General features: G+C 72.6%; 54 protein-coding genes and 3 pseudogenes (2 of these 57 only partly in view). 28 read left to right on the top strand and 29 right to left on the bottom strand.

All coding sequences use genetic code 11. The annotated features are described in order from the left end of the window. Positions 1–1,164 carry the 3' portion of a M20/M25/M40 family metallo-hydrolase gene (locus ACWDX7_RS05815; protein WP_451488256.1) on the top strand. 201 nt of this gene lie to the left of the window's left edge, so only the last 1,164 of its 1,365 coding nucleotides appear in the window; its start codon lies off the left edge, out of view; its stop codon occupies positions 1,162–1,164. Between the two features lie 272 nt (positions 1,165–1,436). Next, on the top strand, positions 1,437–2,135 hold the full coding sequence (locus ACWDX7_RS05810; protein WP_451488255.1) for an MBL fold metallo-hydrolase: 699 nt from the start codon (positions 1,437–1,439) through the stop codon (positions 2,133–2,135). Positions 2,136–2,169: 34 nt separating this feature from the next. Here the strand turns inward: ACWDX7_RS05810 and ACWDX7_RS05805 are convergent, their stop codons facing one another. Beyond that, complete coding sequence (locus tag ACWDX7_RS05805; protein WP_451488254.1) at positions 2,170–3,225, bottom strand: NUDIX domain-containing protein; 1,056 nt, start codon at positions 3,223–3,225, stop codon at positions 2,170–2,172. 111 nt (positions 3,226–3,336) lie between these two features. On the opposite strand from ACWDX7_RS05805, the gene ACWDX7_RS05800 reads away from it, so the two are divergent. Next, positions 3,337–4,386 carry a LacI family DNA-binding transcriptional regulator gene (locus ACWDX7_RS05800; protein ID WP_451488253.1) on the top strand — a complete coding sequence of 350 codons (1,050 nt, stop codon included), beginning with the start codon at positions 3,337–3,339 and terminating at the stop codon, positions 4,384–4,386. 162 nt (positions 4,387–4,548) lie between these two features. On the opposite strand, the gene ACWDX7_RS05795 is transcribed toward ACWDX7_RS05800, so the two are convergent. The 6 genes from ACWDX7_RS05795 to ACWDX7_RS05770 all read right to left on the bottom strand — a co-directional run bounded on the left by ACWDX7_RS05795 (position 4,549) and on the right by ACWDX7_RS05770 (position 9,214). Continuing rightward, positions 4,549–5,847, bottom strand: coding sequence for a DUF6986 family protein (locus ACWDX7_RS05795; RefSeq protein WP_451488252.1), 1,299 nt, complete (start codon positions 5,845–5,847; stop codon positions 4,549–4,551). Between the two features lie 173 nt (positions 5,848–6,020). After that, positions 6,021–6,995, bottom strand: a complete 975-nt coding sequence (locus ACWDX7_RS05790) for an electron transfer flavoprotein subunit alpha/FixB family protein (protein ID WP_451488251.1) — start codon at positions 6,993–6,995, stop codon at positions 6,021–6,023. Positions 6,996–7,087: 92 nt separating this feature from the next. Further along, positions 7,088–7,873, bottom strand: coding sequence for an electron transfer flavoprotein subunit beta/FixA family protein (locus ACWDX7_RS05785; RefSeq protein ID WP_451488250.1), 786 nt, complete (start codon positions 7,871–7,873; stop codon positions 7,088–7,090). A 201-nt stretch (positions 7,874–8,074) separates the two neighbouring features. Then, complete coding sequence (locus ACWDX7_RS05780; protein WP_451488249.1) at positions 8,075–8,608, bottom strand: flavin reductase family protein; 534 nt, start codon at positions 8,606–8,608, stop codon at positions 8,075–8,077. Between the two features lie 73 nt (positions 8,609–8,681). Next, entirely contained in the window at positions 8,682–8,762 is an 81-nt protein-coding gene (locus ACWDX7_RS05775) for a putative leader peptide (RefSeq protein WP_451488401.1), read from the bottom strand. Positions 8,763–8,884: 122 nt separating this feature from the next. Further along, a complete protein-coding gene (locus ACWDX7_RS05770) occupies positions 8,885–9,214 on the bottom strand; it encodes a TlpA family protein disulfide reductase (protein WP_451488248.1) in 330 nt (109 codons plus the stop codon). Between the two features lie 263 nt (positions 9,215–9,477). Here ACWDX7_RS05770 and ACWDX7_RS05765 point away from each other — a divergent pair, with 263 nt between their 5' ends. After that, positions 9,478–10,200: a lysophospholipid acyltransferase family protein gene (locus tag ACWDX7_RS05765; RefSeq protein WP_451488247.1), complete on the top strand. Its 723-nt coding sequence runs from the start codon at positions 9,478–9,480 to the stop codon at positions 10,198–10,200. Positions 10,201–10,279: 79 nt separating this feature from the next. Here the strand turns inward: ACWDX7_RS05765 and ACWDX7_RS05760 are convergent, their stop codons facing one another. From ACWDX7_RS05760 to ACWDX7_RS05745, 4 genes are read right to left on the bottom strand one after another with little or no spacing between them, the layout of a single operon-like run. After that, positions 10,280–10,882, bottom strand: a complete 603-nt coding sequence (locus tag ACWDX7_RS05760; protein WP_451488246.1) for a transglutaminase-like domain-containing protein — start codon at positions 10,880–10,882, stop codon at positions 10,280–10,282. 59 nt (positions 10,883–10,941) lie between these two features. Next, positions 10,942–12,003 carry a threonine aldolase family protein gene (locus tag ACWDX7_RS05755; RefSeq protein WP_451488245.1) on the bottom strand — a complete coding sequence of 354 codons (1,062 nt, stop codon included), beginning with the start codon at positions 12,001–12,003 and terminating at the stop codon, positions 10,942–10,944. Beyond that, entirely contained in the window at positions 12,000–12,764 is a 765-nt protein-coding gene (locus ACWDX7_RS05750) for an SDR family NAD(P)-dependent oxidoreductase (protein ID WP_451488244.1), read from the bottom strand. The genes ACWDX7_RS05755 and ACWDX7_RS05750 overlap by 4 nt, the downstream gene beginning before the upstream one ends. 26 nt (positions 12,765–12,790) lie before the next feature. Then, positions 12,791–14,242, bottom strand: a complete 1,452-nt coding sequence (locus tag ACWDX7_RS05745) for a DUF6421 family protein (RefSeq protein ID WP_451488243.1) — start codon at positions 14,240–14,242, stop codon at positions 12,791–12,793. A 411-nt stretch (positions 14,243–14,653) separates the two neighbouring features. Between ACWDX7_RS05745 and ACWDX7_RS05740 the strand changes: the two genes are divergently transcribed. Then, complete coding sequence (locus tag ACWDX7_RS05740; protein ID WP_451488242.1) at positions 14,654–15,337, top strand: glycerophosphodiester phosphodiesterase; 684 nt, start codon at positions 14,654–14,656, stop codon at positions 15,335–15,337. A 43-nt stretch (positions 15,338–15,380) separates the two neighbouring features. Here ACWDX7_RS05740 and ACWDX7_RS05735 read toward each other — a convergent pair whose 3' ends face one another. Continuing rightward, on the bottom strand, positions 15,381–15,929 hold the full coding sequence (locus ACWDX7_RS05735; protein WP_451488241.1) for a GNAT family N-acetyltransferase: 549 nt from the start codon (positions 15,927–15,929) through the stop codon (positions 15,381–15,383). 145 nt (positions 15,930–16,074) lie between these two features. On the opposite strand from ACWDX7_RS05735, the gene ACWDX7_RS05730 reads away from it, so the two are divergent. The 4 genes from ACWDX7_RS05730 (at position 16,075) to ACWDX7_RS05715 (ending at position 19,277) form a co-directional block, all read left to right on the top strand. Continuing rightward, positions 16,075–16,635 carry a DUF5134 domain-containing protein gene (locus ACWDX7_RS05730; RefSeq protein WP_451488240.1) on the top strand — a complete coding sequence of 187 codons (561 nt, stop codon included), beginning with the start codon at positions 16,075–16,077 and terminating at the stop codon, positions 16,633–16,635. Between the two features lie 81 nt (positions 16,636–16,716). Continuing rightward, complete coding sequence (locus ACWDX7_RS05725) at positions 16,717–17,655, top strand: M56 family metallopeptidase (protein WP_451488239.1); 939 nt, start codon at positions 16,717–16,719, stop codon at positions 17,653–17,655. 101 nt (positions 17,656–17,756) lie between these two features. Further along, the gene (locus tag ACWDX7_RS05720) at positions 17,757–18,440 is read left to right on the top strand and encodes a phosphatase PAP2 family protein (protein ID WP_451488238.1); all 684 of its coding nucleotides are present in this window, start codon (positions 17,757–17,759) and stop codon (positions 18,438–18,440) included. Positions 18,441–18,638: 198 nt separating this feature from the next. Further along, entirely contained in the window at positions 18,639–19,277 is a 639-nt protein-coding gene (locus tag ACWDX7_RS05715; RefSeq protein ID WP_451488237.1) for a TetR/AcrR family transcriptional regulator, read from the top strand. 45 nt (positions 19,278–19,322) lie between these two features. On the opposite strand, the gene ACWDX7_RS05710 is transcribed toward ACWDX7_RS05715, so the two are convergent. Further along, a complete protein-coding gene (locus tag ACWDX7_RS05710; protein WP_451488236.1) occupies positions 19,323–20,828 on the bottom strand; it encodes an LVIVD repeat-containing protein in 1,506 nt (501 codons plus the stop codon). Between the two features lie 54 nt (positions 20,829–20,882). Between ACWDX7_RS05710 and ACWDX7_RS05705 the strand changes: the two genes are divergently transcribed. The 3 genes from ACWDX7_RS05705 to ACWDX7_RS05695 all read left to right on the top strand — a co-directional run bounded on the left by ACWDX7_RS05705 (position 20,883) and on the right by ACWDX7_RS05695 (position 23,674). Next, complete coding sequence (locus ACWDX7_RS05705; RefSeq protein ID WP_451488235.1) at positions 20,883–21,542, top strand: DUF305 domain-containing protein; 660 nt, start codon at positions 20,883–20,885, stop codon at positions 21,540–21,542. Between the two features lie 53 nt (positions 21,543–21,595). Then, positions 21,596–22,954, top strand: coding sequence for an FAD-dependent oxidoreductase (locus ACWDX7_RS05700; RefSeq protein ID WP_451488234.1), 1,359 nt, complete (start codon positions 21,596–21,598; stop codon positions 22,952–22,954). Positions 22,955–23,065: 111 nt separating this feature from the next. After that, positions 23,066–23,674 (top strand): NIPSNAP family protein, encoded by a 609-nt coding sequence (locus ACWDX7_RS05695; protein ID WP_451488233.1) that lies wholly within the window; start codon positions 23,066–23,068, stop codon positions 23,672–23,674. Positions 23,675–23,721: 47 nt separating this feature from the next. Here ACWDX7_RS05695 and ACWDX7_RS05690 read toward each other — a convergent pair whose 3' ends face one another. From ACWDX7_RS05690 to ACWDX7_RS05680, 3 genes are all read right to left on the bottom strand, one after another. Continuing rightward, positions 23,722–24,069, bottom strand: coding sequence for an ArsR/SmtB family transcription factor (locus ACWDX7_RS05690; RefSeq protein ID WP_451488232.1), 348 nt, complete (start codon positions 24,067–24,069; stop codon positions 23,722–23,724). 129 nt (positions 24,070–24,198) lie between these two features. Continuing rightward, positions 24,199–25,299 carry an NADH:flavin oxidoreductase/NADH oxidase gene (locus ACWDX7_RS05685; protein WP_451488231.1) on the bottom strand — a complete coding sequence of 367 codons (1,101 nt, stop codon included), beginning with the start codon at positions 25,297–25,299 and terminating at the stop codon, positions 24,199–24,201. A 79-nt stretch (positions 25,300–25,378) separates the two neighbouring features. Continuing rightward, positions 25,379–26,764 (bottom strand): wax ester/triacylglycerol synthase domain-containing protein, encoded by a 1,386-nt coding sequence (locus ACWDX7_RS05680; protein WP_451488230.1) that lies wholly within the window; start codon positions 26,762–26,764, stop codon positions 25,379–25,381. A gap of 221 nt (positions 26,765–26,985) precedes the next feature. On the opposite strand from ACWDX7_RS05680, the gene ACWDX7_RS05675 reads away from it, so the two are divergent. The 3 genes from ACWDX7_RS05675 (at position 26,986) to ACWDX7_RS05665 (ending at position 29,808) form a co-directional block, all read left to right on the top strand. Next, positions 26,986–28,077, top strand: coding sequence for a WD40/YVTN/BNR-like repeat-containing protein (locus ACWDX7_RS05675; RefSeq protein WP_451488229.1), 1,092 nt, complete (start codon positions 26,986–26,988; stop codon positions 28,075–28,077). A gap of 34 nt (positions 28,078–28,111) precedes the next feature. Next, positions 28,112–28,798 carry a uracil-DNA glycosylase gene (locus ACWDX7_RS05670; protein WP_451488228.1) on the top strand — a complete coding sequence of 229 codons (687 nt, stop codon included), beginning with the start codon at positions 28,112–28,114 and terminating at the stop codon, positions 28,796–28,798. 95 nt (positions 28,799–28,893) lie between these two features. Further along, on the top strand, positions 28,894–29,808 hold the full coding sequence (locus ACWDX7_RS05665; RefSeq protein ID WP_451488227.1) for a sirohydrochlorin chelatase: 915 nt from the start codon (positions 28,894–28,896) through the stop codon (positions 29,806–29,808). A gap of 115 nt (positions 29,809–29,923) precedes the next feature. Here ACWDX7_RS05665 and ACWDX7_RS05660 read toward each other — a convergent pair whose 3' ends face one another. Then, complete coding sequence (locus ACWDX7_RS05660; protein ID WP_451488400.1) at positions 29,924–30,976, bottom strand: lactonase family protein; 1,053 nt, start codon at positions 30,974–30,976, stop codon at positions 29,924–29,926. 70 nt (positions 30,977–31,046) lie between these two features. Continuing rightward, complete coding sequence (locus ACWDX7_RS05655) at positions 31,047–32,195, bottom strand: nitric oxide synthase oxygenase (protein WP_451488226.1); 1,149 nt, start codon at positions 32,193–32,195, stop codon at positions 31,047–31,049. Between the two features lie 495 nt (positions 32,196–32,690). Here ACWDX7_RS05655 and ACWDX7_RS05650 point away from each other — a divergent pair, with 495 nt between their 5' ends. Next, positions 32,691–35,069, top strand: a complete 2,379-nt coding sequence (locus ACWDX7_RS05650; RefSeq protein WP_451488225.1) for a HelD family protein — start codon at positions 32,691–32,693, stop codon at positions 35,067–35,069. Here the strand turns inward: ACWDX7_RS05650 and ACWDX7_RS05645 are convergent. Then, positions 34,981–36,483 carry an FUSC family protein gene (locus ACWDX7_RS05645; protein WP_451488399.1) on the bottom strand — a complete coding sequence of 501 codons (1,503 nt, stop codon included), beginning with the start codon at positions 36,481–36,483 and terminating at the stop codon, positions 34,981–34,983. The genes ACWDX7_RS05650 and ACWDX7_RS05645 overlap by 89 nt on opposite strands. Positions 36,484–36,824: 341 nt before the next feature. Here ACWDX7_RS05645 and ACWDX7_RS05640 point away from each other — a divergent pair, with 341 nt between their 5' ends. Together ACWDX7_RS05640 and ACWDX7_RS05635 are read left to right on the top strand one after the other, a co-directional pair. Beyond that, positions 36,825–37,259 (top strand): DUF6153 family protein, encoded by a 435-nt coding sequence (locus ACWDX7_RS05640; protein WP_451488224.1) that lies wholly within the window; start codon positions 36,825–36,827, stop codon positions 37,257–37,259. Positions 37,260–37,344: 85 nt separating this feature from the next. Continuing rightward, positions 37,345–37,971, top strand: coding sequence for a DUF305 domain-containing protein (locus ACWDX7_RS05635; RefSeq protein ID WP_451488223.1), 627 nt, complete (start codon positions 37,345–37,347; stop codon positions 37,969–37,971). Between the two features lie 185 nt (positions 37,972–38,156). Here ACWDX7_RS05635 and ACWDX7_RS05630 read toward each other — a convergent pair whose 3' ends face one another. After that, the gene (locus ACWDX7_RS05630; RefSeq protein WP_451488222.1) at positions 38,157–38,759 is read right to left on the bottom strand and encodes a TetR/AcrR family transcriptional regulator; all 603 of its coding nucleotides are present in this window, start codon (positions 38,757–38,759) and stop codon (positions 38,157–38,159) included. 114 nt (positions 38,760–38,873) lie between these two features. On the opposite strand from ACWDX7_RS05630, the gene ACWDX7_RS05625 reads away from it, so the two are divergent. Beyond that, positions 38,874–39,719, top strand: coding sequence for a class I SAM-dependent methyltransferase (locus ACWDX7_RS05625; RefSeq protein WP_451488221.1), 846 nt, complete (start codon positions 38,874–38,876; stop codon positions 39,717–39,719). Between the two features lie 21 nt (positions 39,720–39,740). Here ACWDX7_RS05625 and ACWDX7_RS05620 read toward each other — a convergent pair whose 3' ends face one another. The 4 genes from ACWDX7_RS05620 to ACWDX7_RS05605 form a co-directional block, all read right to left on the bottom strand. Beyond that, complete coding sequence (locus ACWDX7_RS05620; RefSeq protein ID WP_451488220.1) at positions 39,741–39,977, bottom strand: DUF6213 family protein; 237 nt, start codon at positions 39,975–39,977, stop codon at positions 39,741–39,743. Positions 39,978–40,032: 55 nt separating this feature from the next. Next, positions 40,033–40,311, bottom strand: coding sequence for a hypothetical protein (locus ACWDX7_RS05615; protein ID WP_451488219.1), 279 nt, complete (start codon positions 40,309–40,311; stop codon positions 40,033–40,035). A gap of 148 nt (positions 40,312–40,459) precedes the next feature. Next, positions 40,460–40,822: an STAS domain-containing protein gene (locus ACWDX7_RS05610; RefSeq protein ID WP_451488218.1), complete on the bottom strand. Its 363-nt coding sequence runs from the start codon at positions 40,820–40,822 to the stop codon at positions 40,460–40,462. A 308-nt stretch (positions 40,823–41,130) separates the two neighbouring features. Further along, positions 41,131–41,448: a hypothetical protein gene (locus tag ACWDX7_RS05605; RefSeq protein WP_451488217.1), complete on the bottom strand. Its 318-nt coding sequence runs from the start codon at positions 41,446–41,448 to the stop codon at positions 41,131–41,133. Between the two features lie 472 nt (positions 41,449–41,920). Between ACWDX7_RS05605 and ACWDX7_RS05600 the strand changes: the two genes are divergently transcribed. Together ACWDX7_RS05600 and lysA are read left to right on the top strand one after the other, a co-directional pair. Beyond that, entirely contained in the window at positions 41,921–42,163 is a 243-nt protein-coding gene (locus tag ACWDX7_RS05600) for an SAV_915 family protein (protein ID WP_451488216.1), read from the top strand. Positions 42,164–42,176: 13 nt separating this feature from the next. Next, a complete protein-coding gene (lysA, locus tag ACWDX7_RS05595; protein ID WP_451488215.1) occupies positions 42,177–43,511 on the top strand; it encodes a diaminopimelate decarboxylase in 1,335 nt (444 codons plus the stop codon). A 114-nt stretch (positions 43,512–43,625) separates the two neighbouring features. On the opposite strand, the gene ACWDX7_RS05590 is transcribed toward lysA, so the two are convergent. Beyond that, positions 43,626–44,219, bottom strand: a complete 594-nt coding sequence (locus ACWDX7_RS05590) for a histidine phosphatase family protein (RefSeq protein ID WP_451488214.1) — start codon at positions 44,217–44,219, stop codon at positions 43,626–43,628. A gap of 74 nt (positions 44,220–44,293) precedes the next feature. On the opposite strand from ACWDX7_RS05590, the gene ACWDX7_RS05585 reads away from it, so the two are divergent. From ACWDX7_RS05585 to ACWDX7_RS05575, 3 genes and pseudogenes are all read left to right on the top strand, one after another. After that, a complete protein-coding gene (locus ACWDX7_RS05585; RefSeq protein WP_451488213.1) occupies positions 44,294–44,773 on the top strand; it encodes an Lrp/AsnC family transcriptional regulator in 480 nt (159 codons plus the stop codon). 84 nt (positions 44,774–44,857) lie between these two features. Then, a pseudogene (locus ACWDX7_RS05580) lies at positions 44,858–45,543 on the top strand (HAD family hydrolase). A 92-nt stretch (positions 45,544–45,635) separates the two neighbouring features. Beyond that, positions 45,636–46,751 carry an NAD(P)-binding domain-containing protein gene (locus ACWDX7_RS05575; RefSeq protein ID WP_451488398.1) on the top strand — a complete coding sequence of 372 codons (1,116 nt, stop codon included), beginning with the start codon at positions 45,636–45,638 and terminating at the stop codon, positions 46,749–46,751. A 71-nt stretch (positions 46,752–46,822) separates the two neighbouring features. Here ACWDX7_RS05575 and mltG read toward each other — a convergent pair whose 3' ends face one another. Both mltG and ACWDX7_RS05565 read right to left on the bottom strand, forming a co-directional pair. Beyond that, complete coding sequence (mltG, locus tag ACWDX7_RS05570; RefSeq protein WP_451488212.1) at positions 46,823–47,710, bottom strand: endolytic transglycosylase MltG; 888 nt, start codon at positions 47,708–47,710, stop codon at positions 46,823–46,825. Between the two features lie 220 nt (positions 47,711–47,930). Next, positions 47,931–49,763: pseudogene (locus ACWDX7_RS05565) on the bottom strand (ABC transporter ATP-binding protein); the annotation flags it as partial. 95 nt (positions 49,764–49,858) lie between these two features. Here ACWDX7_RS05565 and ACWDX7_RS05560 point away from each other — a divergent pair. Both ACWDX7_RS05560 and ACWDX7_RS05555 read left to right on the top strand, forming a co-directional pair. Continuing rightward, positions 49,859–50,311 carry a MarR family winged helix-turn-helix transcriptional regulator gene (locus ACWDX7_RS05560; RefSeq protein WP_451488211.1) on the top strand — a complete coding sequence of 151 codons (453 nt, stop codon included), beginning with the start codon at positions 49,859–49,861 and terminating at the stop codon, positions 50,309–50,311. Between the two features lie 40 nt (positions 50,312–50,351). Further along, positions 50,352–50,679: pseudogene (locus ACWDX7_RS05555) on the top strand (FAD-binding oxidoreductase); the annotation flags it as partial. Between the two features lie 108 nt (positions 50,680–50,787). On the opposite strand, the gene ACWDX7_RS05550 reads toward ACWDX7_RS05555, so the two are convergent. Next, positions 50,788–51,156 carry a winged helix-turn-helix transcriptional regulator gene (locus ACWDX7_RS05550; protein WP_451488210.1) on the bottom strand — a complete coding sequence of 123 codons (369 nt, stop codon included), beginning with the start codon at positions 51,154–51,156 and terminating at the stop codon, positions 50,788–50,790. A 99-nt stretch (positions 51,157–51,255) separates the two neighbouring features. On the opposite strand from ACWDX7_RS05550, the gene ACWDX7_RS05545 reads away from it, so the two are divergent. Beyond that, on the top strand, positions 51,256–51,882 hold the full coding sequence (locus ACWDX7_RS05545) for an NADPH-dependent F420 reductase (RefSeq protein ID WP_451488209.1): 627 nt from the start codon (positions 51,256–51,258) through the stop codon (positions 51,880–51,882). Between the two features lie 587 nt (positions 51,883–52,469). On the opposite strand, the gene ACWDX7_RS05540 is transcribed toward ACWDX7_RS05545, so the two are convergent. Next, a complete protein-coding gene (locus ACWDX7_RS05540) occupies positions 52,470–53,783 on the bottom strand; it encodes an MFS transporter (RefSeq protein WP_451488208.1) in 1,314 nt (437 codons plus the stop codon). 227 nt (positions 53,784–54,010) lie between these two features. Between ACWDX7_RS05540 and ACWDX7_RS05535 the strand changes: the two genes are divergently transcribed. Further along, on the top strand, positions 54,011–54,165 hold the 5' end (the start) of the coding sequence (locus ACWDX7_RS05535; protein WP_451488207.1) for a hypothetical protein. The gene runs 163 nt beyond the window's last position; 155 of the gene's 318 nt are visible here — the first part of the coding sequence; it begins with the start codon at positions 54,011–54,013; its stop codon lies off the right edge, out of view.

Genomic DNA, 54,165 nt, shown 5'->3' with positions numbered 1-54,165 from the left:
GGCACGCAGTCGGTGTACGGCTTCCTGCCCGGCCCCGAGGGCGCGCCGACCGTTCTGCTCTACGCCCACTACGACGTGCAGCCGCCGCTGGACGACGCCGCCTGGATCTCCCCCGCCTTCGAGCTGACCGAGCGCGACGGCCGCTGGTACGGGCGCGGCTCGGCGGACTGCAAGGGCGGCTTCATCATGCACCTGCTGGCGCTGCGCGCGCTGAAGGCCAACGGCGGCGTGCCGGTCAGCGTGAAGGTGATCGTCGAGGGCTCCGAGGAGCAGGGCACCGGGGGTCTCCAGCGGTACGCCGAGGCGCACCCCGAGCTGCTGGCCGCCGACACCATCGTCATCGGCGACGCGGGCAACTTCCGCCTCGGGCTGCCGACGGTGACGGCCACGCTGCGCGGAATGACCCTGCTGAAGGTGAAGATCGACACGCTGGGCGGCAATCTGCACTCCGGCATGTTCGGCGGCGTGGCTCCCGACGCGCTGGCGGCGCTGATCCGCGTACTGGACTCGCTGCGTGCGGCGGACGGTTCGACGACCGTCGACGGGCTGGCCTCGGACGCGGTGTGGGAAGGGCTGCAGTACCCGGAGGCGGACTTCCGCGCCGACGCGAGGGTGCTGGAGGGCGTCGAGCTGATCGGGGAGGGCACGATCGCGGACCGGCTGTGGGCGCGCCCGGCGGTGACCGTGCTGGGCATCGACTGCCCGTCGGTGGTCGGTGCGACGCCGTCGGTGCACGCGAGCGCCGGCGCGCTGATCAGCCTGCGCGTGCCGCCCGGCGTGGACACCGCCGAGGCGATCAAGCTGCTGGAGGCGCACATGGCGGCGCACACCCCGTGGCGGGCACGGCTGGAGCTGGAGGTCGTGGGCCAGGGCCAGCCCTTCCAGGCGGACACGAGCAGCCCGGCGTACGCGTCGATGGCGGCGGCCATGCGGGTGGCGTACCCCGGTGAGGAGATGCAGGTCGCCGGCATGGGCGGATCGATTCCGCTGTGCAACACGCTGACCTCGCTGTACCCGCAGGCGGAGATGCTGCTCATCGGGCTGAGCGAGCCGCAGGCGCAGATCCACGCGGTGAACGAGAGCGTGTCGCCGGAGGAGTTGGAGCGCTTGTCGCTGGCCGAGGCCCTCTTCCTGGTCAACTACGCGGAGTCCAAGCGCGCCTGAGCCGGGTCCGGCCCGCGCCGGACGTTGGCCGAGGGTTGGCGGGGAGCTGTGCGGACGGGGGGCGGTGCACGCGCTGCCCGCCCTGTCCGCCGCCCGCCGCCCGCCGGTGTCCCGTGCCGCCCTGCCGGGCCGGTCCGCGCCAGCCCGGTCCGGTGCGCGCTGTGTGTCCGGTGTGCGCCGTGCCGGTGCCCCTGAGCCGCTGCGCCCTGGGCGTACTTCGCTGCGGGTGAAGTCGCGTGCCCGGGGCGGGGGTCCGCCCGTACGTTTCCCGTATGGATCTCATCGAGGTGATTCCGGACCGGCTGCACATGCTCCGCTGCCCCATCGGCCAGGCGTACCTGTGGCGGGATGGCGAAGCCCTCACCCTGATCGACGCCGGCAACGTCGAATCCGCTGCCGAGATCGAAGGCGCGGTGCGTTCCCTCGGGCTGCGGCCCGAGCGGCTGGAGCGGATCGTCCTGACCCACTGCCACCGCGACCACATAGGGGCGGCGGGCGAGCTCGCAGCTCGCTGGGGCGCGCAGGTGCTGGCGCACCGCCTGGACGCGCCCGTCATCCGGGGCGAGCTGCCCGTGCCCGAACCGGTGCTGCTGGACTGGGAGATCCCGCTCTACGAGCACGGCCTGACGGTGCCAGAGGCCCCGCCCACGCCGGTCAGCCGGGAGTTGGAGGACGGCGACGCGCTGGGCTTCGGTGACGGGGCGTACGTCGTCCACGCCCCTGGTCACACCGACGGCAGCATCGGCGTCCATCTACCGCGCCACGGCGTGCTGTTCACGGGTGACTGCGTCGCCGCCGTCGGCCCGCTCATGCTGGGCGTCTTCAACGTGGACCGGGCCCGCGCGATCGGTTCCTTCCGCCGCCTGGCCGAGCTGGCCCCCTCGACCGCCTGCTTCGGCCACGGTGACCCGCTGACGCGGGACACCGCGGCCGCTCTCGCCAAGGCCGTGGCCGACACCCCGCGGGCCTGAGGCGGTGGTGACGGCGCTCTTCCGGGGAGCGGGATCAACCGACCGGGGTGCCGGCCTCCAGGTAGAGGGCGCGGCCGCGTTCCCGGGCACGCAGGGCCCAGCGGAGGCGGTCGTGGCGGTGCCGCGGGAGCAGGGTGGCGGCCTCGGCCTCCGTGACGAAGCGCCAGGCCCGCAGTTCCGGGCCGGGCAGGCGGAGAGCGGCGGCCGCGGCGGCGGGGAGGCGGCCGCCGTCGAAGAGCAGGCGCAGGCCCCCGTAGCCGGGTGGCCGCGGAGCCTCCCAGTCCACGACCAGCAGTCCCGGCAGCCGGTCCAGGACGAGGCCGAGCTCTTCCGCGACCTCCCGCACGCCCGCGCGGGCGGGAGCCTCGCCGGCTTCGACGATGCCGCCGGGGAACTCCCAGTCCGGCTTGTAGGTGGGATCGACGAGCAGGACCCGGTCCTGCTCGTCGAAGAGCAGGACGCCGGCCGCCACCGTCTCGCGCGTGGGCTCCGGGGTCTGCACGATGTCGCAGGCGGCGGCGGTCTCGTCGCGCACGGCCGCGGCGATCCGCTCCGCCGTCTCGCGGACGGTGAGGGTTCCGTTGTCGATGACGTGGGCGTCGGCGGTGAGCCAGCCCAGCGCCTGCTGGTAGGCCGGAATGTGGTCGTAGGCCCACTGGCGCACCCGGAGGTCCACGTCCTGCGGCGCACCCGGTTCCTCGCGCGTCGCGATCCGATGCCGCAGGATCGTTTCCGCTGGGGCCAGCAGCACATGCCGTACCGCTATCCGCCGGGCCGCCAGCCCTCCGAAGATCTCGTCGCGGTACTCCTGCCTCAGCAGCGTCATCGGTACGACGAGCACCCCGCCCAGCTCCGCGAGCATCGCCGCCGCGGTGTCCACGACCAGGCGCCGCCAGCTCGGCAGGTCCTGGTAGTCGGAGACCTCCGCCAGCCGTTTGCCGGGAAGCAGCACGCGCAGCGCGTCACCGATGAACTCCGGGTCGAACAGGGTGCCGTCCGGGATGATTCCGGTCAGTTCGCGGGCCGTGCTGGTCTTCCCGGCGCCGAATGCGCCGTTGATCCAGACAATCACGTCTACCCCTCTCCCCATGGCTCGTCCGGAGCCCCCAGTGGCTTGCCCGCACCACCCTGCCACGAAAACCTCACTATCAGCCGAGTGCTTATCCTCAAGGTCAGAGCCTCGTCCGTCACCTCCGGAGGTATGCGCACCGTGCCCCACAGCCGCCGCCCGCCCGAGCCCCGTTACGGAAACCGGCCGACCATGAAGGACGTGGCGGCCCACGCGGGCGTGGGCCTGAAGACGGTGTCGCGGGTGGTCAACGGCGAGCCCGGGGTCACGCCCGACACGGAGAAGCGGGTGCAGAACGCCATCGACAGCCTGGGGTTCCGCCGCAACGACAGCGCCCGCGTGCTGCGCAAGGGGCGTACCGCCACCGTGGGCCTCGTCCTGGAAGACCTCGCCGACCCCTTCTACGGTCCGCTGAACCGGGCCGTCGAGGAGGTGGCCCGCGCGCACGGAGCGCTGCTCATCAACGGCTCCAGCGCCGAAGACCCCGAACGGGAGCGGGAGTTGGCCCTGGCGTTGTGCGCCCGCCGGGTGGACGGCCTGATCGTGATCCCGGCCGGCAACGACCACCGGTACCTGGAGCCGGAGATGCGGGCCGGCGTGGCCACGGTGTTCGTGGACCGCCCGGCCGGCCGGATCGACGCGGACGTGGTGCTCTCCGACAGCTTCGGCGGCGCCCGGGACGGGGTGGCGCACCTGATCGCCCACGGCCACCGCCGCATCGGCTTCATCGGCGACCACCCGCACATCCACACGGCCACGGAGCGGCTGCGCGGCTACCGGGCCGCGATGGCGGAGGCCGGACTGCCCGTGGCCGGACCCTGGGTCAGCCTCGGCTCCACGGACGCCGATCGCGTGGCGGCCGCGGCGAGGGCGATGCTGACGGGCCCGGATGCGGTGAGCGCCGTCTTCGCCGGGAACAACCGCGTGACGGTCACGGTCGTACGGGTCCTCGCCGACCGGGACCGCCGCCCGGTGGCCCTCGTCGGCTTCGACGACTTCGAGCTGGCCGACCTGCTCCGCCCCGGCGTCACGGTGGTCGCACAGGACGCCGCCGCCCTGGGCCGGGTGGCCACCGACCGGCTCTTCCAGCGCCTCGCGGGCGCCGATCTCCCGCCCGAGCGCATCGAGCTCCCCACCCGGCTCGTCCCCCGCGGCTCCGGCGAGCTCCCGCCGGCTTCCTGACCCCGGTGCGTAGATGCGCGTACGGCCCGGCCGGGAGGAGATCCCGGCCGGGCCGCATCACGAGGGTCAGGAACGGGCCCGCGCCGTCAGGAGCGGGCCGTCCCCGTCAGGAGCGGGCCGTCACCGTGAGGCCCAGGCCGTCTCCGGTCCCGGCCGTTGGGATCAGGCCTTCGCCGTCAGGGTCGCGGAGCGGCGCGGGATCGCGAAGGCGTCCAGCTCCGCGCGGCTCAGGCCGGTCAGGGCGGTGACCTCGTCGGCGCCGACCGCGCCGCAGTCCAGGCCGCGGACCAGGTAACCGGCCAGCGCCTTGGCGGTGGCGGGCTCGTCCATGACGTCGCCCTCGATCTTCGCGACGTACGCCTTCAGGCGGGCCGCGGCGGTGGCGAGGCCCTCGCGGTAGAAGGTGAAGACGGCCGCGTACCGGGTGGGCAGGTGGGCCGGGTGCATGTCCCAGCCCTGGTAGTAGGCGCGGGCCAGGGCCCGGCGGGTGAGCCCGTAGTGCAGCTTCCAGGCCTCGTGGACGTGCTCGGTGGTGCCGATGGGCAGGACGTTGGTCGAACCGTCGGACACCCGCACGCCCGTGCCGGCGGCCGCGACCTGCATGATCGCCTTCGCGTGGTCGGCGGCGGGGTGGTCGCTCGACTGGTAGGCGGCGGAGACGCCGACGCAGGCGCTGTAGTCGAAGGTGCCGTAGTGCAGGCCGGTGGCGCGGCCCTTGGCGGCCTCGATCATCCGGGCGACGGTGGCCGTGCCGTCGGAGGCGACGATCGACTGGCTGGTTTCGATCTGGATCTCGAAGCCGATCCGGCCCGGGCGCAGGCCCCGGGTGGCCTCGAAGGCCTCCAGCAGCTTCACGAAGGCGCTGACCTGCTCGGCGTAGGTGACCTTGGGCAGGGTCAGGACGAGGCCCTCGGGAAGTCCGCCGTGTTCCAGCAGGCCGGACAGGAAGATGTCGGTGGTGCGGATGCCGCGGTCGCGGACGTTGGCCTCCATGCACTTCATGCGGATGCCCATGTACGGGGCGTTCGTGCCGTTGGAGAACGCCTCCGCGACGAGGCGGGCGGCGCGGGCCGCCGCCCGGTCCTCCTCCTCGTCGGAGCGGACGCCGAAGCCGTCCTCGAAGTCGACGCGGAGGTCCTCGACCGGTTCGGTGCGCAGCTTGGCCCGGACGCGGTCGTAGACCGGGACGGCGAGTTCGTCGGAGATGCCGAGCACCTTGGCGAAGGTGGCGGCGTCCGGCGCGTGCTGGTCGAGGGCGGCGAGGGCCTGGTCGCCCCAGGAGCGGATGGTGTCCGCGGCGAAGACGTCACCGGGGACGTAGACGGTGTGGATGGGCTGGCGGGTGCCGGGGTCGCCCGGGTAGTGGCGCGCGAGTTCCGCGTCCACCGGCGCGAGGGAGGCGCTGATGCCCTCGCTGACCGCGCCTGCGAGGCTCGTCGCCACCTTCTCCTGCTGACCCATCGTGCACTCTCCTCTTTTCCGCTTCACGGAAGCATAGATCCGCATTGCAGAATTTAGTCACGGGGTTCCGCTCCGTCAATGGTCCCTCGGCCATCCCGGACAAACGACTCGGGGCCGTGCGGTGAGAATCACCACACGGCCCCGGAGGCCCGAGTTACTCGGAGACGCGCAGGTCAGCCCTTGCGGGCCTTGATCTCCTCGGTCAGCTGCGGGACGACCGCGAACAGGTCGCCGACCACGCCGTAGTCGACCAGGTCGAAGATCGGGGCCTCGGCGTCCTTGTTCACGGCCACGATGGTCTTCGAGGTCTGCATGCCCGCCCGGTGCTGGATCGCGCCCGAGATGCCCGAGGCGATGTACAGCTGCGGGGAGACGGACTTGCCGGTCTGCCCGACCTGGTTGGAGTGCGGGTACCAGCCGGCGTCGACGGCGGCGCGCGAGGCGCCGACGGCGGCACCGAGCGAATCCGCGAGCTCCTCGATGATGTGGAAGTTCTCGGCGCCGTTGACGCCGCGGCCGCCGGAGACCACGATCGCGGCCTCGGTCAGCTCGGGGCGGCCGGTCGACTCGCGCGGGGTACGACCGACGATCTTGGTGCCGGTGGCCAGGGCGCCGAAGGTGACGGCGAGCGCCTCGACGGTGCCGGCGGCCGCAGCGGCCTCGACGGGGGCCGAGTTCGGCTTCACGGTGATGACCGGGGTGCCCTTGGAGACGCGGGACTTGGTGGTGAACGAGGCGGCGAAGGCCGACTGCGTCGCGACGGGGCCCTGGTCACCCGCCTCCAGGTCGATGGCGTCGGTGATGATGCCGGAGCCGATGCGGACGGCCAGGCGGGCGGCGATCTCCTTGCCCTCCGCGGAGGACGGGACCAGCACGGCGGCGAGGGAGCCCCCGGCGGACACGGCCTCGTAGGCGGCCTGGAGCGCGTCCACCTTCGGTACGACGAGGTACTCGGTGAACTCGGGCGCGTCGGCGGTGAGGACCTTGACGGCGCCGTGCTCGGCGAGCACCGCGGCGGTGGCCTCGGCGCCGGCGCCCAGGGCGACGGCGACGGGCTCGCCGATGCGACGGGCCAGCGTCAGCAGCTCAAGGGTGGGCTTGCGGACGGCGCCGTCCACGTGGTCGACGTAGACGAGAACTTCAGCCATGGGACTGCTCTCCTGCTATTGCGAAGTGTCTGGGGGCGTTTGACGGAGTGGCCCAAGCTCTCGGCTGAGCTTGCGGCCGGCCAGGCTGCTCGTTAGATGAACTTCTGCTCCGCGAGGAAGGCGGCCAGCTGCTTGCCGCCCTCGCCCTCGTCCTTGACGATCGTGCCGGCGGTGCGGGCCGGGCGCTGCGCCGCGGAGTCGACCGCGGTCCAGGAGCCTTCCAGGCCGACCTCGTCGGCCTCGATCTCCAGCTCTTCCAGGTCCCAGGACTGAACCGGCTTCTTCTTGGCGGCCATGATGCCCTTGAAGGACGGGTAGCGGGCCTCGCCCGACTGGTCCGTCACCGAGACCAGGGCGGGGAGGGAGGCCTCCAGCTGCTCGCTCGCCGTGTCGCCGTCGCGGCGGCCGGTCACGGTGCCGTCCTCGACCTTGACCTCGGAGAGCAGGGTGACCTGCGGGACGCCCAGGCGCTCGGCCAGGATCGCCGGCAGCACGCCCATGGTGCCGTCGGTCGACGCCATACCGGTGATGACCAGGTCGTAGCCGGCCTTCTCGATCGCCTTGGCGAGCACCAGCGAGGTGCCCATGACGTCGGAACCGTGCAGGTCGTCGTCCTCGACGTGGATGGCCTTGTCGGCGCCCATCGACAGCGCCTTGCGCAGCGCGTCCTTGGCGTCCTCGGGGCCCACCGTCAGGACGGTGATCTCGGCATCGTCGGCCTCTTCGGCGATCTGCAGCGCCTGCTCGACGGCGTACTCGTCGAGCTCGGACAGCAGACCGTCGACGTCGTCACGGTTGACGGTCAAGTCCTCGGTGAACTGCCGGTCGCCGGTGGCGTCGGGCACGTACTTCACACAGACAACGATCCTCAGGCTCACGCCGGCTCTCCTACCGCATCGTCATTTCTGGTACCGCCTTATGCAGGCAGCATAGGCGCCTGGTCGGGCGGATCCCGGTCGGGGCGGCCCGCGCTCCGAGGGGAATGTTACTCGTCAGTACACCGTGGGTCTTCCCCGGCCGCAAGCCCGGTGAACTGTGATCTGGCCAACGCCGCCCGAACCCGTCCGAGCAGGGACGATTCAGTCGCGCAACGCGTTGAAGCGCCCCTGGTGGTACAGGAGCGGACGCCCCGCCCCGGCGGGATCCCCGGCGACCACCTCTGCAATGATCACCCGGTGGGCGGCGGCGGGCACCCGCGCCACGACGCGGCACACCAGCCACGCCAGTACGCCGTCCAGCAGGGGCACGCCCTGCGGCCCCGCCGTCCAGCCCGTGTCCGGGCCGAAGCGGTCCGCTCCGCTGCGGGCGAACAGACCCGCCAGCTGCTGCTGGTGCTCGCCCAGTATGTGGACGCCCAGGTGCTCGCTCTCGCGTATCGCGGGCCAGCTGGAGGAGCCGGTGCCGACGCTGAAGGACAGCAGCGGAGGGTCGGCGGAGACGGAGTTGAGCGAGGTCGCGGTGAAGCCCACGGGCCGCCCGCCGGCGTCCCGCGCGGTGATCACCGCCACTCCGGCCGCGTGCCGGCGGAACACCGAGCGCAGCAGGTCGGGGGAGCCGGGCGAGCCGGGCCGGCCGGGGGCGGTGCGGGGGGACGGAGCCGTCGGGGCCGTCATGAGGGGCTTCCTTCTGCCGCGCGGACACGCGGACGCGGTCGGGATCGGGATCGGGGATCGGGGGCCGGGGCGATCAGTGATCCTGACAGCGCGCGCTCGCGTACCGGACGAGATCCACATGGAGCCGTCCGTAGAGCAGGAGTTCGTAGCGCATCCCGCCAGCCTGGCGATGTGCCGTGGAGGCAGTCAAGCGGGATCCGCGGGATGTCGGGCGCGTCACGCCGCGTAGGAGCGCGGGCAGCGCCGCGTACGGGCCCCGGGAGGACGCGGCGCGCGTCACAGGGCGGCTCCCAAGGCGGCGATGACGTCCGCCTTGCGCGGCATCCCGGCCGCCCGCCGGACAATGCGTCCCGCGGAGTCCAGGACGAGGACCGTCGGGGTCTTCTCGATGCCGAGGGTCCGCACCAGAGCGAGACTGCGCTCGGCGTCGATCTCGACGTGCGCTACCCCCTCCACCATCGCCGCGACCTCGGCGAGGATCCGCCGCGTGGCCCGGCAGGGCTGGCAGAAGGCGCTGGAGAACTGGACCAGAGTGGCCCGCTCCCCCGGCGCGGCGCCCAGTTCCGCGGCGCCCAGCCGCACCGGCCCGTCTTCCTGCCCCAGCACCTGATGACTCCCGTCAACCTTCGTCGTCTGCGCACATCATCCCCGCACGCCCCGCTCCGCCGCTCATCGCCCGGCGGTACGCCTGATCACAGCGCCCACCCGGTGCGAAGTGTTCCGGGCGTGATGAGAATCTCCCCGGGTACAGGCCTGTGGACTGGTCACGGGCGCGCGTATGGGGCACGATCCCCATGGTCGCGTACCTACGCTTCCGTAACTTCCCGCCGGGAGTACCTCCCCAGGCAGAAAGCGGGGTCTCCCCCACCATGGCTGAGCTCGTCTACCCTCCGGTCATCGGCGCCGCGCACGGGCTGTTCCGCGCGCTGGACATCCGTATCGACATGCAGGGCACCGAGAACATTCCGCGCACGGGCGGGGCGGTCCTGGTGTCGAACCACATCGGCTACCTCGACTTCATCTTCGCCGGCCTGGCGGTAAGGCCGCAGAAGCGCCTCGTCCGCTTCATGGCGAAGGAGTCGGTCTTCCGGCACCGGATCTCCGGGCCGCTCATGCGCGCGATGAAGCACATCCCGGTGGACCGCGCCCAGGGTGAGGCCGCCTATCAGCACGCGCTCGACGCGCTGCGCTCGGGCGAGATCATCGGAGTGTTCCCGGAAGCCACGATCTCGCAGTCCTTCACCCTCAAGACCTTCAAGTCGGGTGCGGCGCGTATGGCGCAGGAGGCCGGGGTCCCGCTGATCCCGGTGGCGCTGTGGGGCACCCAGCGGCTGTGGACCAAGGGCCGCCCGAAGAACCTCAAGCGCAGCCACATCCCGGTGACGATCCAGGTCGGCGAGCCGATGGACGCCCCGGCGGACCAGTACGCCGGGGCCATCACGCGCCGTCTGCGCGAGCGCGTCCAGGAGCTGCTGGACGCAGCGCAGCGCACCTACCCGGCCAAGCCGAAGGACACCGAGGACTCCTGGTGGCTGCCGGCCCACCTGGGCGGCACCGCACCGACGGCGGCCGAGGTCCGCGAGGCGGGCTGAGCCCGCCCGGCCGTGCGGGCCCCGCCTTCACCGGAATGCGGGGCCCGCGTTCATCCGGCCGGGCGATGGCGGGCAGCGGTCAGAGAGCCGTCGGCAGAGCGCGCCACAGCTGCGACCGGTCGGCGGACTCCCGCAGGGCGCGCAGCGTGGCCGGGTGCGGGGCGGCGTGGAGCACGGGGTAGTCGATCTCGCCGAGCTCCGGTCGTACGGGGAAGGCCAGTTGCTCACCGTCGAGGCGGAACTGCGCGTCCACGCCGGGCTTGTTGCCGCGCGGGTCCTGGCGGGACCAGCGCGCACGGCCGGGCAGGCGCAGGGCGATCAGGCCGTGGACGACCGGGTTGGATCCGTCGTCGTCCGTCAGCCGCTGGTAGCACAGGGCCGCGGGGATGCCCCGGGCGCGCAGCAGGGCGGCGAGGGCGTGGGACTTGGCGTAGCAGATGCCGTTACGGGTGGCCAGCACGTCCGAGGCGCGCCAGGCGACGCGCATGTCGCCGGAGTCGGCCGAGTGCGGGACGGTGTCGCGGACGAAGCGGAAGGCCGCCTCGGCGTAGGCGCGCGCGTCGCCGCCCGTGGCGGTCCAGAGGGCCTCGGCGGTTTCCCGTACGCGCGGGTGGCCGTGATCGACGGCTTCGTCGGCCGCCAGGTACGCGGCGAGGTCGGGCTGCTCCTGGATCAGTTCCATGATCCAGGAGCATACCTATGCAGACTACTGTATGGCTATCGAAAGAGTGGAGCGGCTGCCTACCGGGCCATCTCTTCCTTCAGGGCCTGGAGGAAGCCGTCCACGTCCTCCTCCTGGGTGTCGAAGCCGCACATCCAGCGCACGTGGCCGGCGGCTTCGTCCCAGAAGTAGAAGCGGTAGCGCTGCTGCAGCCGCCGCGACACCTCGTGCGGCAGGCGCGCGAAGACGGCGTTGGCCTGCACCGGGTAGAGGATCTCCACCCCGTCCGTCTCGCGCACCCCCGCGGCCAGCCGCTGCGCCATCGCATTGGCGTGCCTGGCGTTGCGCAGCCACAGGTCCTTGGCGAGCAGCGCCTCCAGCTGCACGGACACGAACCGCATCTTGGACGGCAGCTGCATCGACATCTTGCGGACGTGCTTCATCATCCGGGCGGCGTCCGGGTTGAGCACCACCACGGCCTCGCCGAACATCATGCCGTTCTTGGTGCCGCCGTACGACAGCACGTCCACGCCGGCCGTGTTGGTGAAGGCGCGCATGGGCACGTTGAGCGAGGCCGCTGCGTTGGCTATGCGGGCACCGTCCAGGTGGACCTTCATGCCCTTGCTGTGGGCGTGCTCGCAGATCGCCCGGACCTCGTCCGGGGTGTACACCGTGCCGAGCTCGGTGTTCTGGGTGATCGAGACGACCTGCGGCATCGCGCGGTGCTCGTCCTCCCACCCCCAGGCCTGCCGGTCGATGAGCTCGGGGGTGAGCTTGCCGTCCGGCGTGGGAACGGTGAGCAGCTTGAGGCCGGCCATCCGCTCGGGCGCGCCGCCCTCGTCCACGTTGATGTGCGCCGACTCGGCGCAGATCACAGCGCCCCAGCGGTCGGTCAGGGCCTGCAGGGCCGTGACATTGGCGCCGGTGCCGTTGAAGACCGGGTAGGCCTGCGCGTACGGACCGAAGTGACTGCGGATGACCTTCTGCAGGTGCTCGGTGTACTCGTCCTCGCCGTAGGCGACCTGGTGGCCGCCGTTGGCCAGTGCGACGGCCTCCAGGACCTCCGGATGCACCCCGGCGTAGTTGTCGCTCGCGAAACCGCGCACCGCCGGGTCGTGGTGGCGGCGGGCATCGGTCCTCACGGTTGGGGAGTGAGCCACAGACGCTGTCCGTTCACATCGGATGCGGGCCGCTCCCAGACGCCGGCGATGGCCTCGGCCAGCTCCTTGACGTCGGTGAAGCCCGCGAACTTCGCCTGGGGACGCTCCGCGCGCATCGCGTCGTGCACCAAGGCCTTGATGACCAGGATCGCAGCCGCTGCCCCCGGGCCGTCCTCACCCCCCGCCTTGCGGAAGGAGTCGGCCAGGGCCAGGGTCCAGGCCTCGGCGGCCGCCTTGCCCGCGTTGTACGCGGCGTTGTTGGCCACCGGCTTGTGCGCGCCGGACTGGCTCACCAGGACGTAGCGGCCGCGGTCACTGCGCAGCAGGCCGTCGTGGAAGGCGAGCGAGGTGTGCTGGACCGTGCGGATCAGGAGCTTCTCCAGGAAGTCCCAGTCCGCGAGGTCGGTGTCGGTGAAGGAGGTGCTGCCGCGCCAGCCGCCCACGAGGTGGACGAGCCCGTCGATGCGGCCGAACTCCTTCTCGGTCCGGTCGGCCCATGCCTTGGTGGCGTCGAGGTCGAGCAGGTCGACGGTGTCACCGGTGACGGTGGCGCCGCCGTGGGCGTAGCGCGCCGCGTCCACCGCCTCCGCGAGCCGCGCCGGGTCGGCGTCCGACGCTATGACGACGGCGCCCTCCTCGGCGAGGCGGAGCAGCGTGGCCCGGCCGGCGGGCCCGCCGGCCCCGGCCACCGCGACCACCGCACCCTGGAGCTTCCCGTTGCTGCCGTTCCCGGAGCCGTTCATCTGTGCAGCCTCCTGTGGGCGAGTGCTCACGCGGCGACTCGCGCGGCGTTTCCGGCCTTCTCGGCGTTGTCGGCGCTCTTCGCGTCCTCCGCGTGCTGAGCGTTCCGGGCGGTGATGCCCTTGGTCGAGGCGATTACACCCTTGAGCTTCTTGGCGAGGGCCTCATAGAACATGCTGAGCGGAAACTCGTCCGGAAGCACGTCGTCCACGAGCTTGCGCGGCGGCTGGTCGAGGTCGAGGGCGTCGGGGCCCTTGGCCCAGCGGGATCCCGGGTGCGGTGCGAGGTACTCGGCGACCAGCTCGTAGGCCTTGAACCAGTGGACGAGCTTCGGGCGGTCGATGCCGGCCCGGTAGAGGTCCTCGATCTCGGCGCACAGCTGGTTGGTGACCTGCGGGGCACGCATCCAGTCGATGTGCAGCTTGTTGTCCGTCCACCGCACGACGTCGTGCTTGTGGAGGTACGCGAAGAGCAGCTGTCCGCCGAGCCCGTCGTAGTTGCGGTTGCGGTCGCCGGACACCGGGAAGCGGAACATCCGGTCGAAGAGGACGGCGTACTGCACGTCGCGGCCGTGTTCGTTGCCCTCGGACTCCAGCTTCACGGCCTCCTTGAAGGCGGTGAGGTCGCAGCGCAGCTCCTCCAGGCCGTACATCCAGAACGGCTGGCGCTGCTTGATCATGAAGGGGTCGAACGGCAGGTCGCCGTGGCTGTGGGTGCGGTCGTGGACCATGTCCCACAGGACGAAGGCCTTCTCGCAGCGCTCCTGGTCGGTGACCATGGCGGCGATGTCGGAGGGCAGCTCGATGCCGAGGATGTCGACGGCGGCCTCGGTGACCTTGCGGAAGCGGGCGGCCTCGCGGTCGCAGAAGATCCCGCCCCAGGTGAAGCGCTCGGGCGCCTCGCGCACCGCGATGGTCTCCGGGAAGAGCACGGCGGAGTGGGTGTCGTAGCCCGCGGTGAAGTCCTCGAAGGTGATGCCGAGGAAGAGCGGGTTGTCGTACCGGGTGCGCTCCAGCTCGGCGAGCCACTCGGGCCACACCATCTTGAGCGCGACGGCCTCCAGATTGCGGTCCGGGTTGCCGTTCTGCGTGTACATGGGGAAGACGACCAGGTGCTGGAGGCCGTCGGCGCGCTGGGCGGCCGGCTGGAAGGCCAGCAGGGAGTCCAGGAAGTCCGGCACACCGAAGCCGTCTGCGGCCCATTTGCGCAGGTCACCGACGAGCGCCTGGTGGTACGCGGTGGCATGCGGCAGCAGCGGGGAGAGCGTCTCCACGGCGCGGACCACGCGCTCGACGGCGGCCTCGGCGACGGGCCGGGCGGGGGCGCCCTCGGCCTCGAAGTCGATGGAACCGTCCTTGGCCTGCCAGGGGCGGATCTCCTCCACGGCGGCCTTGAGCTCGGGCCACGCCGGGTGGTCGACCACCCGCGCTCCGGCGGTTATCACGGCGCCGCCAGTACCCGGCACAAGAGTTTCCGTCATGTCACTTCCTCCACAGGAGAACCTCACGTCAAGGCAGCGTATGCATGGGAGGCTCTTCCGTTCAAGTGGTAACTCGGGAAATTATCCTGCACGACCCCCAGCTTCACCGAAATTCTTCCCGTTCTTCAGCGCGGAGTCGAAGACTCCGCCCCATCGCCGCCGAAAATCCGACCGGCAGCGCCCCGGCGTCAAGCCGCCGGAGGCGCGCCCACGCCCGGGTGACGCGGCAGGACCACGGCCCCGCGCACGACCCGTGCACGACCCGGGCGGGAAACGGCCACCCGGCGCTTCGCGGGCCCTGCACGGGCGGTCCCATCACATCGACGGCGCACTAGCATGCGCCTCGATCGCGCGGCCGGTCGGGACACCGCGACCGCGCGGCGAGCCGCCGTCGACGGAAGCGAGAGAACCTTGACTTTCCTCACCATCGGTCACCGCGGGGTCATGGGCGTAGAACCGGAGAACACCCTGCGGTCCTTCGTCCGAGCGGAACGTTCCGGCATGGACGTCATCGCACTGGACCTCCGGCTGAGCAAGGACGGCGCCCTCGTCGTCCTGCACGACCCCGACGTGGACCGCACCACCGACGGCTCCGGCGCCGTCGCCGACCTGACCCTGTCCGAGCTGCGCGAGCTGGACGCCGGTCAGGGCGAGCACGTGCCGGTGTTCGAGGAGGCGCTGGAGGCGGTCCGGACGCCGCTGCAGGCGTCGGTGCGCGACACGGCCGCCGCCGCCGTGCTCGCCGAGCTCATCCTGCGCCGTGACCTCACCGCGCGGGTGGAGGTCGCCTCCTTCCACGAGGCGGTGCTCAGCGAGACGTCCCGGCTGGTGCCGGGCATCCGGACCACGCTGTACGCGAGTCCGCACGGAGCGGACGTCGTGGACCGGGCGCTGGCGGCGGGAGCCTCGGCGATCGCCCTGGACATCCGGCGGCTCACGCTGGAGACGGTGGAGTCGGCGCACGCCGCCGGGCTGCGGGTGATCGGCTGGACGGTCAACACCCTGGAGCAGCTGCGCCTGGCGCGGGCCCTCGAACTGGAGGGCGTGACCACCGACTTCCCGGAGATCCGCAGCACGGGCCGCTTCATGGCGTGACGGCGGCCCCCCAGGGGGACGCGGCCGGAAGCTGCCCGGCCCCTCAGGCGGGCTTGAGGGACTTGACGAGCAGCTCGAAGGCCAGGTCGGTACGGAGCGGAATGCCGAAGCGCTCGTCGCCGTAGGGGAAGGGGCTCAGTTCGCCGGTGCGCCGGTAACCGCGGCGCACGTAGTAGGCGATGAGCTCCTCCCGTACGTTCACCACCGTCATCCGCATCTCCTCGGCGCCCCACGTCTCGCGGGCGCGGCGCTCGGCTTCGGCGAGGATCTCCTTGCCGAGGCCGCCGCCCTGGAGGCCGGGGCGGACGGCGAACATCCCGAAGTAGGCGTGGTCACCGCGGTGTTCGAGCTGGCAGCAGGCGACGAGTTCACCGGCGCGCTCGACGACGATCAGGGTGCCGCCGGGGGCGTTGATGATCTGGCGGACCCCGTCCTCGTCGGTGCGCCGGCCTTCCAGGTAGTCCGCCTCCGTGGTCCAGCCGCCCCGGCTGGCGTCCCCCCGGTAGGCCGACTCCACGAGTGCCACCAGCTCCGGCACGTCCGCCTCTACGGCGCTGCGGAAACTGAGGGCGGCAGGGTGGGCGGCCGGCATCGGGGCTCCGTTCTCGCAGGGGCATACGACATGCCCGGTACGTCACCCGAAGAGCCTAACCCGGGCGGCGTGCGGGCGGTCCGGGGCGGGCATCTCTTCCCGTGACCCCGACGAACCGGGAGGTTCCGCCGTGCACGGTCCCGCCATGTCCTTCTCCGCTTCCGTCTCCTCCTGGCTCCTCGTCCTGCTGTGCGCGATGAGCGGCGCGTACTGCCTGGTGCGGGCGGGCAGAGCCGGCCGGGACGCACGGGGCGCGGCGGCGGGCGAGGCGCTGATGGGATTCGGCATGGCGCTGATGGCCGTACCCCCGGGGATCGGCCCGTGGGGGCCCGGGATCCTGGTGGCCGTCTTCTGCGGGGCGGCCGTGCACGCCCTGTGGCTGCTGCGGGGCGGGGCGCACCACGCGCACCATCTGGTCGGCTCGCTGGCCATGGCCTACATGGCGGTGACGGCCGCAACCGCCGGGAGCGGGCACGGGAGCGGCTCCGGGCACGGCGCGGGGACACCGCTGGTCACCGGAATCCTCCTGCTCTACTTCGCGGGGTACGTCCTGCTGGGCGGGGCCCGCCTGGTCACGGCAGGCGGCGGTCCGGGGCAGGCCGCGGCGGTGGCTCCCGGCGGCCCGCCGCCGAGGTCGCCCGAGCTGACGCGCGCGTGCCGACTCGCCATGGGAATGGGGATGTTGGCCATGCTGGTCGGGATGTGACGGCCCGGCCGGACGTGTCCTGCGTCACCAATCGCTCCGGGCCGTACCCGCAGGTAGCCGCGCGCTCATAGGCTGGCGGACATGATGGTCCCCGGCGTTCTCCTGCTGCTCGGCGCCCTGACCGCGGTGCTCGCGCCCCGTCTGCTGGCCCGCGCCCAATGGCCCGAGCGTGAACCCGTCGTCGCCCTGTGGGTCTGGCAGTGCGTGGTGGGCGCGGTACTTCTCTGCCTGGCGCTGTCGATGCTGCTCAGCGCCGCGGCCGGCTGGCATGCCGTGCGCGGCCGGCTCTTCGCCGCCGCCCCGCACGGGGTGGTCGAGGCGTACGCGCTGGGCGCCTCCGGCGGCCCCTGGGCAGTCGGCACGGCGCTCGCGCTGGCGGGCGGCGGCCTGTGGACCGCGGCGATGCTGACGCGTGAGGTGCTCGGGGCGCGGGCCCGGCGGCGCGCGCGGGGCACCGAGATGCTGACGCGGGCCCCGCTGCTGCCCGGGGAGGACCCTTCCGGGACCCGGCTCGTCGTACTGGAGGGGCCGCGGCCGGAGGCCTGGTGGCTGCCGGGTCCGGCCCCGCGGCTGGTCGTCACGACGGCGGCCCTGGGCCGGCTCAAGGGGAGCCAGCTGGATGCCGTACTGGCGCACGAGCAGGGGCACGCGGCGGCCCGCCACGACTGGCTGCTGCACTGCGCACGGGCGTTGGCCGGCGGGTTCCCGCAGGTGCCGGTCTTCGCGGCGTTCGAGGCGCAGATGCACCGGCTGGTGGAGCTGGCCGCCGACGATGTCGCCTCCCGGCGCTTCGGACGGCTGACGATCGCGCTGGCGCTGGTCGGACTGAACGAGGACCGGGGGGTGTTCGGGCCCTGCCCCACGCCGCAGGCACATGTCCCGCAGCGGGTGCGGCGCTTGCTGTCCGCCGCGCCGCGCCTGCCCGCGGTCAGCCGGCTGCGGCTGACGGCGCTCGCCGCGCTCGTTCCGGCGGTGCCGCTGCTGGTGGCGTTCGTACCCGGGCTCAGCGCCCTGGCCTGAGGCCCCGCGGGCGACCCCGGGGCCGGGGGCCGGGCCTGACTTCGCGCCACGGAAGAAGGGCGCCGCGCGGTACGGGAGTCCGCCGGTGCGAGGATCTCCCCATGCGGAACGAACACCTACGAGGAACGGGCGTCGGCTGCGCGCTGCTCGCCGCCGTCCTGACGGCCCTGGTGGTGGCGGGGTGGCGGCCGCTCCTCTCGTACGACGACATGGTCGCCCGGGAGCTGCACGCCCACGCCGTCGCCCATCCGGGCGTCACCGGGCTCATGCGGGTGCTCTCCGACTGGGTGTGGGATCCCTGGACCATGCGGGCTCTGGCCGCCGTCGCCTGCGTATGGCTGTGGCGGCGTGGCGACCGGGACCGGTCCCTGCGGGTGGCGCTGGTCACGGTGGTCGCCTCGGCCGTGCAGCAGGGGGTCAAGGCGGTGACGGGCCGTGAGCGTCCGGTGTGGCCCGACCCGGTGGACTCGGCGCACTACGCGGCCTACCCCTCGGGGCACGCCATGACGGCGGCGGTGGTGTGCGGCCTGCTGCTCTGGCTGCTCCCCCGGCAGCCCTCGGGGCACCGGGACGGTACGGCAGCCGCCGGGCGGTGGACGTGGGCGGTGCGCGGCGCGTGGGCGGCGGCGGCCCTGTCCGTGCTCGGCGTCGGCTTCACCCGGGTCTACCTGGGCGTGCACTGGATGTCGGACGTCATAGCGGGCTGGCTGCTCGGCGTGGCCCTGGTGGCCCTCGCCACGTGCGGGGCCGGCCGCCTCGGCAGGTCCGGCTCCGACACGCGATGAGGTGCGGGCATGCCTGCGGTATGACCGAGTCCGAAGTTGATCTCCCAGGATTCTCCCAGGGCTCGCCATCTGAGCGTCTGAACTGGGCCTGACCTGCTGCGGGCATGCCTGCTCTGGGCGATCCCCCGTGTCACCCAGAGCAGACGGACCCCGCGCGCTGAGTATATTGGCTGAGAGCCAGTCAACGCAGGAGTAAGCATGTCCCCGCGCAGCCCATCGGTCAATGAAGAATTGCGCAGACGTTCCCGCGAGCGGCTGCTCCAGGCCACGGTCGAACTCGTCGCGGAGCGCGGCTTCGAGGCCACCACGCTCGGCGACATCGCCGACCGGGCGGGCACGGCGCGCGGGCTGGTCTCGTACTACTTCCCCGGCAAGCGGCAGCTCCTCCAGTCGGCGGTGCACCGGCTCATGCACCTCACCCTGCAGGCGGCGCTGGAGCGGGAGCCGCGGCGCACCGACGAACACGCCGGGCGCGAGCGCCTCGCCCGCGCCGTGGACGCCATTCTCGGGCTGGCGCGGGACCAGCCGCTGCTGATGCGGACGCACATGGCGGGGATCCTGACGGCCGAGGGCTTCGTGCAGTGCCCCGAACAGCAGCGGCTGGCGGAGCTGTTGCGGGACACGGTCGCCCGGTACGGCTCGGTGGACGTGGACGCGGACTACCCGCTGCTGCGGGCCCTTCTGATGGGCGCCGTGGTGGCCGTTCTGCTGCCGGGCGCCCCGATGCCTCCGGCCCGGCTGCGGGCCGAGCTCTTCCAGCGCTACGGGCTGGACTGGGAGCTCGGCGTCCCGCCGGACGGAGGGCCGCCCGGCGGGACGTTCGGGCTGCAGCACTAGTCGCGGTGCGCCGGTAGCGCTGCGCTGGTGCCCGGTGGGTGGCGGCTAGCGGTACTCGGGCTGGGTCTGCACGTTGAGCCGGTCCATCCACACGCCCCTGGCGCTGTCGGTACGCCAGTCGTCGATCCGCAGCACGTCGAGGCCCTTGGCGATGTCGTTCGAGTAGATGTGCCCGTTGTAGTAGTACGCCGACCAGGAGCCGCCGAGCGCGAGCGCGTCCGTGGTGAGCGGTCCGCGTTCGAAGTAGCCGATCTCCTCGGGCCGGGCGGAGTCGGTGAAGTCCCAGACGGAGACGCCGCCCTGGTACCAGGCCTGCACCATGATGTCGCGGCCGCCGACCGGGATCAGGGAGCCGTTGTGGGCCACGCAGTTCTCGGTGCCGGCCTGGTGGCGCGGGATCTTGTAGTAGCCGCGGAAGACGAGCTTGCGCGCGTCGCCCCTGCCGGTGATGTCGTAGATGCCGTTGGCGCCGCGTTGGGGTCCGGTGGCCTCGTCGCAGGTGGCGCCGACACCGCCGCCGAGCTCGTCGGTGAAGACCACCTTGTCGGCGCGCTCGTTGAAGGTGGCCGAGTGCCAGAAGGCGAAGTTCACGTTGTCCTGCACCCGGTCGATGACCCTCGGCTGCTCCGGCTTGCTGATGTCGAAGATGATCCCGTCGCCCATGCAGGCGCCGGCGGCCAGCTTCCTGGACGGTAGCACGGTGATGTCGTGGCAGCCGGTGGTCTTGGAGACGCCGGGGTTGGCGGGTCCGCCCGGGTTTCCGCCGTCGGGGAAGAGGACCGGGAAGGCGACGACGGCGGCCCGCGTCGGAGCGTTCTTCGGGACCTTGACCACGGAGATGCCGTCGTGCGGCGGCCGGCAGTCGGGGAAGGCCTCGTTGGGGCTGTACGAGGCGACGTAGACGTAGAGGTCGCGGCCCCCCGGAACCAGCGTGTGGGTGTGGGAACCGCAGGCGGTCTCGACGGACTTGATGTACTTCGGGTTGCGCTTGTCCTTGATGTCGAAGATCTTGATCCCTTCCCACGAGGACTTCTCGGTCGCGGGCTGCGAGACGCTGGTGCACGAGTCGTCACTGCGCGAGGAGTCGGTGGAGAGGAAGAGCAGGTCGCCGTGGACGGATATGTCGTTCTGGCCGCCGGGGCACAGGACGCGGCTGACGGTCTTCGGCGCTTTCGGGTTTCCTATGTCGTAGATCGTGAAGCCGTCGTAGCTGCCCGCGTAGGCGTACTTGCCCTGGAAGGCGATGTCGGTGTTGAGGCCGTCCGGGTCGGCGCTGGGGATGTTGGCCAGCGGTTTGACGTTCCGGCTGTGGACGATCTCGTCCTGGCCGGGGATCTCGCCCGCGGCGAGTTCCCGGCCCTGCGGGGAGCTCTGGCCGGACTCGGCGGTGCGGCCGGGCGTTAAGTCGCCCGGGTCGGGGGTCGCGGCCGCGGGTGCGGCCGTCAGCAGCGTGGCGATGAGCCCGGCCGCCGCGGCGGCCGTCCCCAGTCTCCTGTGCCGCACTCGGGTGGTGTGCAACGAGGTCACCGTGCCCTCCGATGGGAGTGACATCGGTTCCGTTCTCGGTGGGAACGGAACCAGGACCCCGGCAGTATCTTCCTCTCCATGGACATGGCAAAAGGGTTAGGCCGAATCCGCTGCGCGGCGGTGGCCGCCGCCCTCCTCCTGATGCTCACCGGCTGCCAGGACGACGGCGCCGATTCCGGCGCCGCGAAAGACGGTGCTTCCGTGGTGATCGCACCCGGCGGCCCGGGCGACGAGGCGCGGAGGCTCTCCCCGGAGCAGGCCGCGAAGGAACGGCCCGACGACACCCCCAACGCGGCGGACCACGCCTACGTACGGGGCATGATCGAGCACCACCGGCAGGCCCTGAGGATGAGCTCCCTCGCTCCCCCGCGGGCCTCGTCGGACGGCGTGAAACGGCTCGCGGAGCGCATCACCGCGGCCCAGCGGCCCGAGATCGCGGCCATGGAGGCGTGGACGGCCCGGCATCCGGCGCCCGCCCCGGCCCCGGCCCAGGGCGGCCACCACCACGGCGGGATGCCGGGCATGGCGACGGAGCAGCAGCTCGAAGAGCTGGCGCGGGCGACGGGGACCGCGTTCGACCGGCTCTTCCTGAAGCTGATGACCGCCCACCACGAAGGCGCCCTGAAGATGGCCTCCGAGGCCCTGGCCGGGGGCAACAACGTGATGGTCGAGGAGATGGCCACCGAGGTCGTGGCCACGCAGAGCGCCGAGATCCACCGGATGCGCGCGATGGGCTGACGGCCGCGGGAGCGGGTGTCATGCTGGGAACCACCTGCGGGAGGAGCTCCGCCGTGCTTCGTGTCGCCGTCGTCGGATCGGGCCCCAGCGGGGTCTACGCCGCCCAGACGCTCGTCGAGCAGCGTGAGGTGCCGGGCCTGCGGGTGGACGTACTGGACCGGCTGCCCGCCCCGTACGGACTCGTGCGGTACGGGGTCGCCCCGGACCACGAGAAGATCAAGTCGCTCCAGGGCAGTCTGCGCACCGTGCTGGAGGACGAGCGGATCCGCTTCATCGGCAACGTCGAGGTGGGCTGCGAGCGGCTGTCCACGGCGCGGCTGCTGGAGCTGTACCACGCGGTGGTGTACTGCGTGGGGGCGGCCCGGGACCGGCTGCTCGGGATCCCCGGTGAGGAACTGGCCGGGGTGCATTCCGCGACCGCTTTCGTGTCCTGGTACAGCGGTCATCCCGACGCGGCGGCCGAGGCCTTCGACCTGCCGGGGGTGGGCTCGGCCGTGGTGGTGGGGGCGGGGAACGTCGCCGTCGACGTGACGCGGATGCTGGCCCGGGGCGTACCGGAGCTCGCGCCGACCGACATGCCGCAGCCCGCGCTCGGCGCACTGGCCGACAGCGGGGTGCGCACGGTGGCGATGGTGGCCAGACGCGGCCCCTCGCAGGGCAAGTTCACCACCAAGGAGCTGCGGGAACTGGGCACACTGCCCGGGGTGGGCACCCTGGTGGACGCGGCGGAACTGGCCATGGACCCCATGTACGCCGACCCGGGCGCCGCGGCCGCGCTGCCCGCGGTGGCGCGCCGGAACCTGGAAGTGCTGCGGGGCTGGGCCCAGCAGGGCCCGGGCGCTCTCCCGCGCCACATCGCCCTGCGGTTTTACTTGCGGCCGGTGGAGGTGCTGGGCGGGCCCGACGGCCGGGCCGCCGCGGTGCGCTTCGAGCGGACCGCCCCCGACGGCCGTGGCGGGGTGAGCGGAACGGGCGTGTACGAGGACATCGAGGCGCAGTTGGTGCTGCGGTCGGTGGGCTATAAGGGCGTGCCCCTGCCCGGCCTGCCCTTCGACCCGGCGACGGGTACGGTCCCGCACGCCGGGGGACGGGTGCTGCGCGCGGGCCGCGCTTCGCCCGGCGAGTACGTGGCGGGCTGGATCAAGCGCGGCCCGACCGGGGTGATCGGCACCAACCGGCCCTGCGCCAAGGAGACCGTGTCCTCGCTGCTCCAGGACGCGGGCGCGCTGGCTTCGCGCGAGCTGCCGGGGGATCCGCTCGACGCCCTGGGGGCGGCGGGTCTGCGCCCGGTGCTGTGGCCCGGCTGGCTCGCCATCGAGTCGGCGGAGGCCGACCTGGGGCGCTCGCTGGGCCGCCGGTCGGTGAAGATCCCGGACTGGCCGGGGCTGCTGGGAGCGGCCGGCGGGGCGTAGGGCGGGTCTTTCGGATCTTGCCGGGCCCGCGCTGCCCGTGGTTCCACCAGGACCGAGTCCGGCCGTTTCCACTGACGGTAGCTGTCAGTGGAGTGGGCCTAGCGTGCCGCCATGACCCTCATCGTCGAACTGCGCCAGTACACCCTGCACCCCGGAGCCCGGGACACCCTGATCGACCTCTTCGAGCGGGAGTTCGTCACCGGGCAGGAGGCCGTCGGCATCACCGTGGGCGGCCGGTTCCGCGACCTGGACGACCCGGACCGCTTCGTTTGGCTGCGCGCCTTCCCCGACATGGCCGCGCGTGCCCGGGCGCTGCACGCCTTCTACTCCGGGCCCGTCTGGCAGGCCCACCGGGACGCCGCCAACGCGACCATGCTCGACTCGGATGACGTACTCCTGCTGCGCGGACCGGGCTTCGCGGCCCCGGGGAGCGCGGGGCCGGTGGTCGCGACCATCTGCCGGCCGCGGGACCCCGGCTTCGCCGACCAGTTCGAGCGGCAGCTGCGCCCGGCCCTGGCCGCCGCCGGGACTCCCGCACTGGCGGTCCACCGGACGGAGCACGCGGAGAACGACTTCCCGGCGCTGCCGGTCCGGACGGGTGAGGACGTCCTGCTCTGGTTCGCGGCGGGAGAGGCAGGGTCGCTGCCGGACCTGTCGGCCCACCTGAAGTCGGCTCCGCAGAGACTGCGGCTGGAGCCCGTAGGGAGCCGGCGCGATTGACGGCCGTCCTGGCACCCGTACCGCTTCCCCGGCGGCCGTCGCGGCCGTCAGCCGGCCAGCCGCCCTTCCTCGGCGGTGGCGGCCGTGAGCACGCTGTCGAGGAGGCCGGGGAAGAGGGCTTCCAGCTCGTCGCGGCGCAGGCCGTTGAGCTTGGTCGTGCCGCGGTAGGTCTGGCGTACGACGCCGCTCTCGCGCAGGACGCGGAAGTGGTGGGTCGTGGTCGATTTGGTGACGGGCAGCTCGAAGTGCGAGCAGGCCAGTTCGGCGTCCGAGCCCGCGAGGTCGCGGACGATGGACAGCCGGACGGGGTCGGAGAGCGCGTGCAGCACTCCCTCCAGGCGGATGTCGCCGGCCTCGGGGTGGGGGAGGGCGCGGGCCGTGTCCCGTTCCGTCATGTCCCTGCTCCAGTCATCCGGCTGCCTGCCGTTCGGCTTGTCCGGGGCCATCGTACGAGAGTCGTCGTAGGAGTGGTGAGTTTGCGCGGGTGCGGCTCGGGCGCGTGGGGCGCCCGGGCCGCACCCTCCTCACCAGGAGCGGTGGTACTGGTCGGGCGTACGGATCTCCGCCCCGAGTTCGGCGGCCGCGCGGCGGGCCCAGTACGGGTCACGCAGCAGCTCACGGCCCAGCAGGACCGCGTCGGCCTCACCGTTGGCGAGGATCTTCTCGGCCTGGGCCGGCTCGGTGATCAGCCCGACGGCGGCCGCGGGCAGCGCGGTCTCGGCCTTGACCCGGGCGGCGAACGGCACCTGGTAGCCCGGGCCCACTGGGATGCTCACCCCGGGGGCGAGGCCGCCGGTGGAGACGTCCAGGAGGTCCACCCCGTGCGCCTGGAGCAGACGGGCCAGCTCGACCGTCTCGTCGGCGCTCCAGCCGTCCCGCTCCAGCCAGTCGGTGGCGGAGATCCGGAAGAACAGCGGCAGTTCATCGGGCCACACCGCCCGTACGGCGTCCACGACTTCGAGGGCGAAGCGGGTCCGGTTCTCGAAGGAGCCGCCGTAGGCGTCGGTACGCTTATTGCTGTGCGGGGAGAGGAACTCGCCGATCAGGTAGCCGTGGGCGCCGTGGATCTCGACGACCTCGTAGCCCGCCGCGAGGGCGCGCTCGGCCGCCGCCGCGAACTGCCCGACGATCTCGCGGATCTCCTCGGCCGTCAGCTCGTGCGGTACCGGGTGGCCCTCGGCGAAGGGTACGGCGCTCGGGGCGCTCGGCTGCCAGCCGTGGGCCTCGGGGCCGACCGGGGCGCCGCCCTTCCAGGGCCGGTCGGTGGCCGCCTTGCGGCCGGCGTGAGCGATCTGGATCGCCGGCACGGTTCCGCGGGCCTTGAGGAAGGAGGTGATCCGGCGCAGCGCCTCGACCTGGGTGTCGTTCCAGATGCCGAGGTCGTAGGGGGAGATCCGGCCCTCGGGGGAGACTGCGGTGGCCTCCTGGATGATCAGGCCGGTGCCGCCGACGGCGCGCGCCGCGTAGTGGGCGAAGTGCCAGTCGTGGGCGACGCCCGCGTTCGGGCCGAAGGCCTCGGCGCTGTACTGGCACATCGCGGCCATCCACACGCGGTTCGGGATGGTGACCGAACGCATGGTCCAGGGGGTGAACAGGGCGGTGAAGCTAGTGGGGGCAGCACTCATCAGGGCTCTCCAGAGGTCACCGGGCGCACCGGGGATCGGCGCTAAGTACGAGATCTACCGTACTACGAAATCCCTCGTACTACGAGACCTCTCGTACAAGCGATTCCAGCTCCGTGCGCAGAGCCCGGGCGAGGGCCTCCACATCCGGGACCGCGGCCGCGTCGGCGACCAGGCCGTAGTGGACCGTGCCCTTGTAGGTGGAGACCGCGACGGCGAGGGACTGGCCGCGGGCGAGCGGCGCGAGCGGGTAGACCTCCCGGACCCGGCTGCCGCCGAGGGAGAAGGTCAGGCCGGGCAGCGGCACGCTGGTGACCAGGATGTCGTAGAGCAGGCGGGCGGCCTGCGCCACGAGCGGGCCGCCGAGCCGGTGGCCGAGCGGGGAGACGTGGTCGGCGAGCAGGGCGACGGCCCCGGCGCCACGAGCGGGTCCGGCGTCCTTGTTGCGGTCCATGGCGATCCGCACGCGGTGCAGGCGGCTCAGCGCGTCCGGTTCGGAGATCGGGAGCCGGAGCAGGTACCCGGAGAGCCGGTTCGCCGCGCCGCCCCCGGGGCCGCGGCGGCGGGAGACCGGGATCAGCGCCCGGGGGCCGGGCCCCGCGGGCGCGCGGTCACCGCGCCCGGCCAGCCAGCGCCGCAGCGCGCCGGCGACCAGGGTGATCAGCACGTCGTTCACGGTGCCGCCGGCGGTCTTGCGGATCAGGTTGACCTCGTCCAGGTCGAGCGCGACGCCCGCGACCGTCCGGGTACCCGCCACGCCGGCGGGGTGGGCGGTGAGCGCATCGGGGACCCCGAGCGGCAGCCCGGCGCGCGCCACGGCCGCGCCGATCTCCAGGGCCTGGCCGACGTCCTGCATCCGGGAGGCCAGGACGCCGGGCAGGCGGCGCAGCGGGGATCCGGCCCGCTGTTCGGGCAGCGCTCGCGCCGCGGGCCGCGGGGGCGGCCCCTCGTCGAAGAGGGCGGCGGCCAGTGCCAGCGCCCCCAGACCGTCGGCGAGGGCGTGGTGGAACTTGAACAGCACCGCGAAGGACCCGGGGTCCGGGCCGGCCAGTACGTGCGCCTCCCACGGCGGAAGGCGCCGGTCCAGCGGCCGGGCCATCAGCGGGCCCGCGGCGGCGGTCAGATCGGCGGCGGCCGGCGCGTCCGCGGCCGATGCCGCGAGCTCTGTGGCGGCCGCCGTCGCCGTCGCCGTATCGGCTGGCCTCGGTACGAGGAAGACGTGCCGTGCCGGGTCGAAATCGGGGTCGGGCGACCAGGCGGCCGCGCCGAACGGCAGCAGCACGTCGTGGATGCGGCGGCGCAGACCCGGCACGGCGGCGCAGCGGGCGGCGAGCAGTTCGGCGGCGTGCTCGGGGGCGCCGGGACCGGTGGCGGTGAAGACCGCGAGGGCGCCGAGGTGCATGGGGTGGGCGGCGGATTCGATCCGCCAGAAGGCGAGGTCGAGCGGGGACAGGTGCTCGGTGGCCACGTAGGTCCTCTCGCATGCGGCAGCAGATAGCTGAAGTAGATCCATTTCGGACACCCTGATGCAAGCAATCAGCATTTACGGAGTGTGAATGATCGGTATCGATCACCTGCTCAGAGCTCCGCGGCGCCCGCCGGGCCCCTGTCGGTGGGTGGGTGCACACTGGCGCAAAGACGCTCGCAAGGAACGCCCTGCAAGGACGACGAAGTCCGGAGGTGCCGGCCATGGCCGAGGTACTGCTGCTGGTGGGAACGCGTAAGGGACTCTGCATCGGACGCCGACGAGGCGATGGCCCGTGGGAGTTCGGCGGGCCCCAGTTCAACGCCCAGGCCGTCTACGCGGTCGCGGTCGACCGGCGGGGACCGGTACCACGGCTGCTGGTCGGCGGGGACAGCTCGCACTGGGGGCCTTCCGTCTTCACTTCCGACGACCTGGGGGCGACCTGGCACGAACCCGCCGCGGCCGCGGTGAGGTTTCCGCAGGACACCGGCGCCTCACTGGAGCGCGTCTGGCAGCTGCAGCCGGCCGGGCCCGAGGCCCCGGACGTGGTCTATGCGGGGACGGAGCCGGCCGCGCTGTTCCGCTCGGCGGACCGCGGCGAGTCCTTCGAGCTGGTCCGCCCCCTGTGGGAGCACCCGAGCCGCAAGAGCTGGATGCCGGGCGGCGGCGGCGAGGCGCTGCACACGATCCTGGCGGACCCGGCGGACCCGGAGGCCGTCACGGTGGCGGTCTCCACCGCCGGAGTGTTCCGGACCAAGGACGGCGGAGCGAGCTGGGCCCCCTCCAACGAGGGCGTCTCGGCGGTCTTCCTGCCCGATCCCCATCCCGAATTCGGCCAGTGCGTGCACAAGATCGCCCGGGACGCCGGGGACCCGGACCGGCTGTACCTGCAGAACCACTGGGGTGTCTACCGCAGTGACGACGCGGGGGCCCGCTGGACGGACATCGGCGACGGGCTGCCCTCGGACTTCGGCTTCGCCGTGGCCGCCCACCCCCACCGGCCGGACACCGCGTACGTCTTCCCGCTCAACGCGGACTCCGACCGGGTCCCGGCCGAGCACCGGTGCCGCGTCTTCCGCACCCAGGACGCGGGCGCGAGCTGGGAGCCCCTGACGCGGGGGCTGCCGGCCGAGGACCACTACGGCACGGTGCTGCGGGACGCCCTGTGCACGGACGACGCGGATCCGGCGGGGGTCTACTTCGGCAACCGCAACGGCGAGTTGTACGCCAGCCACGACGACGGGGACAGCTGGCAGCTGCTGGCCGAGCACCTGCCGGACGTCCTGTGCGTGCGGGCGGCGGTGCTGAGCCGGTAGGGGCCCGGTGGATCGGCCAGTAGAGTGATCCACCGTGGCAGTACGACCGTTGAACGAGATCGTCGAGCCGGGCTGGGCCCGGGCTCTGGAGCCGGTGGCGGGCCAGATCGCCGCGATGGGCGACTTCCTGCGCGCCGAGGTCTCGGCCGGGAGAACCTACCTCCCGGCCGGGGCCAACGTGCTGCGCGCCTTCCAGCAGCCCTTCGACGAGGTCAAGGTCCTCATCGTCGGCCAGGACCCCTACCCCACCCCGGGACATGCCGTCGGGCTGTCCTTCTCGGTGGCCCCCGAAGTGCGGCCGGTGCCGCCCAGCCTGGACAACATCTTCCTGGAGCTGCACCGCGATCTGGGCACCGGCCGGCCGGTGAACGGCGACCTCACCCCCTGGACCCGGCAGGGGGTGCTGTTGCTCAACCGCTCCCTCACCACCGCGCCCCGCCGGTCGAACGCGCACCAGGGCAAGGGCTGGGAGCTCGTCACCGACCAGGCCATCAGGGCCCTGGCGGCGCGCGGCAAGCCACTGGTCTCCATCCTCTGGGGCCGGGCCGCCCGCAATCTGCGCCCCCTGCTCGGCGAACTGCCGGTGGTGGAGTCCTCCCACCCCTCCCCCAAGTCCGCCGACTATGGTTTCTTCGGCTCCAGGCCCTTCAGCAGGACCAACCAGCTCCTGAAGGACCAGGGTGCACAGCCTGTCGACTGGCAGTTGCCCTCCGTCAGTTGAGGTTGGCTGAATTCAGCGGATAAATACGGACAGATGCCGCCCGAGAAGGCCCTGCCCGAACACCCGGTTCCGATAAGCCAGTAGCATGCGGCGCCATGAGCTCCCCCACTGGGCCCGCAAATGGCCTGCCCGTACGAATGCCGCGACCCCGCCAGACCGGACGGCACCGCCGGCCCGAGCCCGCGGTGGCGCCCGAGGGCGCGCCCGCGCTGGTGCTCGCCGTGCCCGGTGCCCCCTCCGCCGCCTCGCGGCAGCTCGCGGAAGAGGTCATCAGCATCGGCCGCTCCGAGTTGCCCGGCCTGGACGGCCGGATCGGTTTCCTCGACGGTGACGACGACTCCGAGTTCCTGTCCCTGTCGGGTGTGCTGACCGCCATCGTGACCGAGCGCACCGCGCGCGCGGAGTTCGCCCGCGCCGCCGGCCACGAGGTGCCCGCGCCGACCGGTCCGGACGCCGTCGTCGTGCCCCTGCTGGCCGGTCCGGACGGCGGTCTGCTGCGCCGCATGCGCCAGGCTCTGATGGACTCCTCGGCCGCCGCCGAACTGGCCGACGTACTGGGCCCCCACCCGCTGCTCGCCGAAGGCCTGCACGTGCGGCTGTCCGAGGCGGGGCTGGCCCGCGCCGACCGCGCCCGGCTCTTCACGGTGACGACCGCCGCCGACGGCATCGTCCTGGCCACCACCGGTGGCGAGGAGGCCGTACAGGCCGCCGGGATCACCGGCATGCTGCTGGCCGCCCGGCTCGCCGTGCCGGTCAAGGCGGCCGCGCTGGACCAGGAGGGCTCGGTGGCCTCGGTCGCCGACCAGCTGCGCCGCGAGGGCTCGGCCCAACTGGCGCTCGCCCCCTACCTGATCGGCCCGGAGGCCGCCGAGGGGCTGCTGGACACCGCCTGCAAGGAGGCGGACTGCGCCACCGCCGAGGTACTCGGCGCCTACCCCGCGCTCGGCAAGCTGGCCGTGGCGCAGTACTCCGCGGCCCTCGGCCTCACGCAGGGCGCCGCCGCGAACTGACCGGCCGCGACGCACGGAAGAGGGCCCGCTCCCGGGATCACGGGGAGCGGGCCCTCGTCCACGGCCCGCGGAACGGCGGACCGGCGGACCCGCGGGCTGGCGGACCGGCGGGCTGTCAGGTGAATACCACGCAGGCGGCCGCGGGCACGTCCAGCCGGCCGGCCGGCCGCAGCCGGCCCGTCCGCCGGTCGATGTCGAACCACGTGACGTTCCCGGACCACTCGTTGGCCACGTACAGCCGCCGCTCCCAAGGGTCCGCCACCAGATCGCGGGGCCAGCTGCCGCCGCTCTCCACGCTGCCCGTCAGCTGCGGCTTCTCGGTCCTGCCGGAGAGCGAGAGGGTGGCGATGGCGTCGGTGCCCCGGATCGCCGCCCAGATGAAGCGCCCGTCGCGTGAGACGACGAGCTCCGACGGATAGTCCCGTGCGGCGCCTGGAGAGCCCGCCGGGACGACCGGAACCTCACCGACCGGGTCCAGTTGCCCCGACGCGGGATTCCAACGGCAGACGGTCAGCTGCGGCTCCAGCTCGTGAAGTACGTACAGCAGGTCTCCGTCCGGATGGAAGGCGAGGTGGCGCGGTCCGGTCCCCGCGCGCAGCACGGTCTCGGCGTGGCTCCGCAGCTCCCCCGTGGCGTGGTCGAGCGAGCAGACCCGTACCGAGTCGGTGCCGAGGTCCACGCTGAGCACCCAGCGGCCGGACGGGTCGGGCAGCACCTGGTGGGCGTGCGGGCGCTCCTGCCGGTCCGGATCGGGTCCGGAGCCCCGGTGCGCCAGCACGCGGGGCGGACCGCCCACGCTGCCGTCGGGGGCGATCGGGAGGCTGCTGACACTGCCGGAGGTGTACTGGGCGGTGAGCAACCGGCGGCCCGCCACGCTGAGATGGGTGGGTCCGGCGCCTCCGACCTCCGCGGCCGGGCCGAGGGGGATGAGCCCGTCGGCGGTCGGCCGGAAGGCCGCCACCGCTCCCTGCTCGGCCTCACTCACCGCGTAGAGCGTCCCCGAGACCGGGTCGAGGGTGAGGCAGGAGGGGTTTTCGGGGGCCTCGGTGACCGCGAGCGGGGCCAGCGCCCCGGTGGCCGGGTCCACGGCCGCGGTGGTGATCCCGCGGCCGCCGCCCGAGGTGAACGAGCCGATGTAGGCCCGCCGTCCGCCGTCCTGGTCCGTCATGTCCGCGTCGCCCACTGGGTACCCTCTCCGTCGTTGCCGGGTCCGTACGGAGGGGACGCTAACAGAAGGTCTAGACCAGGCCTCGTCCTTGGGCCCTTTCCAGCGCGCCCGGGTGATGTACGTACGCCGGGTGGCTCTGCCGGTCCTCGTAGGTGCGGTGGAAGACGGGGGTCGCGGAGCCGGAGATCGGCGGCACGATCCAGGCCCATTCGGCGCCCACCTCACGCCCCTTGCGCTCCTCCCGTCCGATGTGGGTGAGGAAGCGCCGGGACTCCGTGTGGTGGTCGGCGATGGTGACACCCGCCCGGTCGAAGGAGTGCAGGACGGCCCGGTTGAGCTCGACCAGCGCCCGGTCCTTCCAGAGCGAGCGCTCGCTGGACGTGTCGAGGCCGAGGCGGCGGGCGACGGCGGGCAGCAGGTTGTAGCGGTCGGTGTCGGCGAGGTTGCGGGCGCCTATCTCGGTACCCATGTACCACCCGTTGAAGGGGGCGGCCGGGTAGTGCACGCCGCCGATTTCGAGGCACATGTGGGAGATCGCCGGTACGGCGTGCCAGCGCAGCCCCCAGTTCGCCCAGCCGTCGCGGTCGCCGTCGCCGTCGGGATGCCGGATCGGTACTTCCAGCACGGCGTCCGCGGGGGTGTCGAACCAGCGCGGCTTGTCGTCGACGCCCTGGACCACCAGCGGCAGGAGGTCGAAGGGGGTGCCCGGGCCGCCGGACCAGCCGAGCCGGAGCAGGGCCTCGGTCAGCGGGGCGTTGCGGGCGTCACCGACGGTGATGGAGTGGTGGTCGCCGTAACCGGCGTACCGCACCAGCTGCTCGCTCCAGATCAGGGGGCCGGGACGGTCGGGAGCGTCCGGGGCGAAGACGGTGATCGTGGGCCGGATGCGGCCGCCGTTGGTCGCCTCGCGCAGGTGCTCGAAGCACTCGGAGGCGATCTGGTCGGCGTCGGTGAGCTCGCGGCGGTCGCGGACCCGCAGCGAGTTCCAGTAGAGCCTGCCGATGCAGCGGTTGCTGTTGCGCCATGCCACGCGGGCACCGTGGACCAGTTCCTCGGGGGTGTGCCGGTAGCTGCCGGACTCGGCGATCTCGTCCCGTACGGCGACGAGCCGGGCCCGCGGATCACCGGCGTCCGGATTCTCCCGGTGGAAGAGCCGGATGAACTCGTCGGCCGCTTCCCACACCTGAGCGGTGGTGGAGCGCCGTAGCGGTGTTTTCATTCCGGGCGATTACCCCCTGTCCGAGCAGATCCACCGTGTCCGTGCCGGACGAATGTGCGGTGGACAAACACCCGTTGTACATGCCGCAGGTCAGCGGGGCGCGGCGGCAGCGCTCGGATCACTCTTGCGAGTGGTATCCAGGGATCAGGCCCCGGAGGGCACTGGGTGACGCGTATGATCCGCCGGATCCTGGGGCAGAACCGCAGCGGCCCGGCCGCTCCGACCGCTCACCGATCGGCTTGCGCGGCGGGGGCGTTGACGGAGCCGGTCGGCCACCGAAGGCGTTCGGCGCCCTCCGGCCACGCGCCCCCGCCGCCCCGGCCCCGCCCAGACCCCGCCCCGCCCCGGCCCCGGACGCAAAAAATCCCCCGGCCGAATTGGCTGTGCCAATTGCTACCGAGGGACGGGAGTGCATATATTTGACGTTTCATATCTTCATCGAAGAAGACACTCAAAGAGTTGTGCGAACCACACTCTAACGTGGCAGGAGTGCAATTGTCAACCGAGGAATTGTGGAAAGAGCAACAATTCGTCACCGGCCTCTACCATCGCCTCGACCACTTGCGTGAGCAGGCCGAACGCTCCGTCCGAGGCGCATTGCGCGACACCGGAAGCGGCTATCAGGCGCGCCTGGAACGCGAGGTCCTGGTCGCCGAGCAGTCCGGTCTGCTCTCCGCTCTGAATACGGGCGAGAACGGCCTGTGCTTCGGCCGGCTGGACTTCTCCGACGGCCGCGCCCACCACATCGGCCGCATCGGAATCCGCGCCGACGACGCGGAGCGCACCCCGCTGGTGCTGGACTGGCGCGCCGAGGTGGCCCGCCCGTTCTACCTCGCCACCGGCCACACGCCCATGGGCCTGCGCCGCCGGCGGCACATCAGCAGCCGGGAGCGGGTGGTCACCGCGCTCCACGACGAGATCCTCGATCTGACCGACGCGGAGCGCACCGGCCACGAGGGGGCGGACGCGGACGCGGTGCTGCTCGCCGCGCTCGACGCCGGCCGCACCGGCCGCATGCACGACATCGTGCGCACCATCCAGGCGGAGCAGGACCGGGTGATCCGCTCGACGCACCGGGGGGTGCTGGTCGTCGAGGGCGGTCCGGGCACCGGCAAGACGGCGGTCGCGCTGCACCGCGCCGCCTACCTCCTGTACGCGCACCGGGAACTGCTCGCCCGGCGCGGAGTCCTGATCGTGGGACCGGGCTCGGCGTTCCTGCGCTACATCGGCGAGGTGCTCCCCGCGCTCGGTGAGACGGGCGTCCTGCTCGCCACCCCGGGCGAGCTCTTCCCCGGCGTCCAGGCCACCGCCGCCGACCGTCCGGGGGCCGCCGCGGTCAAGGGGCGGGCCGCGATGGCGGAGGTCCTGGCCCGGGTCGTCGCCGACCGCCAGCGCCTCCCCGACACCGTGCCGGCCGCCAGCGGGGAGGAGTACCACACCGTCCCCGAACCGGCCCTGGAGATCGACCACGACGACTACGGAACCCTGCTGCTGGACCGCACCATGGCGCACGAGGCACGGGACCGGGCGCGGGCCACGGGCCTGCCGCACAACAAGGCGCGCCCCACCTTCGCCTTCCGCGTCATCGACGCGCTCACGGAGCAGCTCGCCGACCGGCTGGGCGCCGATCCGTACGGCGGCCCCGATCTGCTCGGCGCGGACGATGTCGCCCAGCTCGGCAAGGAGATCGCGATGAGCTCCGCCGTGCACGCCGCGATCGACACGCTCTGGCCGGTCCTGACCCCCGAGCGGCTGGTGGCCGAGTTTCTCGCGGACCCCGCGTACCTGCCCCCGCACGAGGCCGCGCTGATCCGCCGGGAGGCCACGGCGAAGCCGCGCTGGACTCCGGCCGACGTACCGCTGCTGGACGAGGCGGCCGAGCTGCTCGGGGAGGACGACAGTGCCCGGCGGGTGGCGGCGGAGCGCGAACGCATGCAGCGCATCGCGTACGCGCAGGGCGTGCTGGACCTGTCGCAGGGCTCCCAGTCGTACGAGTTCGAGGACGAGGAGAACGAGTTCCTCGCGGCGCACGACATCATCGACGCCGAGCGGATGGCGGAGCGGCACGAGGAGGCCGACCACCGCAGCACGGCCGAGCGGGCCGCCGCCGACCGTACGTGGGCCTTCGGGCACGTCATCGTGGACGAGGCGCAGGAACTGTCGGAGATGGCGTGGCGGCTGCTGATGCGGCGGTGCCCGACCCGGTCGATGACCCTGGTCGGCGATCCGGCGCAGACCGCCGAGGAGGCGGGCTGCGGGTCCTGGGAGCGGATCCTCGAACCGTACGTGGACGACCGCTGGGATCTGGTCCGGCTGGGGGTCAACTACCGTACCCCGGCCGAGATCATGGAGCTGGCCGCCTGTGTGCTGCGGGCCCGCGACGCCGCCTTCGAACCTCCCAGCTCCGTGCGGTCCACCGGGGTGCGGCCGTGGGCCTGGGCCACCGGGGATCCGGTACGGGCGGTCGCGGAGGCCGTGGCGCGGGCGCTGCCGCCCGAGGGCCGGCTCGCGGTGATCGCGCCGCGTGCCCTGCACGTGCCGCTGGCCGGCGTGCTGCCGGGGGTACGGGCGGGCGAGGAGCCGGATCTGACCCGGGAGGTCGTCCTGCTCGATCCGCGACAGGCCAAGGGGCTGGAGTTCGACACGGTGATCGTGGTGGAGCCGGCCGACCTCCAGCCGAGCGACCTCTATGTGGCGTTGACCCGGGCCACCCAGACGCTCGGCGTGGTGCACACCGCCGGCCGGCTGCCCGCGGGCTTGGCGCAGGCGCCGGAGGGGCTGTTGGTCAGGTACGGGCCAGAGGCTCGGCCGGCGGGGTCCGCAGCGGCTCGGCCAGTTCGGCCAGGAGGCGCTCCAGTCCCCTCACATGGGTGAGCGCGGGCGCGTCCTGGGCCGGTGCCGTACGGGGCGCCGTCGGCGCCGATGCCTCGCCCGGCAGGTCGGCGCCCGGGGAGGTCAGGGCTTCCACGGCCGCCTCGACGCGCCAGCAGGCCGCCGCGAGACGGGCGTCGTGGCTCGCGTCCGGGTCCGCCGCGACGGAGACGAGCCCGCGCACCTCGTGGGCGCAGGCGTCGAGGAGCGCCAGCACGCGCCGGGCCCGCGCCTTGCGGCCCCGGAAGGGGCTCAGCGGATGGACGAGCGGCGCGAGGGAGAGCCGTACCCGTCCCAGCAGCAGCTCCAGTTCGGCGGCGTGCGGGGCGGGGTCGGCCTCGGGGTCGCCGGCCAGGCGGCGCAGGGAGGCCGAGGTGGAGGCCCGTACGCAGTGCAGCGCGCGCTGGATCCAGGCGTCGTTCGTGGAGTGGGTGGTGACCGGCAGTACGAGGATGACGGCGAGTGAGGCGCCGACCGCGCCGACGGCCGTCTCCTCCAGGCGGAGTACGAGCAGCCCGGGGTCCAGCACGCCGAGCAGGCCGTAGAGCAGCCCTGCCATCAGGGTGACGGCCAGCACCATCCAGCTGTAGGAGACCGGGGCCGTGTAGAAGATGCCGAAGACGCACACCGCGACGAGGGCGGCGGTCGGGGCGGGCGCCCCGTGCAGCGGGATGGCGATCAGCACGCCGACGACGATGCCGACCACCGTGCCCAGCACGCGGCGGAATCCGCGGACCAGGGTCTCGCCGCGCGACACCGTGTTGACGAAGATCCACCAGGCGGTACCCACGGCCCAGTACCAGCGGTCCTCGGAGAGCACCTGCCCGACGGCGAGGGCGAAGGCGCACGCGGCGGTGGCCTGGACGGCCTGCCGGGTGGTGGGCCGGGCCAGGCCCCGGCCGGGCAGCGGGGCGGGGGCGGCGGCGGGCGCAGTGCGCCGCTCGATGGGCCACAGCAGGAAGCGGACGGCGCCGGCGACGACCAGGGCCAGGGCGACGGCGGCGTAGAGCTGCGGCAGCTGAGCGGGGAGGGCGTGCAGGAACTGCGTGATGAAGAAGTTCATGAACGCGAAGATGCCGAGCGCGTGGCCGCGCGGCCCCCAGCGGCGGGCGTAGACCCCGCAGAAGACGACCAGGAGGAAGGCCGTGTCGCGGGCGAGGGTCACGCCGTGGAGGGTGGTGGCGAGGGCCAGTACGGGAAACCCGGCGGCCGGCAGCAGAGCGGTGGAGACCACCTGGCGGCGCACGGTGGCGTCGGTGACGGTGAAGAAGGCGAGCAGCGCCGCCAGTCCCCCGGTGATCGAGGCGGTCAGGGAGAACCCGGCGAGCTCCACCACGGTGACGGCGAGGCCGACGCCGATGACGGCGCGGGACGAGGTCCTCAGCCTGACGCGCCCCGGGTCCGGAGCCACGAACATCCTCTTCACGGCGGTCGGCCGCCCCCTTGTCTTGCCTCACCGACGGCTGCGGCGGCCCGGGATGGTGGGCGCGCGCAGGCACGACGAAGGCACCGCGGTCCGGATCCGGCTTCGTCGCCGTCCGGCGCTGCGCGGCGCCGATTGTGCATGGATACAGCACAGATAAGCATCCGCAGGGGCAATGGCTCAAGTCGTATGCGTACCCATGGGCCATTGGCACAGTCCGACGGGCTCTTCTTGGGCCAGGAGGGTGCCAACGGACCGGCTCGACGACGGGCCGTCCGCGCACGAGTGGCGGACCGGTCGCGCCGGGTGCGGGAGAGCTGTTTACGATGCGGGGTATGAGCGGCCGGGTGGGACGAGCGATGAAGCCCTTCGGGCTGCGCGCCCGCCTGCTGCTCGTCCTGGCCGTGCTGGCCGGTGTCGTCGCCATGCACGGCCTGGGGCCGCAGGCCGTCCCGGCAGCCGCGCACGCCGCCGAGTCCGCGACCGGCCACGCGTCCGCTCACGCCGCCGCCATGACGGCGGCCGGCCATGACGGATCCTTGCCGACCGGCACTCACGGCGCTCCCGCCGAGCCCGGCGGCGGGCATCCGCCGCACGCGGACGCGACCTGCGCGGCGGCCGGTATCGGCGGCGCGCCCGTCATGCCCGCGCCGGGCCCGGTCACGGCGGGACCGGAGACGGCATGCGCCGCCTACGGGATCACCCCGGAGACGGCGGCCGGCGGACGCCCGCCGCCCTCCCTGAGCGAACTGCAACTCCTGCGCATATAGGACGGCTCCGGCCCGCGCGCCGGCCCGGTCCTCTTTCCGCGTGCGCCCTCGTCGGGCGTACTCAGGTACAGCCAGGAGCAGCACCATGTCCAGCAAGCGTTCCCTGATCCGCCGCGCCACCGCAGTGGCCGCGGCCGCGACCGCCTCCCTCGTCCTCGCCGCCTGCGGCGGAAACGGCGCGGGGGGTGCGGGCCACAACGGTCACGACGCCGGCGCCTCCCCCACGACCGCCGCGCCGGCCCGGCAGGGTGAGCACAACGCCGCCGACACCGCTTTCGCCAAGGGGATGATCCCCCACCACCGCCAGGCCGTAGAGATGGCCGACCTGGCCGCGACCCGCGCCGGATCGGCCGAGGTCAAGCAGCTGGCCGACGAGATCAAGAAGGCTCAGGACCCGGAGATCAAGACCCTGTCCGGCTGGCTCGCCTCCTGGGGTGAGCAGGTGCCCGCCGAGAACGAGGACCACGGCGGGCACTCCATGGACGGGATGATGACGGCGGAGGAGATGGATCGGCTGGAGAAGGCTTCCGGCAAGGCCTTCGACACCGCGTTCCTGGAGATGATGGTCAAGCATCACGAGGGGGCGGTCGCCATGGCCAGGGCGGAGCAGTCCGGGGGCTCCTACCAGCCCGCGAAGGAGATGGCCGGCGCCATCATCACCTCTCAGAGCGCCGAGATCACCCGCATGAAGGCACTGCTCGGCAAGAGCTGACCGGATCTCCCGGCCGGGGCCTCGCGCCCTGAGCTCCCGGCCGGGACGGGCCAGGACGGGCGGCGCCCCCGGAGCCGTGACGGCTCCCGGGGGTCCCGCGCACGGCGGCCGTGCCGACCGGATTACGGCGAAGGCTGGCCGGAAGCGCACCGCGAGGCGGGAGCTCCACTGTGGACGCGCCCCGCTCAACGCGGCGGGTGCGGTGTTCGCAGCAGGAGCGCGACCAGGCGTTCGGTGGTCTCGCGCGGGTCCGGCCGGGCGCCGGGTGCGCGCGTCATCAGCAGGTGGTGGACCGTACCGACCAGCGCGAGCGCGGTCATGGCCGCGTCGGAGTCCTCGGCCACCCGGCCGAGCTCGCGTTCCGCCTCCAGATAGGCGGTGACCGACTCCTCCATGGCGGCGAAGCCGGGCGCGCCGCCCCGCAACGCCTCGCGGGTGTGCAGCGAGGCACCGGGGCGGGTCATGGCGAGGCCGACGACCGCGGGGTCCAGGGAGTCGAGCAGTGCCAGCGCGACCTCGACGAGGTTCCCCGCCACACTGCCCTGCCCCACCCGCCCGGCCAGCTCCCCGGCCTTGCGGGCGCTGCGCGCGAACCGGTCGAGGACCAGCTCCGCGACGAACTCGTCCAGCCCGGCGAAGTGCGCGTGCAGCACCCCCTTGGCGCAGTCCGCTTCCGCCGTGACCGCCCGGCTGGTCAGGGCCGCGGCGCCGTCCCGTGCGATCACGCACTCCGCTGCGGCGAACAGCCGCTCGCGCAGGTCGGGGATCGCCACGCCACGCGGTGTCATAGGGCCTCTTTCCGGAATCCGATCGCCAGTATGGGCGCATGCCCATACAGTGTGGGCACTTGCCCATTCTATCGGGGACGCGCCGCGTCGCCGTGCGGGATCCCGGAGGTTCTCATGGAGCACATCGCCAACACCGATCAGGCCCAGGCATGGAACGGCAGCGAAGGAGCCCACTGGGCACAGCATCAGGACCGCTGGGACGCCGTCAACGACGGGTTCAACCAGCCTCTCCTCGACGCGGCCGCCATCGGTGGCCCCGACCGCGTCCTGGACATCGGCTGCGGGGCCGGCCGTACGACGCGCCTGGCCGCCCGCCGGACCTCCGCGGGTGGCCGGGCGATGGGTCTGGACCTTTCGGCGCCCTTGCTCGAACGCGCCCGGGCGAGCACCGAGCGGGAGGGGCTGCACAACGTGTCCTTCGTCCAGGGCGACGCCCAGGTCCACCCCTTCGAGCCCGGCACCTTCGATACGGCCGTCAGCCGCTTCGGCGTGATGTTCTTCGCCGACCCGGTGGCCGCCTTCGCCAACGTCGGCCGGGCCCTGCGAACCGGCGGCCGGCTGGCCTTCATCTGCACGGCGGAGGCGGAGGGCAATGACTGGCTCCAGGCCGTCGCCGCCCTGCGCGACATCCTGCCGGTGGGAGAGTTCGGCAAGCCGGGATCGCCCGGCATGTTCTCCCTCGCGGTCCCCGAGGACACCTACCGGATCCTGTCCGCCGCCGGTTTCGAGCGAGCTGGAGCGGTACGGGTGGAAGCCTTCGGGAATTGGGGCCGCGACGCCGAGGACGCGGCCGCCTTCCTGCTGGACTCCGGCCCCGGCCGCCATCTGCTCGCCCAGGTGGACTCCCGCGTGCAGGCCTTGGCCCGGCGGACCCTCGTCGACGTGATGCGCCCGCACGAGACGGACGGCGGTGTGCTGCTGCGCAGCAGCGCCTGGCTGGTCACCGCCGTCCGCGGCTGACCGGGAAGCGCGGGCCCGGCGTCAGACGACCTCCTCCGTCTGGGTCGGCATGAAGGCGATGCACTCGACGTCGAGTTGGTCGGCGAGCACATTGAGCACACCGGCCAGGGCGAGAACGGTCTCGGGGTCGAGATCCGTCTCGTCCGTCGTGCGCAGCCATTCGCCCGCGAGGCGCCGCAGCAGGCCGGTCACCTGATCCGCCGGGACCAGCAGGTGGCCCGTCGGCGAGGGCGCCAGGGGCACGGACACATTCATCATGGGAACCGCCTCCCCCGAGTGAGGAGCGTCATTCGTCACCCTCTTCACCGAAGGATTACCCGGGCCCGGAGGGACTAAGCGCGCGGTGCGGGCGGTCCCTACCGTGGTCTGACAGGTCGGCGAGGGCGTGGACGCCCTCGTGCTCGACACGCTGCGCGGGTGTGCCGCGCCGCCCTTCGCGGGCATACCTCACATACTCGTCGTAGCGCCCGAGGCGTTCCAGGTCCGGACGCATGGCGGTGGCCCGCAACTCCGCGATCACCTCGATGTCCGCTGCCGCCGCGGAACGCAGCACCCAGCCCCCGGCGTGCGCGGACGTTGTCGGTATGAGCACTGCCCTGTCCGGTCGCGTACCGCTGCTCCCGATCACCCCGGCATCCATGGCGGGAGTATCTCAGGCCGGCCTCCGGGGGCGGTTCCCCGCCGCTGCCCCTGGAGGCCCGTCCCTCCTTCCCGGCGCCGTCCCTGCGCGGCGGTCGCGCTCATACCCCGAGAGCCTGGAGGAGACGGGCCCGCTTTCCCAGTTCGCGGCGGAAGGCCCGGGCGGCGAAGTCGAGGTCCGCCGGTCGGCCGGGGGTGCGGCCGGCCGTGCGCGCGACGATGTCGAGGAGCCTTCGGGGCTGGGGCTGCCAGTGGACGGACAGGAGCCTCGTCCCGTGCCGCTCGGTCAGGCGGTGCAGTGCGAGGTAGAAGTGCAGACCGGCGGCGTCCATGAACGGGACCTGCCGCATGTCGAGGACGACCAGCGACGCGCCACCGGGCAGCGTCCGCAGGACCCGGGCGAGCGCCGGCTCCGCGCGCAGATCGATCTCGCCCCGGACGGTGACGAGCGCGATCTCGCCCATACGCATGACGGTGGCGTCGACGTCACGGGAAGGGGAAGGCGAAGAGGGAAGCGAAGTGTCCATGACAGCGTTTCATGAGCGTCGGGTCGTCGCGCTCGCGTCATCACGAGGGCGACGGCCCGGAAGGAAGACCTCGGACTGGCGGCTTGTCACGCCGGGCTCGACCGGCGGCAAGACCATCGAGGTGGCCGTGCGGCTGGCACGAAGCGGCGGCCCGTGAAGGCGCCGCCTGGCGCTGCCGGCCTCTGCGCCCGCCGATTCACTGGGTCGTCCCTCGCTGAGTGCCGTCCCTGACTGACGGTCACCCCTCATTGGGTGTCGTCGCGGGCCAGCCCGAGGGCGAGTGCCTGGAGGATCTCCTCGGTCGAAGGTTCCACGTCGGCCTCGTCGTAGGCGTCGGAGACCGCCTCGAAGGCGAGGATGAATCCGGTGAGCAGCGCGCTCAAGGGCTCGGAGAGCTGACTCAGCACCGACAGGCCGACCTCTTCGGGGCCCGCGAACGCCGGCACCACGAACTGCGACGGGATCACCTCGCCCAGCAGGTCGGATACGAAACTCTCCTCCTCGCCACCGCGCAGGGCCGTGAGGGCGGCGATGGCCTTGAGCTTGATCTCGTTCTCGGTCACCCTCCGAGCGTAGGCCCTCTCCTCGCGGGGCGGCAGGTAAGGCCCCGTGGCATCGGTGTCGTGCACGACACCGGACGTCAGGGGCGCCCGCGTACGGGGACGTGGGCGGGGCGGGGCGGGCGGTCCGGACGTCAGCGATCCGTATGGACCTGCCCCGCGGCCGTCAGGACCTCGTCAAGCACGGCCGTGGAGGTCCGCAGGCGGGCAAGGCTTCGGTGTCGTCAACCAACGCAACCGCCGCCGGCCCGACCGTCCACCGGCCGTGGCCGGCCCTGAGGAGCGCTCCATGTGTCTGTTCCGGTACGCCGACGAGCCCGAGGAACCCGGGGAACCTGAGGAACCCGGGGAACCTGAGGAACCCGGGGCACCCGAGGCACCCGGGGCACCCGAGGCACCCGAGGCACCCGAGGCACCCGGGCAACGGCTTCCCGACCGCCCGCTGTACGTACCCGTCCGGCCGGGAGGAGCGGAGGTGGCGCTCCGGATGTTCCGCACCCCGCTGGGGGAACGCACCGCTGTCGGATTCGCCGGCACGGAACCACTGTCCGCGACGCTCGGCGCCGGGCAGCCCTGGATCCGGCTCTCGGAGTCCGCGCTCCGCGCCCTCACCACGCCGCTCGGCGTCCGCGTCCTCACGATCGACCCGACGTTCTCGGCCCCCGCCGTCACCCCGGTGCCGCCGCGCCCGGCCGAGGCTTCCGTACGTGCCGTCTGAGGGGGAGGCTTCCATGACCGTGGCCGCTCTCCGCGACCAGTCCGCCGGCGCGACCGACCTGTCCCTCTGGCCCGCCTCCACCACCCGCCTTCCCCGGGGCGGGATCGCGGTCGGCGGGGTGTCGCTGACCGAGATCGCCGACCGGTTCGACACACCCGCCTACGTGCTGGACGAGGGCGAGGTCCGTGCGCGCTGCCGTACCTACCGGCACGCCTTCCCCGGCGCCGATGTGCTGTACGCCGCCAAGGCGTTCCTGTCGCGGGCAGTGGTGCGCTGGGTGGACGAGGAGGGGCTCGGGCTCGACGTGTGCTCGGCGGGCGAACTCGAACTCGCCGTCACCGCCGGCTTCCCGCCCGAGCGCGTCGTGCTGCACGGCAATGCGAAGTCACCCCGGGACGTCGCGGCGGCGCTGCGGCTCGGCGCGGGCCGCATCGTGATCGACAGTTCCTCGGAAATCGCCCGGCTGGCCGCTGCCGTCGGTCCGCGCGGGCACCAGAAGGTGCTGGTGCGGGTGGTCCCCGGCATCTCGGCGGGCGGCCACGAGAAGATACGTACGGGGACGGACGACCAGAAGTTCGGGCTCTCCGTCACGGACGGTTCGACGCAGCGCGCCATCGCCCGCGTCCTGCAGCAGCCGCAGCTCGAACTGACCGGTCTGCACTGCCACATCGGCTCCCAGATCTGCGAGGTCGAACCGTACGTCACGGCCGTACGCCGCATGGTGGGCCTGATGGCCGGCGTCCGCGACAGCTACGGAGTCACCCTGCCCGAACTGGACATGGGGGGCGGCCACGGCATCGCCTACCGGCCCGGCGAGCCGGCCCTCGACGTGACCGCCCTGGCCCGCCGGCTCCGTACGGAACTCGTCGAAAGCTGCGCCGCGGCCGAGATCACCGTCCCCCGGCTGGCGATCGAGCCCGGACGTGCGCTCGTGGGACCGGCGGGGGTGGCGCTGTACCGGGTGCTGGCCGTCAAGCACACGGGGGAGCGCGTCTTCGTGGCCGTCGACGGCGGCATGAGCGACAACCCGCGCCCTGCCCTGTACGGGGTGCGGTACGCGCCTGTCCTCATCGGGCGTCAGCCGGCGGCCGGAACCCGTACCGTCACCGTCGTCGGACGCCACTGTGAGGCGGGGGACGTGCTCGCGGCCGATGTCCCGCTGCCCGCCGACATCCGGCCCGGAGATCTGCTCGCGGTTCCGGTGGCGGGCGCGTACCAGTTGTCCATGGCCTCCGGTTACAACCTGGTCGGCAGGCCGCCGGTCGTCGCGGTCCAGGACGGTACGGCCAGGCTGCTCGTCCGGCGCGAGACCTTGGAGGACTTCCGCAGCCGCGACATCGGCGGCTAGGTCGGCAGTCGGTGGTCCGCAGCCGGTCGTCCGCGGTCGGTGGTTTTTCCGCGGCCGGTGGGCCGCGGTCCGGTCTGTGGTCTCCGGTCTGGGTCGCGGGGGCTGACGGCGGCGTCAGGGGCGGGTGTTCCAGCCCGCGATCACCGGGAGGCCGTGTTCGGTGGAGAGTACGCTCACCGTGCCGGTGCGCAGGAGGAACAGCCGGCCGTCCTGCGGCGGCAGGCCCAGGTAGCGGGCGGTCAGGACCCGCAGGAGATGGCCGTGGGCGACCAGCACCACGTTCCCCACGTCCGCGCGGAGCGCCGGTAGCACGCGGGCCAGCACCCGGTCGGCGCGCCGGCCCACGTCGGCGGCGCTCTCGCCGGGATGCGCGGCATCGCCCGGCGGGACGCCGTCGGTCCACAGGGACCACTGCGGGCGGCTCCGGCGGATCTCCGCCGTGGTGACGCCCTCGTATCCGCCGTAGTCCCACTCGTACAGGTCCGGGTCCGCGACGCCGCCGGCCAGTCCGGCGCACTCGGCCGTCGTGACCGCCCGGCGCAGCGGGCTGGTCAGAACGAGGGCCGGGGGCCGGTCCCGGAAGTAGGGCGCCAGCGCCCGGGCCTCCTCGACGCCCCGCGCGGTCAGCGGCACATCGGTGCGGCCGGTGTGCCGCCCGTCCGCGCTCCACGCCGTCTCGCCGTGCCTCACCAGCAGCAGGTCACTCACTCTGCGGACCCTACGCGAAGGGGCCGCGGATGTGCGCTTCGGCCGGGTGACTGGGCCATTGGTACAGTCGCGGTATGGCGGTGGACGAGCTCGACACCAGAATCCTGCGCTTGCTGATCGAGCAGCCGCGTACCAGTGTCCGCGAGTACGCCAGGCTCCTCGGCGTCGCACGCGGCACCCTGCAGGCGCGGCTGGAACGCCTGGAGCGCACCGGAGTGATCACCGGCAGCGGGCCCGTGCTCTCCCCCGCCGCCCTGGGCCATCCCGTACTGGCCTTCGTCCACATCGAGGTCACGCAGGGTCACCTGGATGAGGTGGGCGACGCGCTGGCCGCCGTACCCGAGATCATCGAGGCCTTCTCGATCACCGGCGGCGGAGACCTGCTGACCCGCGTCGCGGCCAGGGACAACGCGCACCTGGAGGATGTGATCCAGCGCCTGATCCAGCTCCCCGGCGTGGTCCGCACCCGTACCGAGGTCGCCCTGCGGGAGCGGGTGGCCCACCGGCTGCTGCCGCTGGTCGAATCGGTGGGCCGGGCTGCCCGCACCGCCTGACAGGATGGTCCGGACAGGACGGACAGGACGGACAGGACGGACAGGCCACAGGCCTGGATACGACCGGCAGGACGGGCAGACCGGATGACCTCTGTCATATTCGATCTCGACGGCACCCTCGTGGACAGCGAGCCGAACTACTACGCGTCCGGCCGCCGCACGCTGGAGCGGCACGGCGTCACCGGTTTCACGTGGGAGGAGCACGCCCGCTTCATCGGTATCGGCACCCTGGAGACGCTGGAGATCCTCAAGGACCGGTACGGGATCGCCGCCCGGGTGGAACAGCTGCTCGCCGAGCAGAACGAGACCTATCTGGAACTGGCCCGGGCCGGGACCGAGGTCTTCCCGCAGATGCGGAAGCTGGTGGCACGGCTGCATGCCGAGGGCGTGCCGATGGCGGTGGCCTCCGGCTCCTCGCGCGAGGCCATCGACGCCGTGCTGGCCGGCACCGGACTGGACTCCCTGCTGACCACGGCGGTCTCCGCCGAGGAGGTCGCGCGCGGCAAGCCCGCCCCGGACGTCTTCCTGGAGGCCGCCCGCAGACTGGGGGCCGCGCCTGCGGACTGCGTCGTCTTCGAGGACGCAGCGCCGGGCGCGCGGGCCGCCCGGGCGGCCGGGATGGACTGCGTCGCGATCCCGTACGTGCCGGACACCGCGCACGACCCGGCCTTCGCCGCCGCCCGGCTGCTTTTTCGGGGCGGGCAGCGGGAGTCCGCGCGGAGGCGGCGCACGCGTGGCTGAGCTCGCGCCGGACCGCCGGTGCGCCGTGAGGGCTTGATCGAACGCTTCGTCCCGCTGGGCCCGCTGACCCTGGACCGCTGGTTCACGGGCCCGGCGGCCGGTGCGCGCCCCGTCCGGGAAGATCCCGCGGCGGGCGGGAGTTAGTAGAACCGTGAACGACATTGCGCGGGAAGCGGCGGACGTGGACGTGGTGGTCATCGGCGCCGGACAGGGCGGCCTGTCCAGCGCCTACCACCTGGCGCGTGCCGGGCTCGGTCACGTGGTGCTGGACCACTCCCCCGGGCCGGGCGGCGCCTGGCAGTTCCGCTGGCCCTCCCTGACCTACGGCAAGGTCCACGGGCTGCACGCCCTGCCCGGCATGCGGCTCACCGGCGCGGACCCGCTGCGGCCGTCGTCCGAGGTGATCGCGGAGTACTTCGCCGCCTACGAGAACCGCTTCGGCCTGCACGTACGGCGCCCCGTGGACGTCACGGCCGTACGCGAAGGCGGCGACGGCAGGCTCCGGGTGGAATCCTCGGACGGCGCCTGGTCCGCCCGGGCCCTGATCAACGCCACCGGCACCTGGGACCGGCCGTTCTGGCCGCGGTATCCGGGCCAGCGGACCTTCCGCGGCCGCCAGCTGCACACCGCGAACTACCCGGGGCCGCAGGAGTTCGCCGGCGCCCGGGTGATCGTGGTGGGCGGCGGCACCTCCGCCGTGCAGCACCTGCTGGAGATCTCCGAGGTGGCGGCCGAGACCACCTGGGTGACCCGTCGGCCCCCGGCCTTCCGCGACGGGAACTTCGGCGAGGCCGAGGGCCGGGAGGCGGTGGCGCTGGTGGAGGAGCGGGTGCGTCGGGGACTGCCGCCGCAAAGCGTGGTCAGCGTGACCGGCCTGCCGCTCAACGAGGCCGTCCGGGCGGGCCTGGATTCCGGGGTACTGGACCGCCGGCCGATGTTCGACCGGATCACCGCCACGGGCGCCGCCTGGGCGGACGGCCGGAGCGTGGACGCCGACGTCATCCTGTGGGCCACCGGATTCCGCGCGGCCGTCGACCACCTGGCCCCCCTGCACCTGCGCGAGCCGGGCGGCGGCATCCGGGTCGAGGGCACCAGGGCGGTCCGCGACGAGCGGATCCACCTCGTGGGCTACGGCCCCTCCGCGTCGACGATCGGCGCCAACCGGGCAGGCGGCGCCGCGGTCCGCGAGATCCGCCGCCTGCTGACACGCGAGCCGGCAGGGGCGTCCGCCGCCTGACGGACCGCGCTGGGGCGCGCCGTTCGGCTCTCGCCGGACCCGCTGCGCCCGGCAGATCCGAAAGACACGCCCTAACCGGCACGGGAGCCCGCGCCGGCCCGGACACCGGGGCTCGCGGCGGCCTTCGGGCCGGCCGCGGCGCGGAGCCGGTTGAACTCCGCCACGTGCTTCTTGTGCTCCTCGTACGTCGCCGAGAAGCGGGTGTCGCCCGGCTTCACCGTGACGAAGAACAGCCAGTCGCCGGGCGTCGGCGCCACCGCGGCCGCCATGGCCTCCAGCCCGGGGCTGTCGATGGGCGTGGGCGGCAGGCCTTGGCGCTCGTACGTGTTGAAGGGGCTGTCGATCCGCGTCTCGCTCAGCTTGGTGTCCACGCTGGTGCGGTTCAGCGCGTAGTTGATGGTGGAGTCCATCTGGAGCGGCATCGACCTCGCCAGCCGGTTGTGCACCACCCGTGCGACCTTGCCCATGTCCGCGGGGACCTCCACTTCTGCCTGGATGATGCTGGCCAGGGTGGCGGTCTGGTACGGGGTCATCCCGTGGGCTTTGCCGCCGTCCGCGACGGCCTTGGTGGCGAGCTTCTCGTTCGCCGTCCGCACCATGTACGCGAGCAGCGCGGCCGGGGTGGTCTTTGACGTCACCGGGTACGTCGCCGGGAAGAGGTATCCTTCCGGGTTCCCCTTCGCCTCCGCGGGCAGAACCAGCCCGGCGGTGGCCACCGCCGCTTTGGTGGAGCCGGCCGGGAGCTTCAGTTCGCGGTCGACGGCCGCGTAGACCTGCGGGGCCCGCCAGCCCTCGGGGATCGTCAACTGGCGCGGCTTCTCGGGCGTCTCTTCGGCCCGCAGCAGCGGGATCAGCGCTGCGGCCCCGATCATGGCGAGCAGCGTGCCGAGGAAGAGCGCGAAGCGGCCCCGGCGGGTGAGCCGGGCACGGCGCTGTGGCGGCCGGTACTCATGACGCATGCGGCAACGCTAACCCTCAAACCGTCACATTTCAGCCATCCCTTCCGGCGTGCCGGTCATACGATCACACTTTCACGGGGGCCGGCTGGGCCCCCTGCACACCCTTACCCCGTGGGCTGCCCGTGCCGCCCTTGTCGTCCTGGCCGTTCCCGCCCCCCTGGCCGTCCTTGGCCGCCTGGCCGTCCTCGCCGTCCTCGCGGTCCGGACCCTGGAGCGCCGTCCGGGCCGCCTCCGGCGTCAGCGCGGCGTCCCGGTCCCGGCGGACCAGGGCGGCGTACCGCCCCTCCGCCTGAAGCAGCTCCTCGTGCGTCCCGCGCTCGGCTATGCGGCCCGCGTCCAGGACCACGATCTGGTCCGCATCGCGGACGGTGGAGAGGCGGTGCGCGATGGTGATGGTGGTGCGGCCCGCGGACAGGTGGTCGATGGCCTGCTGCACCGCGTGCTCGGTACGGGTGTCGAGTGCGCTGGTCGCCTCGTCGAGGATCAGCACCGGCGGATCCCGCAGGATCGTCCGGGCGATCGCCAGGCGCTGCTTCTCACCGCCGGAGAACCGGTAGCCGCGCTCGCCCACCAGGGTGTCGTACCCGTCGGGCAGGGACTCGATGTGGTCGTGGATCTGGGCCGCGCGGGCCGCCTCGACGATCTCCTCGTCGGTGGCCTCCGGTTTGGCGAAGCGCAGATTGTCCGCCACCGAGGCGTGGAAGAGGTAGGTCTCCTGGGAGACCACGCCTATGGAGCGGGCCAGCGAGTCGAAGTCGAGGTCGCGCACGTCCACCCCGTCGAGGGTCACCCGGCCGCCCGTCACGTCGTAGAGCCGGGGCACCAGGTAGCTGAGCGTGCTCTTGCCGGAGCCGGTCGCCCCGACCACGGCGAGGGAGCCGCCGGCCGGGACGGTGATGTCGATGCCCGACAGGATCGGGCCGTTCTTGGTGTCGTACGCGAAGTCCACGTCCTCCAGCCGGATCTCCCCCTTCGCCCGGTCCAGGCGCACCGCGTCCTCGCGCTCGGTGATGTCCACCGGCAGGTCGAGGTACTCGAAGATGCGGGCGAACAGCGCCAGTGAGGTCTGCATCTGCACGCCGGTCGACAGCAGGCTCACGGCGGGCCGGAAGAGGCCCTGCTGGAGGGTGACGAAGGCGACGAGGGTGCCGATGGAGAGGGCGGGGGCTCCCGACCGCATGGCCAGGCCGGCGGCCCAGTAGATGAGTGCGGGCATGGCGGCCATGACGATGCCGATGGTCGACATCCGCCAGCGCCCGGCCATGCTGGAGCGCACTTCGAGCCCGACCAGCTTCTCCGACTCCTCGGAGAAGGCCCGGGTCAGTGAGTCGGACCGGCCCATGGTGCGGCCGAGCAGGATGCCGCTCACCGACAGGGACTCGGTGACGGTCGCGGCCATGGCGGCCATCTGCTTCTGCCGCTGCGTGGTGATCTTCTTGCGCTCCCGGCCGACCCGTCTGCTGATCCACACGAAGACGGGCAGCAGGAGCAGTGAGACGAGGGTCAGCCGCCAGTCGAGCGCGAGCATCGCAACGACGGAGGCGATGACGGCCGTGAGGTTGGAGACGAGCGAGGTGGCGGTGGAGGTGACGGTGGCCTGCATGCCGCCGATGTCATTGGCGATGCGGGACTGCACCTCGCCGGTGCGCGTCCGGGTGAAGAAGGCCAGCGGCATCCGCTGGAGCTGCGCGTAGACGGCGGCGCGCAGGTCGTGCATGACGCGCTGGCCGACCGTGGTGGAGATCAGGGTCTGGAGCACGCCGAAGACGCTGGTGACGACGGCGGTGAGGATCATGCCGAGCGCGAGCAGGCTGAGCAGTCCGGTACGGCCCTGCGGGATCGCGACGTCGAGGATCTCCTTGAGCAGGAAGGGCGAGGCGACGCCGACCAGCGAGGAGGCGCCGACCAGCACGCCGACGACGGCGAGCCGGCCGCGGTAGGGCCGGAAGAGACCGACGATGCGGCGCAGTTCGCGCGGCTGCTCCGCCGGGTCGGGGCGGCTGGGGTCCAGAGGACGCTTCGGAGGCGTCCACTCCGGTTCGTCGCGACGCATGGGCACCCTCCGAAGGGTCGTCGGTCAAGTCCATTGGAGCATAGGTCATTGTTACCTATGCTCACAATGAACGGGGTCCTGATATCGTTCCCGTCATGAGCACCGCCTCCGACACCGACCGGCTCCTCGCCGAGCAGCTGCTCCGCCTGACGCGCAGGCTCCACCGGATCCAGAAGCGCCACATGGAACCCCTCGGGATCACTCCTGCCCAGAGTCGGCTGCTGCGCCTGGTCTCGCACTACGAGGGCGCTCAGCCGCCGCGGATGGCGGACCTCGCCGCCCGCCTAGAGGTCGTTCCCCGGGCGGTGACCACCCTGGTGGACGGCCTGGAGGCGGCCGGCTGCGTGCGCCGCGCGCCCGACCCCGCCAGCCGGCGCGTCGTCCGGATCGAGCTCACCGACACCGGCCGCGCCACGCTGCGCCGCCTGCGCAACGCGCGGACCGACGCCGCGGAGGAGATCCTGGCTCCCTTGACCGCCGACCAGCGCGAGGTGCTCGGCGGCCTGCTGAACGCTCTGGCGGACGCCCCGGCGGAGCGCCGCTGCTGACACGGCCCCGCGCGGGCCGCGAGGAGGCGAGGGGTCGCCCATGCCGCTGCTGGAACCCGAAGCGCGGGGCCCTGCGCCCGCGCGGCATCCGCGGCCCGGCCCCCGACCGCGTACGGGAGCACCGTGCCGCCGGCACACCGGAGCGGCTGCGCGCCCAGCTGACCGAGCTGCTCGGCGCCGACAAGGTGCTGTGGAAGATCTCCGACCTGGTCCGCTACGCCTCCGATGCCTCGCCCTACCGCTTCGTGCCCCGGGTCGTCGTGATCGCCGAGGACATCGACGACATCTCAGCGGTCCTCTCCTACGCCCGCGGCAAGCACCGCGATGTCGTCTTCCGCGCCGCCGGGACCTCGCTCAACGGGCAGGCCGGGGCTGCGGCATGGCGGACGGCCGATCGGAGAAGTGGCTCACGACGGTCGCAGCCTGCCGCGACCGGTGCCGGGACGATCCGGCAGGATGGCCGCATGCCCACACGCCTACGCCGTGGCTGACGCCTCGTCGGCGCGGTCCTGGGCCTCTAGGACGCGATGGCCGTGTTCCGCCGACCACGCGCCCATCGCGCGGATCGGGACCATGAAGCTGTGGCCCAGCTCGGTCAGTTCGTACTCAACGCGCGGGGGCGCCTCCGCGTAGGCCCGCCGCGTGACGAGCCCGTCGTACTCCAGGCGGCGCAGCGTCTCGTTGAGTACCTTGGCGCTGATCCCGCCGATGGCCGCGCGCAGTCGCCCGGGCCTCATCGGGCCGTCCACAAGCGCGAACACGACCACGCTGTTCCACCGATTGGTCAACAGGTCGAAGCCCACACGCGCCCGACAGTCCGCCAGATACTCGCCGTTGCTCCCCATCACTCCCCCAATCATGGTCCCCCGGCGGGAACCGAACGGTTCCTTTCGGACGGCCTAGATTCACTGCAACGAACCGGCAGGTGAAGCAAAGGAGATCGTATGCGGATCGGAATTATGGGTGCGGGCGCCATGGCCGAGGCCCTCGGCGCGGGCTGGGCGAAGGCCGGGCACGACATTGTGGTCGGAGCGCGCGACGCGGACAAGGCGACGGATCTCGCTGCCCGGCTCGGGGCCCGCGCGGGCACTTTCGCCGAGGCCGCCGCACACGGGGACGCAGTGCTCGCCGCGCTTCCGCACACCGCGATGCTCGACGTGGTCGCGCCGCTGGCCGACGCGCTCGCGGGGCGGGCCGTGATCGACTGCTCGAACCCGATCGTGCCAGGGCCGGGCGGGCTCATGCTCACCACCGCCGACGGCCCGTCCGCGGCCCACCGGATCGCGGACGCGGCGCCAGACGCGCACGTGATCAAGGCGTTCAACGTGTGTGCCGCCGAGGTGTGGGCCCGGTACCCGGACGGCCTGGCGGTACCGCTGTGCGGGGAAGACGCCGGCGCCCTGGATCTGGTACGCGCGCTGGTGACGGACTTGGGCGCGATCCCAATGGACGCGGGCGGCCTGGATCGGGCCGGTTACGTGGAAGCCACCGCCGCGTTCGTTATCGGGGTGTGGTTCGCGGGGGGCGACCCGCGTACGGTGCTGCCGCTCGTGGAGCACGCGCGGGGCTGATCGGGGTCAGGCTCCGTTGGCGGGAACACCAGGCGCAACCAGCGGCTTGAGCCCGGGTCGGCAGCCCCCGCCTGCCTAGAAGCCCTGGAGTGCGCCTGCGAGCTCTGCCCCACCACCACCGACCTCCAACCGGCACCCCGCACAAGCCCTGTCCCTACGTCAACCCTCGAAGGACTTCCGGAGCCGACCACTTAGTTGGCCCGTCGGTCAGCTTGAGTCGTACCAGTGGGTAAAGGGGCGGTCGGGGCAGGACCGGCACTCGAAAACGTACACCGAGCCCGCGCTGCCCACGTCGAGGCCGGAACTCTGCCCGCTCGACGGTGTGCCCTGCCTCGGGTGCAGACGGACGGTGTCCCGAGCCCATGCCGCTAGGCCGGGTACGAGTCCCACCACGTCGACCCGGGCGCGAGGGTGTCTGCCGTGTCGCTCCACCTGCTGCGGTACTCGAATCCATCACCTGATCATCCACAGGGCGAACCCTGCCGGACACTGCTGACAGTCCCTGATCAGGCGACCCGGGACCCGGAGCCGGAGTCGGACCCGGAGTCGGCCTCCTGCCCCCGCCTGACGAGGGCGTTGGCGACGGCTCAACGGGCGAACGGCCTGGCGGCGCAGTCTTCGGACTCCGTGCCGTCCCCGGAGTCCGGGATGTCCTGCGGGCCCGCCGGCTCAGGCGATTTAATCGTGCTCAGGTCCCGGGCCTCGCTGTCGAACATGAGCCGGATCCCGACGAGCAGCACAGGGACTGCCGCCATGGCGAACCCCCACCGGAGGTCCCCGGTGACGAGCAGACCCATGAGCGCCATGGAGACGGGCTCCAGCACGACGCGCGGCAGGCTCATCAGGCTGCTGACCCGCCCCAGGACGTCCCCGGGCGTCCTGGTCTGGATGAAGGTGGGCAGGGCGACATCGCTGGAGTACGCCACCCCGATGCCGAGCAGTGCAAGGATCGCCGCGGCCAGCCACACGCTGGGCATGAAGCCCAGGAGCACGAACGCCACGCCCTCGCAGAACGTCATGCCGATGATGAGCAGGCCCCAGCGGCGGGGCAAGCCGGTGAAGACCGCACCGACGGAACCGGCCAGCTGGCCGAACCCCCAGGCGGAGAGCAGCACGCCGAGTGCCACCGCACTCTGGGGGAAGGTCTGCGAAAGAGCAGGCAGGCCGATCGCGAAGACTCCGCTGTAGCTCAGGGCGGAGGCACCGATGATCATGAGTACCGTGCGCACCTCACGGCTCCGGCGTGCGTAGCGCAACCCCACCGCGATCTCCCTGCCGATCGCCGCAACGGACTTCGACTTCTCCTCCAGGGAGGGTCCCTTCCTCGGCGCTGCCAGCACGGTCACCGCCGCCACGAAGAAGGTGGCCGAGTTGAGCAGGACAGCCGCAGGGGTGCTCACGTACACCACCAGAACGCCGCCGACCATCGGCCCGGCCATCCGCGCACCCTGTTCACCGAATCCCACCAGAGCGTTCGCCCGGGGAAGGTGCTCGATGGGGAGCAGCGAGGGCAGAATACTGTCACCCGCCGGCCAGAAGAAGGCCTCGGCCACACCGACGATTCCCCCCAGGACGTAGAGGTGCCACGGTTGTATGTCGTCCATCAGGGCGAGCAGTCCGAGCACCCCGACCGCGGTACCCCTGACCAGGTGCGAGCACATCATCACCGTGCGGGGTGACAGCCGGTCAGTGACCGCCCCGCCGATGAGGAGCAGCAGCCCACGGGGAACGGCCTGCAGGAGCAGTACCGTTGCGAGCGCGCCCGCCGAGCCCGTCTCCTGGAACACGATCCAGATGAACACGACTTCGAAGCTGTAGTCGCCGAGCATGGACAGCGTCTCGCCCGACCACACGGTGCGGAACGATGTGAAGCGCAGGGGCTGCCGAACTTGATCCAGCATCTTCCATCTCTCTCTGTGCGGTGAGCAGGACTCACACGGAGGGTCGTTACGCGTACTGCGGCCCGAACGTGTCCTGTATCTCGGCGATGACGGCCTGCAGGACCGCATGGTCCGGAGCCTGAGGTGCTCTGTGGTTGGTGGATCCGCTTCAACTGGTCGGATCTGCCCGACACCACCCGGCTCCGGACGCCACCGGACCTACCGCCCGGCTGCCTCCAGGAGACGGGATGGCACTACCGGCCGTTCCTGCCTCCGACCAGATCTTCACCGTGAACCGTTCCGGCGAGTTCGGCTTCACGACGGAACTCAAGTCGATGCGGCCCCCTGGGGGTTACGGCTATACGTACAAGTGGTCCGAAGAGAGCATCGAACAGTTCGCAGG

Source organism: Streptomyces sp. NPDC003034 (genome assembly GCF_053591375.1).
The sequence above is the reverse complement of the archived record's forward strand: the minus strand, read 5'-3'. Positions and strand labels throughout refer to the sequence as shown.

What these genes read in the sequence shown, in the direction of transcription:
- ACWDX7_RS05810 (WP_451488255.1), top strand. Translation starts at nt 1,437, where the DNA reads ATGGATCTCATCGAGGTGATTCCGGACCGGCTGCACATGCTCCGCTGC.
- ACWDX7_RS05805 (WP_451488254.1), bottom strand. Translation starts at nt 3,225, where the DNA reads ATGGGGAGAGGGGTAGACGTGATTGTCTGGATCAACGGCGCATTCGGC.
- ACWDX7_RS05800 (WP_451488253.1), top strand. Translation starts at nt 3,337, where the DNA reads ATGCGCACCGTGCCCCACAGCCGCCGCCCGCCCGAGCCCCGTTACGGA.
- ACWDX7_RS05795 (WP_451488252.1), bottom strand. Translation starts at nt 5,847, where the DNA reads ATGGGTCAGCAGGAGAAGGTGGCGACGAGCCTCGCAGGCGCGGTCAGC.
- ACWDX7_RS05790 (WP_451488251.1), bottom strand. Translation starts at nt 6,995, where the DNA reads ATGGCTGAAGTTCTCGTCTACGTCGACCACGTGGACGGCGCCGTCCGC.
- ACWDX7_RS05780 (WP_451488249.1), bottom strand. Translation starts at nt 8,608, where the DNA reads ATGACGGCCCCGACGGCTCCGTCCCCCCGCACCGCCCCCGGCCGGCCC.
- ACWDX7_RS05775 (WP_451488401.1), bottom strand. Translation starts at nt 8,762, where the DNA reads ATGCGCTACGAACTCCTGCTCTACGGACGGCTCCATGTGGATCTCGTC.
- ACWDX7_RS05765 (WP_451488247.1), top strand. Translation starts at nt 9,478, where the DNA reads ATGGCTGAGCTCGTCTACCCTCCGGTCATCGGCGCCGCGCACGGGCTG.
- ACWDX7_RS05760 (WP_451488246.1), bottom strand. Translation starts at nt 10,882, where the DNA reads ATGGAACTGATCCAGGAGCAGCCCGACCTCGCCGCGTACCTGGCGGCC.
- ACWDX7_RS05750 (WP_451488244.1), bottom strand. Translation starts at nt 12,764, where the DNA reads ATGAACGGCTCCGGGAACGGCAGCAACGGGAAGCTCCAGGGTGCGGTG.
- ACWDX7_RS05745 (WP_451488243.1), bottom strand. Translation starts at nt 14,242, where the DNA reads ATGACGGAAACTCTTGTGCCGGGTACTGGCGGCGCCGTGATAACCGCC.
- ACWDX7_RS05735 (WP_451488241.1), bottom strand. Translation starts at nt 15,929, where the DNA reads ATGCCGGCCGCCCACCCTGCCGCCCTCAGTTTCCGCAGCGCCGTAGAG.
- ACWDX7_RS05730 (WP_451488240.1), top strand. Translation starts at nt 16,075, where the DNA reads ATGTCCTTCTCCGCTTCCGTCTCCTCCTGGCTCCTCGTCCTGCTGTGC.
- ACWDX7_RS05725 (WP_451488239.1), top strand. Translation starts at nt 16,717, where the DNA reads ATGATGGTCCCCGGCGTTCTCCTGCTGCTCGGCGCCCTGACCGCGGTG.
- ACWDX7_RS05720 (WP_451488238.1), top strand. Translation starts at nt 17,757, where the DNA reads ATGCGGAACGAACACCTACGAGGAACGGGCGTCGGCTGCGCGCTGCTC.
- ACWDX7_RS05715 (WP_451488237.1), top strand. Translation starts at nt 18,639, where the DNA reads ATGTCCCCGCGCAGCCCATCGGTCAATGAAGAATTGCGCAGACGTTCC.
- ACWDX7_RS05710 (WP_451488236.1), bottom strand. Translation starts at nt 20,828, where the DNA reads ATGTCACTCCCATCGGAGGGCACGGTGACCTCGTTGCACACCACCCGA.
- ACWDX7_RS05705 (WP_451488235.1), top strand. Translation starts at nt 20,883, where the DNA reads ATGGACATGGCAAAAGGGTTAGGCCGAATCCGCTGCGCGGCGGTGGCC.
- ACWDX7_RS05695 (WP_451488233.1), top strand. Translation starts at nt 23,066, where the DNA reads ATGACCCTCATCGTCGAACTGCGCCAGTACACCCTGCACCCCGGAGCC.
- ACWDX7_RS05690 (WP_451488232.1), bottom strand. Translation starts at nt 24,069, where the DNA reads ATGACGGAACGGGACACGGCCCGCGCCCTCCCCCACCCCGAGGCCGGC.
- ACWDX7_RS05685 (WP_451488231.1), bottom strand. Translation starts at nt 25,299, where the DNA reads ATGAGTGCTGCCCCCACTAGCTTCACCGCCCTGTTCACCCCCTGGACC.
- ACWDX7_RS05675 (WP_451488229.1), top strand. Translation starts at nt 26,986, where the DNA reads ATGGCCGAGGTACTGCTGCTGGTGGGAACGCGTAAGGGACTCTGCATC.
- ACWDX7_RS05665 (WP_451488227.1), top strand. Translation starts at nt 28,894, where the DNA reads ATGAGCTCCCCCACTGGGCCCGCAAATGGCCTGCCCGTACGAATGCCG.
- ACWDX7_RS05660 (WP_451488400.1), bottom strand. Translation starts at nt 30,976, where the DNA reads ATGACGGACCAGGACGGCGGACGGCGGGCCTACATCGGCTCGTTCACC.
- ACWDX7_RS05655 (WP_451488226.1), bottom strand. Translation starts at nt 32,195, where the DNA reads ATGAAAACACCGCTACGGCGCTCCACCACCGCTCAGGTGTGGGAAGCG.
- ACWDX7_RS05645 (WP_451488399.1), bottom strand. Translation starts at nt 36,483, where the DNA reads ATGTTCGTGGCTCCGGACCCGGGGCGCGTCAGGCTGAGGACCTCGTCC.
- ACWDX7_RS05640 (WP_451488224.1), top strand. Translation starts at nt 36,825, where the DNA reads ATGAGCGGCCGGGTGGGACGAGCGATGAAGCCCTTCGGGCTGCGCGCC.
- ACWDX7_RS05635 (WP_451488223.1), top strand. Translation starts at nt 37,345, where the DNA reads ATGTCCAGCAAGCGTTCCCTGATCCGCCGCGCCACCGCAGTGGCCGCG.
- ACWDX7_RS05630 (WP_451488222.1), bottom strand. Translation starts at nt 38,759, where the DNA reads ATGACACCGCGTGGCGTGGCGATCCCCGACCTGCGCGAGCGGCTGTTC.
- ACWDX7_RS05625 (WP_451488221.1), top strand. Translation starts at nt 38,874, where the DNA reads ATGGAGCACATCGCCAACACCGATCAGGCCCAGGCATGGAACGGCAGC.
- ACWDX7_RS05620 (WP_451488220.1), bottom strand. Translation starts at nt 39,977, where the DNA reads ATGATGAATGTGTCCGTGCCCCTGGCGCCCTCGCCGACGGGCCACCTG.
- ACWDX7_RS05610 (WP_451488218.1), bottom strand. Translation starts at nt 40,822, where the DNA reads ATGGGCGAGATCGCGCTCGTCACCGTCCGGGGCGAGATCGATCTGCGC.
- lysA (WP_451488215.1), top strand. Translation starts at nt 42,177, where the DNA reads ATGACCGTGGCCGCTCTCCGCGACCAGTCCGCCGGCGCGACCGACCTG.
- ACWDX7_RS05585 (WP_451488213.1), top strand. Translation starts at nt 44,294, where the DNA reads ATGGCGGTGGACGAGCTCGACACCAGAATCCTGCGCTTGCTGATCGAG.
- mltG (WP_451488212.1), bottom strand. Translation starts at nt 47,710, where the DNA reads ATGCGTCATGAGTACCGGCCGCCACAGCGCCGTGCCCGGCTCACCCGC.
- ACWDX7_RS05560 (WP_451488211.1), top strand. Translation starts at nt 49,859, where the DNA reads ATGAGCACCGCCTCCGACACCGACCGGCTCCTCGCCGAGCAGCTGCTC.
- ACWDX7_RS05550 (WP_451488210.1), bottom strand. Translation starts at nt 51,156, where the DNA reads ATGGGGAGCAACGGCGAGTATCTGGCGGACTGTCGGGCGCGTGTGGGC.
- ACWDX7_RS05545 (WP_451488209.1), top strand. Translation starts at nt 51,256, where the DNA reads ATGCGGATCGGAATTATGGGTGCGGGCGCCATGGCCGAGGCCCTCGGC.
- ACWDX7_RS05540 (WP_451488208.1), bottom strand. Translation starts at nt 53,783, where the DNA reads ATGCTGGATCAAGTTCGGCAGCCCCTGCGCTTCACATCGTTCCGCACC.